The following is a 57,671-nucleotide window of genomic DNA, read 5'->3' as shown; positions in this document are numbered from 1 at the left end:
CAACACCTTTACCACTCTTGATGTGCATACAAGCCACTTTACCCTGAAATGGTCCTAAATCTAGTTCATCAGTCGTCTCATTGTATAAATAAAAGCCAGACCAATTTAAATCTTCGTACATATCGTTGATCAAGGCACTAGCATTTGCTAAATTAGCAACCATATTAGTTTCCTCAAAAAGTAATGCATCTAATTGTTTATTTAATAGTGATAGTTCTGCCATATGTAACTCCTCCTCAAAAATATATCTTCTCACAAATCAGGATTTTTTAATGCCATTTTGCTTAACTACATAACGACTAATTACACCTCGCAAATCAAATTGAGCAATCAACGTTGCGAAAATAATCAACGTACCACCAATAATCAAGTGTTGTGTCAAAGGTTCAACATGGAACAATACCGATACTAAACTAGCAAATAACGATTCCGTCATCAAAACTAGTCCAGCGGTAACTGTATCAGTATATCTTTGACTCGTAACTTGAATAACCTGTGCCGCAAATGTTGCAATGACACCTAAATAAATTACTGGTCCAATCGCCGTTGACCAATTGATTTGTTGTAATTTACTATAATCAATCGTCAAGGCATAGATAGTTCCACAAATTGCTTGAACAAAGCCTAATTGAAAGGCAATAATTTGTGGTCGAGCATTTTTAGTTGCATAGCCATAATAAGTCATTTGGAAAGCGTAGAAAATTGCATTGAGCAGTGTTAAGAAGTCTCCCATGTGAAATTCAAAGCCAGTCGTAATGATACCCGTTAAAAAGATCATTCCTAAAAGACATAGGATAATAGATAAATAATTTTTTAACGGTGGTACTTTTTTAAAAAACAACCACGCAATAAACGGTAATAATATCACATAAATTGATGTAATAAAGGAACTGTTACTCGGCGTCGTATACTTTAATCCCGTCGACTGTAACTGGACAACCACAAAGTTAAAGATGGCACAAACTGCTCCAATTTTAAATTCTTTCCAAGTCATCGTTTTGACATTTTTTCGAAAAAAAATATAGACCAAAATGGCTGAAATCAATCCCCGTAATGTATTAATGACAGATGGCGGCATCTTAGCAGCAATTGCCATTTTAATAAATGTATAACTTGTTCCCCACATGAAGGCAACCAATAATAAGTTGCGATTGGCTCTAGCTTGCCCCATCAAACCACCTGATTCGTTTCGTAATTGCTAACAATATTAAACTTTTTTTAATGTGGCTGCAATACAAAGTGTATGAAATATGCCATCTCCGGAACCGAGAAAAGCTTGACTGGCTGTGCGGGCCGGCATGAGCCAAGGTCTCATACCTCGGTTTGAAGCCTCGCAAAGTACGCGAGTCTCCAAACACGCCCGGTGGTGTAAGTGCTAAAGCACTAACGCCACTTTCACTGCCAGTCAAGCTTCCTCGGTTCCTCCGACTAGTTTTATCGATAACTTATATTCAGAAAATCTACTATTAAGTTATAAGAAATTAACCTAGTATATATAACACTTCTTTAATTTAAATCAAGTCATCATGTTATTACGTCATCTACCCTAGTTTTATTCCAGCTCCTTTAAACGCCTGATCAACGACCCACATTACATCTTCACTATGTTGCAATCTTTTTGCCACTTCCGTTAAATCATGGTGGCGAATGATTTGTTCAAATTCGACAAATTCTTGATACATTCGGTGAGGATAAATATTGTGATCAACTTTTTCTAACAATGTTTTATCTTTATCGTACACATCAAATGATTCCATCACATTAGTAGGTCCATTAACGACGATTGTCCCTTTATTACCTTGTAGGACCGTTTTCCCAACTGGTGAAGCTGAATCCTTGGCACCGATGGCCACTGCCTTAGAATTACCATAATCTAACATTAAAATACCTGAGGTATCGATGTTGCGTTCAATATTTGGCAAATAAGATACTGCTTTGGGACGACCCAACAAACCGACGATAAAGTGGATGTTATAAATGTTAATATCCATCAATGCTCCACCGCCTTTTTTCGGATCAAAAGCTGGCAAAACTTTCCCCGTTTCAAAGGCATCATAGCGTGATGAATACTGTGAATAATTACTCTCAATCAATTTCAAATCGCCCAATTCAGGTAATTTTTGCTTCAAATCAACGTAATTTTGAAGATACTGATTGGTAATTGCCTCAATCAAAACTAAATGTTTCTCTTCAGCAATCTTCTTTAAATCCATAAAATCAGAATATTTAACGGTAAAGGGCTTTTCTGAGATAACATTTTTGCCATTTTCCAAGGCCATTTTAGCAAATCCATAATGTAAAAAGTTGGGAACTGCTACATAAACTGTGTCAAAATCGTTTTCAGCTAAAGCCGTATCAAAATCGGTGTAAGTAGATCCAATATGATATTTAGCTTTCAATTCATGTAAAATATCCAAGCTTTTATCTGTACCGATAATGGCTGTCAACTCTGTATCTTTTAAATCCTTTGTGATTGTTAAAAAGTCGTGAACAATCATCCCCGAACCAATAATTGCTAATTTCATCTTAATCACTCCTTGTCTTTGTTATTACCCATTAAAACACGTTAAAATGGTTCTATTAGCAGTAACCAGTGATTAGACATATTGTTCCAAAAATACCGGTAAAATCTTTTCATTACTTGGAATTTTTTTTCACTTCGTACAAGGAGATTTGTAAATGACAATTATTGCCCAGTTAACACAAGCTGATAAATTCAATGGTACCGAAAAACAAATTGCTTCATATATTTTGAAAAATAAAGAGTCCGTCATTAATCAATCAATTCAAGAATTAGCTAGTCTAACTTTTTCCTCGACTTCAACAATCGTGCGACTCTGTCGAAAAATTGGTCTGAAGGGGTTTAAAGATTTCAAAATTAAATTGGCAGCCGAATTGCAACAACACTATAACGATATCTCAACCGTTGACCCTGATTTTCCTTTTACTGAGGACGATTCCAATAAGGAAATTGCTCAAAAATTATTCGATGTCATGCAGGACTCGTTGAGCCAAACTAATAAATTACTTACCAACGAACTTTTAGAACACGCTGTGAGAAATATTTTCCAAGCAAAAAAATTAGGGATATTCGCTTATGGAGACACTTATATCTCAGCTTTGAGTTTTCAAAACAAGCTAATGAAAATCAACTTACCAATTGAGTTGCCAAGTCTAACCGATGAAAGTAAATTTATGGCTGCCAACTACAGTTCTAATGACTGCGCCATTTTAATTTCTTACAGTGGACGTAGTAAAAGTACGTATCAACTCGCCAAAATTCTGCGTCTAAATGGATGCAAAATTATCACTTTAACCTCGGACCAACAGTCAGAAATCGCCAAACTGAGCGATTTAGTTTTACCAATTGCTAACGGCGAAAGTCAGACTATTAAAATTTCACCTTTTGCTTCACAGGTCGGAATTGAGTATGTTCTAAATACACTTTATTCTTGTTTATTTGTCGCTAATTACGATGTTAACCAACGTCACCGGCTAGCTTCTGAAAAACTCTTCGCAGATTCTCGTTTTACTGACTAAACAAAATACTGTCTTGAATATTTCAATTCATCCTTTAGTAGCAACAAAAAATTGAAAGAATATACGTTCGATTATGTTATGCTTGAGATAATTAAAGCATTAATAAAGGAGCATTAAATTATGAATATTTCTCTCTTGAAAAATGTTACTAGAACAACAAATAAGATTGCTCTCAGTCTGTCCACCAATGGTCGTGCTAACGTTAAAATCGTTAATTTTGTTTGGTTTGAAGATCAACCAGATACCCTCTACTTCTCATCTGTTAAAGGAAACGCCGGTACTCTCGAATACGATCAAGCCCAAAGTGTCGCTTTCACTAGCATCCCTAACAGCGATATGATTGGTAATCCTTATATTCGTTCACAAAATGTTACGATTGAACATTCTGATAAGACAATGACTGATTTATTACCAAAATATTTAGATTCTGTTCCTAATTATCAAAAAGTTTGGGATATGATTGGACCTAAACTTGAAGTTTTTGAATTAAAACTTGGCGACGTTTATGTTGATCCTGGATTGGGCCACGAAAAGGCAACTTTGAAATTTTAAATGAAAATAATATAATTAAACTCAATCAATAAGATTTGGGGAATCACTTATGCAAAATACAACGGAACCAATTTTGATTGACGCATTGAACACCATTTTACAAACTAAACCAATCGATAAAATTACTGTGAAAGATATCGTTACTGAATGCCAATTAACTCGTCAAACTTTCTATAACCACTTTTCTGATATTTACGAACTAGTAGAGTTTTCTGCTCGACAAAACGCTGAAAATATTCTCGATAATCTCTCCGACTATGACAATTGGCAACAAGGTTTCTACGATATCATGATTGCACTACGTAATAGTAGCAACATCACACAAAATGTTTATAAATCTGCCTACCGCGATTTGATGGAAAAATATATTTATCAAGTTATTTACGGCTATATTATTAAAGTCGTCGAAAAACAGGCTACTGGTATGACTGTCGATCAAAAGCATAAGGATTTCATTGCCCACTTTTACAGTCTGGCTTTTATTGCCCTGATTTTAGAATGGATCATGGATGGTATGAAAGATGATCCACAAGACATCGTCGATCAAACTGCTGTCCTAGTTAAAGGTGATTTTAAAAAGGCTTTGAATAAATATGCCGAATAAATCTCAAATTTACAAAAAAAGCGAAGTGTAAAGCAATTTTACACTTCGTTTTTTTTGTAAATTGTCTCATTCCTAATTATCTTTTATCGTTGTACTTGTAATAACGATGCGTAATGAAAGAAGGTAATTTTAATGAACATTTATAAAACAATGTATCATCCTCACAAAGCGGCTGGTATTGACGACCGTCGAGCAAATATTGTCGGTGGTGGGATTGCCGGTTTAGCAACTGCTGCCTTTTTGATTGACGATGCTAAGATGCCTGGAGATAATATTACTATTTATGAAAAGAAACCTGTTATGGGCGGTTCCATGGATGGTACTAAAGGTAACGAGGGCTACCTTTGCCGGGCTGAACGTGAGCTCGAACCTTACATGGAATGTCTCTGGTATCTTTGCAGCAAGATTCCTTCACTAGAAAACGAATGCCGGACTGTCCTTGATGATGTCGTTGACTTCAACCGTGATGATCCAATTCACAGTGAAGCCCGTGTTATCGTCAACCAAGGTGAAATTGACGGTCAGTATCACAATTACAAACTTCCACAAAAATATGTCACAGCTATGGCTAAAATTGTTGCTTCATCCGAAGAAGAATTAGCTAATAAACGAATCGATGAATTTTTTGATGAAGGCTTTTTCAAGACTAATTTCTGGGTTTGTTTCCACAGTCAATTAGCTTTCAAACACTATCACAGTGCCATCGAATGCCGCCGTTATTGGCAAAGATTTACTTTCATCAATCGTCACGAATACCTCGAAGGATTCATTCACACCAAATATAACGAATATGACGCAATTATTCTCCCCATCGAGCGTTGGTTGATTGAACACGGTGTTCACTTTGTTAACAACTTCACCGTTTACGATTTAACTTTGGATCAAAAGAATGACACTGTTCAAGCAATTTTAGCTCACCAAGATGATAAGGATGTCACCATTCCTGTCAGCAACAAGGATCTAGTCTTTGTTACAAGTGGTTCAATCAGTGAAAATAGTACATTTGGGGACAACGATACAGTTGCTGTAACTAACACTGATACAGAACACATGGGTACTTTCACTATTTGGAAGAACTTAGCTAAGAAAGATGCTAAATTTGGTCACCCTGAGAAATTCTTAGGACAAATTGATAAAACAAAGTGGATCTCATTCTTCCCTACTGTTAAAGGTTATCCAGAATTTTTCAAGCGTATCGAAGAGTTATCCGGTAGTAAGGCTGGTACTGGTGGTTTAATGACTTTCCGTGATTCTAACTGGGATATGTCATTTGAAATTCATCACAAACCATTCTTCCCATATCAAGCTAGTGACGAAGAAGTTGGCTGGGGCTATGGTCTTTACGGCGAAAATGTTGGTAACTATGTCAAGAAACGCATGTGGGATTGTACCGGTGATGAAATTATGACTGAACTACTCTATCACTTAGGAATGCTTGACATTAAAGATGAAGTTTTGAAACACACTTACATGTCAACGGCCATGATGCCTTACGTAACAAGTCAATTTATGCCACGTCAACTCGGTGATCGTCCAAAAGTTGTTCCTGATGGCTGCACTAATCTCGCCTTTTTAGGACAATTTGTTGAAATTGACGATGATGTTGTCTTTACCGTTGAAACTTCTGTTCGGACTGGTTTGGAAAGTGTTTACGAACTATTGAATATTGATAAAGATGTCATCGAAGTTAACCCTTCACGTTACGATATTCGTTATCTATTAGAGCGTGTCAAGAGATTTAACGGTATCAAAGGTAAAATTAAAGCTAGTGACCTTCCAGCAATTACACCTGAAGCATTGCCAGCCATTCAAAAGATGTTGTTAGATTACGTAAACAACGTCCCACCTTATTATCAAATGTACTTAGGACGCGATAAGACGATTCCATTGAAAGAATCAGTTTTGCACCCTAAGGCTCCACATAGTAAATAATACAAAGAAGCTTAACTTCTCAATTGAAGTTAAGCTTCTTTTTTGTCTATTAGTCAGTTCTTAGTAAAGTTTACAAGCACAAGACAATCAGTCTTCTAACCATTCAGTAAAAACCTAGCACCCCATCGACTTAACCATGATAATTTTCAGAAAAATTATTTTCATAAAATGATTTCAATTCCAATAGTTGACACCGTGTCACTATTTCACTATACTATGCACATATTTAAAAGTGACACAGTGTCACAAAGGAGAAATTATGGTTTCAACAACTTTTGATAATTTAAATGAATCAAAAAAAATTTTAATTACTGATGCCTTATTAAATGAATTTTCTAATCATAACCTAGCTTCTGCCCAAGTATCACGAATCGTCAAAGAGTCCGGAATTGCTCGGGGAGCCTTTTATAAATACTTCGATGATTTAACTGATGCATATAACTATTTGTACCATCTTGCTATGCGTGACATTCACCAAAAAATCGCAACTGATTCAGATGATCAACTAAGACCCAATGATTACGTCGAGCAAGTCCGTGATTTCATTGAAAAAAGTACCAACAGTCGCTACTTTGCTCTAGTTAAAATGCATCTACTTTATAATGAATCTACTTTTTTAGCCTCTTTCAATAATCAATTGATAACTGAAAATGAATTTCACTGGGCAACACAAGTAATGATTCACGATGCCATTAAACAAATAATGGTTAATCCTGAATCTAAGGAAATAATTTTACAGAAATTAGCTAAAATCTTACGTGTACTGGCTAAAGAGGATGATTAACATGTTTTTATCGCTCAAAGAAATTAAAAAAGAAAAATTTCGATACGGTCTGATTATCGGCATGATCGTATTAATTGGTTATCTGATTTTTATTTTAACGAGTTTAGCTATGGGTTTAGCCAATCAAAATACAGATGCTATTAATTCATGGAACATCAACAGCGTGGCTCTGAACAAGGATGCCAACACTAGTTTGACCCAATCACTAATTACAAATGACAATGCCAAAAATGCCAAGTTAACTAAAAATGAAGCCTACATTGGTCAAGCATCAGTGGTTGTTAAAAAATCTGGTTTAACAAAAGAATCGGCCCAATTTTTAGGTTTAAAGCCTAATCAATTTATTGCTCAAAATCTTAAGTTAAGCTCCGGTCATAAAATCCAAAAAACTAATCAAGTCGTGGTTGATGAACAATTTAAAAATGATGGTTATCAACTCGGCGATAAAATCAAATTCAATTCAGAATCACAAAACTATACCATTGTCGGCTTCATTAAAAATGCCAAATTAAACATTGCTCCAGTTGTATATGGAAATATTTCTAACTGGAAAAACATTAAAAACCTCAATGGACCTTTTGCAGCTAGTGCCATTGTTTCTAAGAATGCAAAGTTTTCGATGAAAGATGATCAAGTAAAAACTTACTCAATTTCAACTTTCATCTCTAAACTTCCTGGATATTCTGCACAAAATTCAACCTTTACTTTCATGATTGCTTTTCTCATGATTATTTCCTTAATTGTAATTGCTGTCTTCTTATACATCCTCACGATTCAAAAGATTCAAAATTATGCTGTTTTAAGAGCACAAGGAATACCTGCTAAAACACTCGTAAACGCCACTATTTCCCAATCAGTCATCTTAGTCGTAAGTGGTTTATTTATCGCAACTATTTTAACAGGAATTACAGCTTTCGCTATGCCTAATGCCGTGCCAATGAGCTTTAACATTCCCATTTTATCAGCCGTTGGTTTGGGACTAATTCTGACTGGTTTATTAGGATCACTTATTCCCATAAAAATAATTTTAAATGTTGATCCTGTCAGCGTAATCGGAGGCTAATCAAATGGAAACTTTACAATTAATTAATATCAATAAATACTTTGGAACCGGAACTAGTCGGGTTCACGTTCTCAAAGATATCAATTTCACTGCCAAAAAAGGTGAAGTCAATCTTGTTATTGGTCCTTCTGGTTCTGGCAAAAGTACTTTTTTAACTATTGCCGGTGGTTTACAAACACCCACAGACGGATCCGTTCAACTTGAAGGTGATATGCTCAAAAATATGTCCAGTAAGCAACGTGATGCCCTGCGACTCAATAGTATCGGGTTCGTGCTTCAATCTTATAGCTTGGTCCCCTATTTAACCGTTAAGGAACAATTCAAACTTGTTAAGAAGGTTAAAAAGCAAAATAATCTCACCAACTTGTCATTAACACAATTAATGGAAAAACTTGGAATTGAAGACTTAGTCAATAAATACCCTGGTGAACTATCAGGTGGACAAAATCAGCGTGTGGCAATTGCTCGAGCACTGTATACGAAACCTGATATTTTACTAGCCGACGAACCCACAGCTGCTCTTGACAGTGAACGAGTAGCTGAAGTTGGCCAAATTTTTCAAGACCTAGCTCGGGAACAAAATACGGCAGTCATTATCGTAACTCACGATTTACGATTGATTAATTTTGCAGATAACGTCTATAAGATTATGGATGGTCAAATGACACTGGAAAATGATATGAAACTGGCACAATAATTTAAGGTGATAAAAGCATCAAAGATAACAAAAAAACGTATTCTCAAAATTAATTTAATCGAGAATACGTTTTTTTGTTTTTCGTTGAATTATCGAATTATTTCTACCTTGAAACTTTGTTCAATAACTGTTGATTAATTTCTGTATTAACAAGTACAGAATACTGCCATTTACATAAATAACTTTAATGTTTTTTGATGTGTTCCTTTTCCGAATTATATCCGCGAATGAATTCACTGACCTCAAGAGCTTTGTCATCAAATAATTTATTTACAACATCAATTGCCAACTCTGGATATGTTGCAAAAGTCCCATTTTTTTTATAATCCCTTTGAGCCTTTTGGACACCCATTTCAAAATCGGTCAAATTAGATTGTCGCTTAGCTTCAGTTTCCCAAGAAGTATAGGCTGCCTTGGCATCATCATAGTTTCCTGCTTCGTAATTTTTTTTCACATAATCATGAATATCTTTTAGCGTACTCATAAGTATACGCCCCACTTTCTGAGTTTCTAAACGTATCTATGGTCGTCACGTTAGTTCTTTTCAAGTAATTTGTCGGTATCCAAATTGTAGAGGTAATTTAATCAATACGATTTGACAAAGAGCCACAAAGATCACAAAACATTATAAGATAACAAAAAAACGTATCCTCTCAATTGAGAATACGTTTTTTTAAGCTATTTGCATTAAATTAGATGTCACGACGACGTTCTTTAATACGAGCAGCCTTACCTGTACGAGCACGTAGGTAGTAAAGCTTGCTACGACGTACACGACCATGTCTGATAACTTCGATTTGTTCTACACGAGGTGTGTTTAATGGGAATGTTCTTTCAACACCAACACCATTACTCATCTTACGAACAGTGTAAGTAGCACTGATACCAGCGCCATGTCTCTTGATAACGACACCTTCGAATAGTTGGATACGTTCACGGCTACCTTCAACAACCTTAGCGTGTACACGAACAGTGTCACCACTACGGAATTCAGGTACGTCAGAACGTAATTGTTCTTTAGTAATATCTTGAATTAAGTTATTCATAAATAAATTCTCCCTGCCGACACTCTTACATATCCTTTGATACACAGCGGAATATCGTTAATATGTGTGTTCAAACACTCTTAATATGATACTTTATTTGAAGTCAATTGTAAACTAGTTATTTCGACGAATTTCACGAAGAATCTTTTGTTCCTCATCAGTCAACTCAGCTTTTGCCAATAAATCCGGACGACGTTCAAGAGTCTTCTTCAAGGCTTGTGTGAGACGCCAAACGCGGATTTTTTCATGGTCCCCACTAGTTAATACCTCAGGTACCTTTTTCCCACGGAAATCGGCTGGACGCGAGTACTGAGGGTATTCAAGCAAGTTGTGTGAGAATGATTCCTCTTCAGCTGAGAATGAATTACCTAGGACACCCGGTACAAAACGCAAGGTTGCATCAATCATACTCATCGTTGGCAGTTCCCCACCAGTCAAAATATAATCACCAATCGAAACTTCATCGGTTACTAAATCTTTAACTCGTTCGTCAAAGCCTTCGTAATGACCACAAATAAAAACAAGTTGATCTTCCTTGGCAAAGTCACGAGCCATTTTAGTATTGAAAGTTTTCCCAGCTGGATCTAACAAGACGACTCGTTTTTTACCTGGCTTTTTCTTTTCAACATAGTCCATAGCGTCGTAAATTGGTTGGGCCTGAAGCAACATACCAGCACCACCACCATAAGTACCATCGTCAACATGATTTTGTTTATTCGTCGTAAAGTCACGAAAATCAACGATGTCAATATTAACAAGATCTTTTTCCTGTGCTTTACCAATCAACGATTCATCTAAAGCCTGAAACATTTTTGGAAAAATACTTAAAATTGTAATATCCATTAGTCTATCAACCCATCCGGTATTTCGACGTTGACAACACTGTTATCAAGGTCAACTTCTTTAACCACATCAGCAATATAAGGTAATAAGACTTCTTTGTACTTAGGTCCTTTAACAACCCAAACGTCGTTAGAACCTAATTCCAAAATTTCGGTTACCTTACCGATTTCACCTAAATCTTTATCAACTACTGTCAAACCGATAATTTGCTTATAAAGAAATTCGCCCTCGTTGAGATCAGAAATTTCTTCACCATCAGCAAATAGCTCTGATTTAACATATTTTTCAACATCATTGATATTGTCGTACCCCTTCATCTTCAACAAGATAAAACTCTTGTGTGGACGTGAAGATTCAACCGTAAATTCAGTGACTTGATCTTTGTTTTTCAAATAAAGTTTGGCACCCGCTTTGAAGCGATCTTCTGGAAAATCAGTAATTGGAATTATTCTCAATTCGCCTTTAATACCATGAGTATTGACGATTGTACCAACTCGATATAATTTTTCGGTCATTTTTCCTCCGTGAATAAAAATAGGACCACGACAACACATGTCTGGTCCCATCGAAATTACTATTTTGTGAATTTGCTTTCGTGGTACTTTTGCATAATTCCGTGTTGTTTCAACAAGTGACGAACAGTATCTGAAGGTTGTGCACCTTTGTTTAACCATTCAACGATCTTGTCATCGTCTAATTTAATTTCTTCTGGTTGTGAGATTGGGTTGTAATAACCAACTTGTTCGATAAAACGACCATCACGTGGTGAACGTGAATCTGCAACAACTAATCTATAAAATGGGCGTAATTTACTACCCATACGTTTCATTCTAATCTTAACTGACATATGTTTGTTTCCTCCTAAATACTTAACTTTGTTAGTATACACAAAAATATAACTGCTGTAAAGTTTTTTCCTTTACACCGCTTATTTTATTTAAATTTTCCGTCTCCAAGGTAGATAAATAAAAAAAACATCAATTAAGATGTTTTCATTTTATGACTTAAAACGTTTGATCTTCTTTAAACGCTTCTTTTTGTTTTTCTTATTTTTACGAATCATTGAGTGCATTGCCATCTTACCAAGACGACCTTGGACACCATTGCCCATCAGTTGATCCATTCCTGCCATGTTTCCCTTACTCATCTTATTCATCATGTCACGTGATTGTTTGAATTGCTTGATCATTCGGTTAACGTTTTGCACGCTTTGACCAGAACCAGCAGCAATTCTTCGACGACGTGATGGGTTCAATGAATCGGGATCTTCACGTTCTGATGGTGTCATTGAATAAACAATTGCCTTTAAATGAGCAATATCTTTTTCACCGATATTAATATTAGCTAAAGCGGGATTATTAGCCATACCAGGGATCATCTTCATGATTTCGTCCAAAGGACCCATCTTTTGAATTTGATCCATTTGATCGATAAAATCATTGAAATCAAAACTGTTTTCACGAATCTTTTCGGCAACTTGTTGTGCTTGCTTTTCATCATAATCAGTTTGGGCTTTTTCAATCAATGTTAGCATGTCACCCATACCGAGGATACGGTTAGCCATACGGTCAGGATGGAAAACATCTAATTGGTCGAGCTTTTCACCTTGTCCAATAAACTTAATTGGCTTACCAGTGACGTCACGAATTGACAAGGCAGCACCACCACGGGTATCACCATCTAACTTCGTCAAAACAACACCAGTAATATCTAATTGTTCATCGAAACCATGGGCAACTTTAGCAGCAACTTGACCAGTCATTGAATCAGCAACGAACAAGATTTCATCTGGTTGGGCTAATTCTTTGATACGTTGAAGTTCTTCCATCAATTGTTCATCAATTTCCAAACGACCAGCCGTATCAATAATCACGTAATCATTTTTGTTTTCTGCAGCTACTTTTAAACCATTACGGACAATATCTACTGGATCGTGTTCAGTTCCTTCGTCGTACACTGGCACATCGAGTTGTTGACCGATAGTCTTCAATTGTTCGATGGCAGCTGGACGATAAACATCCCCTGCGATAAATAATGGACGAGCTTTTTCAGTTGTCTTCAAACGGTTGGCTAACTTACCAGCTGTAGTAGTTTTACCAGCACCTTGCAAACCAACCATCATGATGATTGTTGGAATATGCTTAGATTTGTTCAATGGAACAGCTTCTTGTCCCATGATCTTCGTTAATTCTTCATCAACGATTTTGACAACTTGTTGCGATGGCGTCAAACTTTCCATTACTTCGGCGCCTAAGGCACGTTCTCTAACTGACTTGACGAATTTTTTAACAACGTCAAAGTTAACATCAGCTTCAAGCAATGCCATTCGTACTTCACGCATTACTTTTCGGATATCTTCGTCAGAAAGTTTACCCTTACCTCTTAGTGAGGAGAAAACTTTGTTTAAGCGTTCACTTAATCCTTCAAAAGCCATACTCTACTCCTACATTTCATTTATTTTAGAAATTCTCTGTACTAAATCTAATAATTCTTTATCATCAGCATACTTAGTTTGAACCAAATGGTCGAGTTTTTCCGAAATATCATCAATTTCTTGTGTCTTATCGATTAAACCCAACTCTTTCTCAAATGATTCTAACAAATTGACTGAACGATGCAAGTTATCTAAAACTGCCTGCCGTGAAACTTGTAGCTGTTCAGCAATTTCACTAAGCGAAAAATCTTCAACATAATAAAGATCCATGTAGCGACTTTGCTTAGTCGTTAATAAGGAATGATAAAAATTATATAACAAATTCACTCGTGTTGTTTCATCAATATCCATAACTATTTGTTAGTTGTCCCAACAATTAATTCTTTAAACAAGCCGTAAATGAATTTCTCAGGATCAAAGTCACGTAAATCGTCCATTTGTTCACCTAAACCAACTAGTTTAACTGGAATATGTAATTCATTTCTAATTGCTAAGACGACCCCACCTTGCGAACTACCATCAAGTTTTGTCAAAACGATTCCGGAAACATCGGTTGTTTCATTGAATTGTTTGGCTTGACTCAAAGCATTCTGACCAGTGGAACCATCTAGTACCAAAAGTACCTCTTGTGGTGCTTCTGGTAATTCACGAGTGATAACACGTTTAATTTTTTCTAGTTCACGCATCAAGCCCTCTTTGTTTTGAAGACGACCAGCTGTATCAACTAGTAAGATATCGTAATCTTGTTCGACTGCTCGTTGAACAGCATCGTAGACAACTGAAGCAGGATCAGTGTGGGCCTTACTTGCTTGAACGTCAACGCCATCACGTTTACCCCATTCTTGCAATTGTTCAATCGCACCAGCTCTAAATGTATCGGCAGCGGCTAGTAAAACTTTCTTACCTTGTTCCTTATAGCGGTGAGCCAGTTTACCAACAGTAGTAGTTTTACCAGCACCATTAACACCGACAAATAGGAAAACGGTTGGTGTTTTATCAGCACTGAATTTCAAAGAATTATCTTCCTCTTTACCCTCTTCACCGTACATATCAACTAATTTCTTAACGATTACATTGGAAACATCAGATTTCTTCTTGGCATTTTCCAATTTAACTTCTTCACGTAATTCATCAGAAATACGCATAGCAGTTTCATAACCAACATCAGATTCAATCAACAACTCTTCCAAGTCATCAAAGAAATCTTCATCAACACTTCTAAAGTTAGCTAGGAAACGATTTAAACGTGAACTAAAGGAGTTACGACTCTTCTTTAAGCCTTCATCATATTCTTTGACATCATCTTTAGCTTCAGTTTCTTCAGTAGCAGGTGTTTCAGCTTCAGCATTTTCAGTTGTTTCTGGTTCCACTGTTTCATTAGTACCATCTGTAGTTTCTGATTCGGCATCAGTCTCAGTTGCAGTTTCTTCGGCTGAATCAGTTGTTTCATTGGAACTTGTCTCTTCAGAAACTGGCTCCGCTTTAGCTGGTTCTTCAATAGTTTCTTTTGTTTCTTCAACAGGTTCTGATTCAATATTAGGTTTAACTTCAGGTTCAGCCTCTGGTTGAGCAGGTTCAGGTGCTTCCTCTGTAGTTTTAGTTTCTGGTTGTTCTTCTGGAGTTTCTTCTACAGATTGTTCTGATTCTGCAGTTTTTGCTTCAGTTGTTTCATCAGCGGTCGTTTCGGCAGATTCAGCGGTTTGGTCAGATTCTTTAGTTGATTCTTCTTGAGATTTCTTTTCTAAATCTTTATCTTCAGAATCATCTTTACCAGTAAAGGCTTTTTTAATTCGATCAAATAATCCCATTATTAACTCCTATTCTTTGACGTGCACAGATAGCATTCGTGATACACCGGATTCTTCCATCGTGACACCATATAGACGATTAACGTTCATCATCGTTCCTTTACGGTGAGTGATAACAATAAATTCAGTGTTGGCGTCATATTGATTTAAATAATTGGCAAAGCGGTAAACATTCGCATCATCAAGTGAGGCTTCAACTTCATCAAGAATACAGAATGGAACCGGTTTGACCTTAATGATAGCGAATAACAAAGTTATAGCTGTTAAAGCTTTTTCACCACCAGATAATAAACTCAAACGTTGGAACTTCTTCCCAGGTGGTTGAGCGATAATTTCGATTCCTGTTTCCAAAAGATTGTCTGGTTCTGTCAAAACTAATTTAGCACGACCACCAGCAAACATCTCTGGGAAAATATCTTCAAAAGCAGCTGCAACTTCATCAAAAGTCTTTTTAAAACGAGTTGTAACTTCTTTATCCATTTCTGACATTGTATCAAGTAATTGTGAACGAGCTTGTAACAAGTCATTTTGTTGCTGTGTTAGGAACTCATAACGATCTTTGACCTTGTCATATTCTTCAATAGCCGACAAATTGACCGTTCCCAATTCTTCAATACCCATCTTCAACAGACGAGCTTCTTTTTGTAACTCATCTGGATCATAATCACCTTGTTTTAAGGCCAATAATGAAGCTTCATAAGTTAATTGATACTCTTGTGACAAAGTATCAAGACGACTATCAATTTGATTAGATAGCTTCGTATTTTGAATAGCTAACGTTTCTTGTTGATCAGATGCCGTCTTTTGTAAATCAAAGTTTCGTTGCGCTTTATTGTTCAAATCAGTTGCCAAAGCTTGTTGTTTTTCACGTTCAGCTTTCAAATCAACGACAACTTTTTGTAATTGTTTAATTTCTGTTTGCAGATCGGCAATCCGACTCTTAACTTCGGTACTATTAAGATCCAATTGACTTCGTTCAGAATCAAGCACTGTCAACTGCTTTTGAATCTCGGTAATTTGTGTGCCAGCTTGTTCAACAGTTTGTTTCAAATCTTGGTTTTGAACAGCTTCATTATCATGATTACTCTTCACAACTGCAAGTTTTGTTTGAATATCTTGTTCTTGATGATTGATTGACTGCAATTCAGCATCAAAGTCGGTCAACATCTTTTGCTTTTGATCAATTTCAGCTTGTGTTTGTTCAATGTCAGCCGTGATTTTTTTAGCTGACTCTGTTTGTGTCTCTAAACTAGTTTGTAATTCCTCTTGTTCAGATTGATACTTCGACAAGTTATATTTAATAACTTCCAGACGTTCACTGAAATGCTTCTCTTCATTTTGATAAGTCGAAATTTCACTTTCAAAGTGATTTTTCTCAGCATTGAATTGCGCTAACTTCTCGTCAACCGTCTTCTTTTCAGCATTGTAATTCATCAACTGTTCACGCAAATCTTGAACGGTTTGTTGCTTTTGATCCATTAAGAGTTCTTGTTTTGACAATTCACTCGTTAATGATTGCAATTCATCTTTACGTGTCAAAATACTTGAGTTAACGCGACGTTGTTGTCCACCAGTTAGTGATCCACCCGCATTAACAACATTTCCGTCTAATGTAACGACGCGATATTTCCGATTAACAGCGGCAGAAATCTTCGTAGCAACATTGATATCTTTGGCAATCAATAAATTACCTAAAATATTTTTCACAATGTTAGCTACTTTACTGTCATATTTAACTAAATCACTAGCGACCCCAACAAAACCTGCGACCATTTCAGCTTTGTTCAAATCATTAGCATAAATATTTCGTGGCTGAATAATGTTCAATGGTAAGAAAGTTGCTCGACCACCACGACTTTGTCTCAAGAAAGCAATCGCCTTTTTAGCTGATTCTTCATCTTCAGTAACAATCGATTGTAACTGATTGCTGACAACTGTTTCAATTGCTAATTGATATTCTTTGGGAACAGAAATCAATTCCGCAACCGCACCGACAATACCATTGATTTGTTGACTATTATTTAAAACATTCTTGGCACCTTCAAAAAAGCCAGCGTGTTCTTGTTCCATATTTTCGAGAACTCGTTTGCGGGCTTTAATTTCTTGAAGATTTTCCAAAATTTTCAAATAATTGCTATTTTCACGTTTACCAGTTTCAGTTACTTCAGCAATCGCCTTGTCCAACTGTTGTTCACGTTCAATTAATGATTTATTATCATCGACTAATTGCTTGATTTGTTGATTGATCGAATCATTGTCATCTTTTGAACTATTAAGATTCGTTGTAACATCAGTCAATTGTGTTTGTTGTTCATTGATTGAAGCTGCAACACGCTCAAGTTGACGTTGTGAAAATTTTTGTTCGTTATTATTCGAAACTTGTGCTTGCAATAAATTAACGTAGTCATTACGCAAGTCGGCAATATTTTTTTGTAAATCAGCTGGTGTTTTTTTCTTCAACTGTTGAATATCAGCTAACTGTTTTTCAAAATCTTTAATTTTGGCAACACATTCAGCCAATTTTTGGTTGGATTCATTTAACTTCGTTTGATTAGCTTCTTTACTTGCTTGCAAACTAGCTAATTGGCGGTTCAAAGATAATTTATTCGATGAATTGAAACCATTACGTTCATCAGCAACAGCAACTTTCCCATTAAAAATTTCCAAGGTCTTTGTCGACTCAGTCAATTTTGTTTGGTTATCATCAATCTTTTCAGTCAGTTCATGAACCGACTGATTATTATCTTCAACTTGCTTATTAGCAATCTTAACTTGTTGTGAAATATTTTGAAGACTCATCTTTACTTCACGTAAATCTTTTTCAATTTGACGTTTTTGAGCGGACAAATCTCGAACTTCAATCGTTAAGATTTTTTGATAAATACTGTCATACTTACTCTTTTGTTCCTTGTAGTCTCGAGCAATACTAGCTTGTTCCTTCAAAGGTTCAACTTGTTTTGACAATTCTGAAACAATATCTGAAACACGGTGCAAATTATCGGTTGTTTCCGATAACTTATTTTCAGCCTGTTGCTTCTTTTGCTTAAAGAGTGAAACTCCAGCTGATTCTTCAATAATCGTTCGACGTTCTACTGGCTTACTGTTAAAAATAGCCTCAACACGACCCTGAGAAATTATTGAGAAAGATTGTTTCCCCATTCCAGAATCCATAAATAATTCAGTAATATCACGTAAACGACATTGTTTATTATTAATTAAAAATTCAGTGTCGCCATTTCTAAATAAGCGACGACAAATTACCAAGTCATCTTGGGACGACTTGAGCTCTTTATTGCGATTATCGAACTCTAAAACAACTTCAGCACGGTTCATTTGTGGACGCGTATCGCTCCCAGCAAAAATCACATCGACCATTTTGTCTCCACGTAAACTTTTTGCTGATTGTTCACCCATTACCCAACGAATGGCTTCAGTAATATTTGATTTTCCACTCCCGTTGGGTCCAACAATTCCAGTAATTCCACTGGTGAAATCAATCTTTGTCTTGTCAGCAAAAGATTTAAACCCATTGATCGTTAATGATTTTAACGGCATAAACTAAAAACTCCTATAATTCTTCTAACGCTCTTTTGGCAGCCATTTGTTCAGCATGCTTCTTACTGTAACCCAGTCCTTTAGACAAAATCTTACCATTAGCAATCAATTCAACCTTGAACTTCTTGTCATGGTCCGGACCTTCTTCATCGATGACTTTATAGTCAATTTCGACTTCGCCAGATTGTTGTAATCTTTCTTGTAAATGAGTCTTGAAATCAGTATCTTCAGAAAACTCACCTGAATCAATGTGTGGATAAACGACTTTCTTCAAGAAATCATCAACCACTTCGTTGCCTTGGTCAAGATACAATGCGCCATTAAAAGCTTCAAAGATATCTTCTAGTAAAGTATGTCTTTGACGGGCACCCTGTTTTTCTTCACCCTTACCAATCAACAAATATTTATCAATATTAATTTCTTTAGCAAAACGGGCAAAACTATCAGTCCGGACAATATCAGATCTTAAACGTGTCAACTTACCTTCTGGTAATTGTGGATACTTTTCAAACAGATAGCGAGAAATATTAATTTCCAACACCGCATCCCCCAAAAACTCCAAGCGTTCGTAATCACCGATACCTAGGCCTTTGTGCTCATTATCAAAGGAAGAATGAGTCATAGCTCTTTCAACCAGTTTTTTATCGTTAAACTTAATTCCGTATTTCTCATCTAAAACTTCTAAGAACCTTGGATCTAACATAACGTGTCCCCTTTCCAATAATCTTAATTATACTAAACTTTTATCCTAAATAACTAATGAGTTATGCCGTTTCCAGAGATGAGAGCATTTACCTGCTATGCGGACCGGCCCGAGCCAAGGTCTCGGACCTCGGTTTGAAGCCTTGCAAGCAAGTCTCCAAACACGCCCGGTGCTGTAAGAACGGCAAAACCAGCCGTCCTAACACCACTTTCATAGCTGGTAAATGTTCGCATCTCCTCCAACTAGTTTATTATTTATAATTTTAAAAAATATTTTACCAACTTGTGTTTATTCCCTTAATTAAATCAATTAATTTAATAAACAAACATGTTAATCAACAATTTAGATTATATTTTTTAAATCTGAATATTCATAAAAATATAACAAATACATTAGCCTCCGGGTGAGAGAAATATAGGCAGCAGTGCAGGTGGCGTTAGAGCTTTAGCTCTTACACCACGGGACGAGTTTTGAGATTCGTGGTTTATGCGAAGCTCAAAATCGAGGTGCGAGACCTTGGCTCGCACCGGTCCCCACAGCAGCCTATATTTCTCTCGCCCGGAGGCGGCACACCCCTAAATAAAAAAATAAGACCTAATGGCCTTATTTTTGATGTAATGAAATGTAGTCTACTGCTTCACCGACTGTTGTGATCTTTTCAGCGTCGTCATCAGGAATCTCTGATCCGAATTCGTCTTCTAGTTCAAGTACAAATTCAACAAGGTCGATTGAATCTGCGTCAAGATCCTTTGCAAATGATGTTTCCTTAGTGATTGTGGCTGCGTCAACTTCAAACTTGTCAGCAATCAATTTAACGATTTTGTCAAAAACTTCTTGTTCTGTCATGGAGTTCTCCTTATTTTTCACTCATTTTTTCAAAATACTTATTAGCTTTGTTAATTGTATCATTAGATAACATATCATAAATCTGTTTCACAGTATAATAGACTGTCTTACTGTCGGCCGCACCGTGAGCCTTAACGACTGGCGATTTCAATCCAAGTAAAACAGCACCACCAGCTTGCGATGTATCGAACATTTTCCGCATGCCTTTAAGTGATGGAGCAACGATAGCTGCACCCATTTTAGTAAAAATACCGTTATTTAGCAAGGCATCTTTTAATTGGCTCAAAAGAATTGTAGCTGTACCCTCAGTTGCCTTCAAAGCGGCGTTTCCAGTAAAGCCATCAGTAACGATAACATCTGCAGCTCCTGCTAAAATACTACCCGATTCAATATTACCGATAAAGTTAATGCCTTCAGTATCTTTCAAGAGTTGATAGGCTTCTTTATGCATCGTATCGCCCTTGTCGTATTCAGTACCATTGTTCAATAAAGCAACACGAGGATTGTCGATTTTTTTAACGTCACGAGCATAAATTGAACCCATAACGGCCCATTGTTGTAAGTATGAAGCCTTTGCTTCAGCGTTAGCACCAACGTCCAACATGTTAACACCCTTTGATGAATTAGCGGCTGGAAGTGTTGGCATCAAAGCTGGACGGGCTACTTGCTTGATTCGACCAACGATGAAAATACCAGCAGCTAATAAAGCTCCTGTATTACCAAGTGAGAATAAAGCATCATTTTCACCATCTTTAACTGACTTAGCAGCCAAGACCATTGAAGCATCTTTTTTTGCACGAATTGCCTTTACTGGTTCATCTGTCCCTAAAATTTCTTCATCAGTGTGAACGATAGTAATGCGTTCATCATTTTTCAAATACTTTTTAATGGCTGATTCTTTACCATAGAGCACGAATTCTAAATCTTTCCACTCATCACGAGCTTGTTCGATTCCTTCAACGATTACTTGAGGGGCATTGTCGCCACCCATAGCATCAACAGCTATTTTCATTTTATTTCCTCACTAATCAAAATTATTTAATTGTTCATATTCATCATTAATAAATGACTTCAAAGCTTTTGTTTCGGGACTATTAATCAATTTTTCATCTTCATAAAGTCGGCTAGCTTCTTCTTGAGCTACTTCCAAAATATTAATGTCATTGACTGGATTGCCAACTTTAAACTCGGGCAAACCTGACTGACGATTACCTAACAAGTCACCAGCACCACGCATTTTCAAATCTTCTTCAGCCAAAATGAAACCGTCATTAGTCGAAGTTAAGATTTTCATTCGTTCGGTAGCTGATTCATTTTTTGGATCTGCAATCAAAATACAATACGATTGTTTTTCACCACGACCGACACGCCCACGTAACTGGTGCAATTGAGAAAGCCCGAAACGATTAGCATCATATATTACCATAACTGACGCATTTGGTACATCAACACCAACTTCAATCACGGTCGTTGATACTAAAACGTCAATTTTTTTGTCAGAAAAGTCTTTCATAACAGATTCTTTTTGATCATTTGGCATTTGCCCATGTAATAAGCCAATATGATATTTCTTACCAAATAATTCAGTAAATTTATCATAAATCAATTCCGCATTTTTCAAATCCATCGTTTCCGATTCAGAAATCAATGGTGTAACGACATACACTTGTGCACCACCGTTCAATTCTTTGGTGACAAAGTGATACATCTGTTCAATTTTTTGACTCCTGATCCAGTAAGTCTCGACTTTTTTCCGACCAGCAGGCAATTGATCAATTCGGGATACATCCATATCGCCGTACGTTGTAATTGCCAAAGTCCGAGGAATTGGCGTGGCTGTCATCGCTAAGACATCTGGGTTTTGACCTTTTTCACGCAAGGCCTTACGTTGATTAACGCCAAAACGGTGTTGCTCATCAATTACGATAAAGCCTAATTCTTTAAAATCAACACTATCTTGAATCAAGGCATGCGTTCCGACAACAATATTAGTTTTACCATTCTCAATATCACCAGCAATAAAGTCATGTTCTTTTTTTGTTAAAGAACCTGTTAATAAGGCAGTTCTAATATGTAGTGGTGCCAACAATTTACTAATCTTATCGAAATGTTGTTGTGCCAAAATTTCAGTTGGTGCCATAATGGCTGCCTGATATCCAGCCGTCACAGCTGCTAACATCGCAATCACTGAGACAATCGTCTTACCAGAACCAACATCACCTTGTAACAAGCGATTCATATGATGAGTTGACTCCATATCACTAAGAATCTCTTTCACAACTCTATCTTGAGCTTCAGTTAACTTAAACGGTAAACCAGCAATAAATTTATCAATAAAATTGTGGTCGTACTTTTCTACAATTCCGACATTCTTTTGTTCGTCACTGCGTTTGATACTTTGTAAACCACATTGAAATAAGAAAAACTCTCGGAATTTTGCACTTCTACGGGCCTCATCGCCTTGTTCTTGTGTTTTAGGAAAATGAATTCCAGAAACAATCTGAACATCGTCGAGGAGTTTATACTTGGTCCGAATATAAGCTGGAACAATCGTATCAATTTGATCATGATACTTCTCATAAGCCACTTTAATTAAATTGATCAGCGTTTTTTGATGGATGTTTTTATTGACGGAATAAACTGAATCAACTGAATTATCATGGACATCAATGACTTTCATCCCCATTAATGAACGGCGATTTTCATTCCATTTTCCGTAAACCGCAACATCAGTTCCGGTTTCAAACTTATCTTTCAACCAAGGTTGATTGAAAAACGTTACCATAATCGATTCATTATCGACTAAAATTCTAACGTTTAAACGAGTCTTTTTATAGCCAAAGCGAGCCACGACTGGTTCACTCGCTACAACACCTTTTAAAAGAATCTTTTCTTGATCAGCCGCATCATCTAGTGATTTGGCCTGCATATCCTCATAGCGAAAAGGAAAATAAAATAATAAATCATAAATATTGTTGATGCCAAGTGATTGTAAAGCTTCTAGTTTCTTAGGCCCCACACCTGGCAATTCAGCTAATGATGCTTTCCTCAGATCCATAAACTTCCCTCCCTCTTCTCTAGAAAATATTTCAAAATGAAAAAAGGCTATGACAAAACGAATCGTTTCATCACTGCCTCCTTTATTAGTTGTTTTTTCTTACAAATTATTATATCACCGAGACTTAAAGATTATTTTAAGACTCTCAATTTTAGATAAATAATAACTATTCAACTGAAATCAAGTAAGGATAAACTGGTTGGTCACCTTGGTGAATTTCTGTTTCCAAGTCAGCATACTTATCATCAAGATAGTCGGCAACTTTTTGTGCATCGTCGTCATTACCTTCTTGACCAATTAAAATTGTGATAACTTCACTATCTTCATCAATCATTGCATCAAGCATTTTTTCAGTTCCAGCGATAATATCTTCGTCGTCAACCAAAATCTTGCCATCAACGATTCCCATGTAGTGACCCTTAGTAATCTTCAAACCGTCAATTTCAGTATCCCGAATTGCTTGGGTGATTTGACCACTCTTAACAGTATCTAAGGAATCTTCCATGTTTTCTTCGTTTTCATCCAATTCAGCTTCAGGGTTAAATGAAAGCATAGCTGTCATCCCTTGTGAAATTGTCTTAGAACCAACGATAGCAACTGGAATATCTACTAAATCAACAGCTTGTTTAGCAGCCATAATGATATTTCCATTGTTTGGCAAGACTAAAGCTCGTTTAGCATTTGACTTGTTAATTGCATCAACAATGTCATTTGTTGATGGGTTCATTGTTTGACCACCACTAATAACATGTGTCACACCAAGACTCTTGAACAATTCTGTTAAACCAGCACCTGATGACACAGCGATTACTGCATAATCAATTGGTTCTTGTGAAACAGGTTCAGCGACTGGTTCGTCTTCATCAACGATTGTTTCATGTTGTAAACGCATGTTATCAATCTTGATTTTAACTAAAGCACCATACTTCTTACCCGCTGCCCAAACTTTATAAGGATAGTTAGTATGTACGTGGACTTTAACAAATTCATCATCAGAAACACAGATTAATGAATCACCGATGCCATCTAAATAATCACGTAATTTTTCATTATCGAATTTTTCATCAGTTGTGGGATTCTTACCTAATTCAACCATCATTTCAGTACAATAACCGTTTTTGATCTCATCAGTACTGAATTGTCCTTGAACTGACTGATGATGACTGGCGTTAACCATTTCTGTCATATCTCTTTCATCAGGGATATATTCTTCATCACCACTTTGACCAGTCAAACCTTCTAAGAAACCTTCGTAAATAAAGACAAGTCCTTGACCACCAGAATCAACTACGCCAACTTCTTTCAAAACTGGCAAAAGTGATGGTGTCTTTTCAAGTCCGACTTTTGAACCGGCAACGACAGCCTTCATAACTTCAGCAATATCGTTAGTACTTTCAACTTGCTTCATACCGGCTTCTGCACCGTATCTGGCAACAGTTAGGATTGTTCCCTCAACTGGTTTCATAACGGCCTTATAGGCTGTTTTAACGCCATCGTCGAAGGCTTTAGCAAGGTCCATCGCTGTTAAACTATCTTTATTTTCAATACTTTTTGAAAAACCACGGAAAATTTGTGATGTAATAACCCCAGAATTTCCACGGGCACCCATCAAAAGACCCTTAGCAAGCGCCTTGCCAAGTGTCCCAACGTGATCACTTTCTGATTCATTAACTGCTTTAAATCCGCTTTGAATTGTTAAACTCATATTAGTTCCGGTATCGCCATCAGGAACCGGAAAGACATTAAGTGAGTTTACAAACTTAGCATTTTTTTCAAGTCTGTGCGATGCGACACGCACCATATCTGAAAATTCTTTTTTTGTAATTAGTTCTTTGCTCAAAAGTTTCCCCTCCAACCAGCTCTACCTATTCAATATCGTCCAGTACTTTAATTCCTTGAACATATACATTAACAGTGCCAGCTGGCGTTCCAAGCATTGTTTCTAGGTTGTATTTTACTTTTTCTTTTAAATTTTTTGCAACTTCAGAAATTTTAATTCCATAACCGACGATTATGTAGACGTCAACGGCCAGTTTACCATCTTCTTGATGAATAACTATCCCGCGAGAAAAGTCTTCTCGGTTTAACATCGTATTCATACCGTCACGGAATTGGTTCTTGCTTGCCATACCTACGATTCCGTAAATATCAGACGCAGCACCACCAACGATTGTGGCAACAGTATTGGTTGAAACATCAATTTCACCATGTTTTGTTTTAATTGTAACTGCCATCTCTGGATCCTCCTATTCATGGACCAAATCTATCATAAACAATAAAATTCTATCATAGCAACATTTCGAATTAAAGATTTAAACAATATTAAACCATATTAATCCATAAATACTCTATTGATTTCAATTTGTAGATATGGTAAATTAGTCAGGTGATATTTTAAAGAAAAAACATGTAGCCAAAGGAGGTCGGTCCCATGGCAAAAGATATTATTACAGGCCGTAAAACAGTATTCGGTAACAAGCGTTCACACGCCCTTAACCAATCAAAACGTTCTTGGAAGCCAAACTTGCAAAAAGTTCGTATCATGATTGACGGTAAGCCTAGACGTGTTTGGGTTTCAGCTCGAGCATTGAAATCAGGAAAAGTTACTCGTGTATAATTATCACTTAGAGATTTAAAAAGGACTAGCAATTAATATTGTTGGTCCTTTTTATTTTACACTGTTATAGTGAGGTTTGATAACTTTAAGGGGGGATTCCATGAAAATAATTGTTGGTGATCAAAATAATAATGATGAACAACTGACACAAGCTATCATCGGTGCCAAAGATGGCGACATAATTGAATTACTACCTGGAATCTATTTTTCAAGTACTAACCCTTTTATTTGTAATATTGCCCGAAATATTACCCTAGTCGGTAAAACAACTAATAAAAATGACGTTCGCTTGTATTGCAGTTTTACCATTAGCAATCAAAATATCGTTATTTTTAAAAATTTAGCTATTAGCTATACTGCCAATGAAGACAACACCCTTTCAGCCTATGATGGTGCCAGAATTTATGGCGATAATATTTCGATCAATCGGCAAACATCAGATGATTGGGATACAATCTATGGCAAAGACGCATACTTCTCATTTAAGGACTCGCAAATCTTAACAGGTAAAAAGGTCAAGGCCATTGGTTTGTCGTTGGAGAATAGCCAATTATTCGCTGATAACACCTCTATTCAGTTGTTGTTGCAAAAACATTCACGCGGATACTTAAAAGATTCCGTAATTTATCATAAATTTGAATTGAGACAAACGTCTAAGTTGGATTTTCGTAATTTAACAATTGATGCAACTGACTCACCTACTAAAAATGATTTAGCAGTTAAAGGTTACTCAGAAATGAATGGTCAGGATTTGATTTTTGTTAGAGAAGATCCAGCCATTCGGATTGTTAAAAGTAAGTTTAATGTTGAAAATTTTCAACCGATGACGAATGAAATTCATTTTAAATTTGATGATGTTTCTAAGATTGTGGCTGATGGGAAAGTACCTTTTAATGAGGGGCCTTCTGATGCTAAAAAATAACAATTAACTTATAAGCGTAAAAAAGTTTGGTTACAAGAAAGCAGGTAGTTCTCACTTGATTTATTCAAGTAGGAACTATCTGCTTTTTCAATTGTCTTTTGAATTATTAATTAATAATAGTTATTCGATAACCAAACTTAAGAAAGAATCATATTTTTTAATCACTTAACTCTTTTTCTTTAAGCTCTTTCAAACTATCACTGAGTTCTTGTGGCTTTGTATTAAACCAATCCTCAAAATTCATACGTTTTGAATAATGAGTGACCTCACATTTACGATTGCTTAATAAATCAAGCACATCAAAATCAGTTGGCAAATTAGTAGTCCTATAAATATTGTGTAATTTATCTTTTAAATATTGACTTTTAACCATTTTATCTATAATGGTAGAGGCACTACCACCAAAAACAACCAATTGTTTTGGCCGAATAGCTAAGCATTCTGAAATAAAAATATCCAATGATTTATCTAAATTCTCTCTATTATCCTCTGATAATGTTTTCAATTCCTCATCATCTAACTTTTTAACTTCTTTTAACTGATATCGCTTTTCTGAATAACCCCTTTTCCCTTTTTTATAATCATCAGTCATTCTATCAAGCATGTCATTAACTAACGTTTTTTCATCTTGACACTGGAACAATGCCAGTTTACCAACTCTTTTGGCATCTAAAACAGGTGTAGATTCAGGATGGTTAAAGAATGATATGTCTTCATTACCTGTGATAAACAAGTTACGCATCACATGGCCGGAATTACTGTCTATAACTGACTTAATAATGTCTGTTATATAACATCCCCTAAATCTATCATCAGGATTAATTCCCTTATCAGCATTTATTTGAATATATAATTTATACGTATTAGCAGACAAGGATGTATCATGAAAATTTTTCCAATTACTATAATTCTTTTTACCTGAGCGAAATGCCGCATTTAATCCCACAAACATATAGTCATTATTGAAATCTTTGTCGTCAAAAAAATCATTGGGAAGTGAAAATGATTCTTTTAATTTGTTGCCTTTACTAGGAAAAAGTTCTCTTTTTATATCATTAGATTTTAATTGGTTTTCTGCATTATCCGATTCAGTTTTATTCTTTTTTTTATCCGGGTCATATTCCTTAACATTAAAATGATTTCTAATCGTTTTATTTGAGGGAAACTTTTCTTCAGTATCCAAAAAAGAAGCAAAACTATCCACTCTTATTTTTTTACCATTCTCATCCTTAAATCCAGTATCAATATTAAGTAACTCATCTCTAACTTCAGCTTTACTACGTTTCATATATTAATCCCCTTAATAATATATTTGTTAGTGCTTACAACCACGATTTAATTATATTACTATTTCCTAAATAAATTACTTTATCATGCAAATAAAAACCGCTGAATTCATAAAAAATTCAGCGGTTTATTTAGTCTAATTTATCCAAACTTTGTCCTAAATCAGCAATCAAATCTTTAGCATCTTCAATCCCAACTGACAAACGAACCAATTGATGTGAAATCCCTGCTTTCAATTGTTCTTCAGGCGAAAGTTCGGCGTGTGTCATCTTATATGGCAGCTCAATCAAACTTTCAACCGCACCTAAACTAACGGCTAATTGAATCAATTTCGTACCTTCGACAAACTTCGTTGAATCTAATCCGTCTGCCAATTCAAATGACACGATTCCACCAAAGCCATCAGTTTCTTGCTCAGCAATTTCATGGTCCTTACTACCTGCAATTCCCGGATAATAAATCTTGGTAATTTCTTTCCGACTTCGCAAAAATTCAACAATCTTTTGGGCATTAGCTAAATGACGATCCATTCTGACAGCTAATGTTTGAATGCCTCGACGAACCAAATTTGAATCCTCAGGTGAAAGTGTTGAACCAATTGCATTTTGATTGAAATAAATTCGATCAGCCAACTTCTTATCTTTAGTAACAACCATCCCGGCAATCACATCCGAGTGACCACTGAGATACTTTGTTGCTGAATGAATTACGATATCAGCTCCTAAATCTAATGGTCTTTGAAGATATGGTGACAAGAAAGTATTGTCCACAATCGTCAAAATATGATGCTTTTGAGCCACTTTAGCTGTAGCTTTCACACTTGTGACATGCAAAAGTGGATTAGTAAAGCTTTCAAAATAAATAGCCTTAGTATTTGGTTTGATAGCTGCTTCAATCTCGGCTGGATTTTGAGTGTCAACTGCGGTGAACTCTAATTGCCAACGTTTGAGAAATTCATTGATCAACCTAAAAGTTCCACCATAAATTTCTTTACCAATAATGATGTGATCTCCTGGTTTAAAAATTGCTAGAACGGCATGGATTGCGGCTGAACCAGATGAAAAAGCGAAACCGCGGTAGCCATTTTCGAGACCTGCTACTTGCTCTTCCAAATAATTTCTTGTGGGATTTCCCGAACGAGCATAGTCATACTTAACTTTAGCTTCAACCGATGGATAGATGTAGGTCGAAGAATTATAAACCGGCACATTAACCGCTCCAGTATTATTGTCATTTTGTGGTTTCCCATGAACCAATTTAGTATTAAATTCCGTCATTATTTCAAACTCCTACTATGATTAATTATTTCTATAATACTTCTTATTAAAATATTTTTGAATTTTTCATGTCACAAGAGATTGCGACAAAACTATTTTTCACTTAATTATGCAGCATAAACGTGAAACAAAACATAGCTTTTTCCGCTTAAAACAAATGGCCCAAGCAATCCAGAACCGGATTACTTGGGCCATTTGCCTTAATGCTCGAAAGCTGAGCATGTTTTGTCCCACTCTCTAATTCATCGTCATACCACCAGTAACATTGATACCTTGACCTGTCATATAATCCGACAACGGACTGGCTAAGAACAATACCACGTTAGCAACATCTTGCGGTGTTCCTGTACGACCTAATGGAACTTGACTATTGTCCTCTGCTTCAATTTCATCTGGTGTCAAACCTCTAATTTTGGCACCATCTTTTCGTTCTCGATGTTTCATTGAAGTTTCAATAATACCAGGGCAAACTGCGTTGACGTTGATTTGATTCTTAGCAACTTCAATCGCTAAAGTTTTGGTCAAACCAAGCACCGCGTGTTTTGATGCCACATAAGCTGACATTGCACGATAACCATTTTTACCAGCCTGTGAGGCAATCAAAACTACTTTTCCGGGACGATTAGCGGCAACCATCAATTGAACGATATATTTCGTAATTAAATATGTTCCGCGAGTATTAACAGCTAACGTTTTATCAAAATCTGTTGTGCGACTTTCTATTAAATAATTCATTGTTGAAATGCCAGCCACATTAACTAAAACGTTGGGTATTAAATCATGAATTTTTAATTGTTCAGCTAAATTCTGAACACTTGGTTCATCACTGACGTCCAATTTAATTTGGTATTCTTGGTCATTAACTTGTTCTAGTGAAGTATTTGAATACGATAAATCAGCGGCTATCACAATTGCTTGTTCATTTTGAAACGTTGTGACTACTTGACGACCAATTCCTTGAAAACCGCCAGTAACTAGAACAACTTGGTTTTCCAAAGCTTTAAATAGACTCATAAATTGACCTTCTTTACTTTAGATGACGTGACGTTCATATGGATCGTTGGAAATTCCTTCTTCAAGAATCTTCTTTGACCATTCTTTGGCTGAGAACAATGAGTGATCACGGTAGTTACCACAACTATATTTGTCAGTACCTTGAACATCTTTCCATTCAACTTTGTTAGCAATATCATCTAAGGCACCCTTCAAAGCTGTTGCAACCTCAGTCGTTGAGTGTTCACCCCAAACAATCAAGTGGAAACCTGTTCGACATCCGAATGGTGAACAATCAATCACACCATCAAGACGGTCTCTTAAAAGTCCGGCCAACAAATGTTCAATCGTATGTAAACCAGCAGTAGGAATAGCATTTTCATTTGGTTGAACCAAACGTAAATCATAATTTGAAATTGTGTCACCCTTTGCACCGTTTTCTTCAGTAATCAAACGAACGTATGGTGCCTTAACCTTTGTGTGATCCAATGTAAAACTTTCAACTTTAGCCATAATTAAATATCTCCCTAAAATTTATTATTATTTATCAAAATATGTAAGTGGTTTTTGAACTTCAATCTTGGTTCCGTAATACTTTTTCTTGATATAAGCTTGAATCTTCTTATCGTGATACAACTTCACCAATTTTTTGTAGTTAGCATTATTTTTATTCTTGGCGGCCGTTGCGAGGATATTTACGTTGTCTTTGGTACTTTGACCGATTTTTTCGTGGTAAATAGAATCAGTCAAAACGTGTAAACCACTTTCCAAAGCAACTGTATTGGAAATGAGTACGACTGGTACATCATTCAAAACACGTGGACCGGTAGTATCGTCAATTTCTTTGAATTTCAAATTCTTCGGATTTGAAGCAATATCTTTTGTATTACTCAAAGCATTGAATCCTTTCTTCAAAGTAATCAATCCGGCAGCTTGTAAAAGAATCAAACCACGTGATGTGTTGGCTGGATTATTGGCGATGGCAATGGTTGTTCCCTCGGGAATGTCATTGACACTCTTATATTTCTTTGAATAGATTCCTAAAGGTTCCAAGTAAGTTGTTCCTAAGGCTGCAAGTTTCCCTTTGGGATTTTGCTTATTATAGGCTTCGTAGTATGACCAAGACTGAAAGGCATTAACATCGACTTCGCCTTGACTTGTGGCAGTGTTCAATTGCGCTCCATCGGTAATTTCCTTAGTTTTGATTGTTAAGCCTAATTTCTTAGCTTGAGAACTCTTGGCAATATGTTCCCAGATATTTAAATCCGATCCTTGTGAACCAATCGTGATAGTGTTATTGGTTGCTGATTTAGCACTCTTGCCACATCCAACTAACAAGATGAGTGACAAAGCTAAAATCGTGGTAATTAAAATACTTTTCCCTTTTCTCATTTCCATTCCTCCTCGTTTTTTCTAATACTTTTCTAATTTTCCTAAGTTGGTTTGAATCTCAAATTTTGCATTTATTGTTGGCCTCCTCATTTTGGTTAAAAGATATTTTTTTTACTTGATTTGATGTTGATGACAAGAGCAAGGAAAGTAGTGCAACCGTAAGAAAGCGGATTATTATACGAGCAACAGTTAGTTGCTCCCATAAGTTACTCTAAGCGTCTGATTGCTAGTCGCAATGGGTTTGAACTTTGTTCAAATTCATTTAGTTGCTCCTAGCGGTTCAGCTTGAAAGGCAAGGAAGATAAAACAATCGTAGGAAAGAGGAATATACGAGCGACAGTTAGTCGCTCCCATAAATTGCTCTAAGCGTCTGATTGCTAGTCGCCACGAGTTTGAACTTCGTTCAATCTCATTAGTTGCTCTTAGCGGTTCAGCCGCTAAGAGCAACTAAAAAGTCGCCCCTACAAATACAGAATTTCTCTGCAATGTAGGGACGATTACCGTGGTACCACCCTATTTTGTATTTTGCTTACACAAAATACCTCAACGACACTGACATGTCCGGGATGATATCGCATCCTTGCGTACCTTTGGCTTGCACCTAGGTAAGACTCCAAGCTCATCTTCAATTGAACGTTCGCTCCACCTTTTCACTATCTAGTGGTCACTCTTCAAGCTACTAATCAACCTACTCTTCTCTTCAACGTCTAATAAGATTAAATAAGTTTTAATCGTTTGATTGGTGATTAATTTACTCTTGTCATTATTCATTGTCAACGACATTTTTTAAAATAGGCCCTTTTCAAGGTCAAATTGTCTTCTTTTTACCAACTAGACCAATCCCAAGTATTTCCACTTAAAGGTACAAAAAAGGCATCCTCAGAAAGGATACCAAATTATTGATATTTTAATTTTAAAATATTTTTATTTTTTATCACGACTCTGAATCACAGCCACGATTCCACTTTGAAAACTAAAATCTATCGTCTCGCCAACAAACTCATTGCTAGCCCAACTAATTGGATGATTAGCACTAAAATCCTTCAATTTATATTTAGCATCAATCAAATTCAAATGTGTGACTGGTCCTAAATTGACAAAGGCAATATATTTCATGCCATTCTCATGAAAAATTGAATACCGTCCTGGTCGAAAGAACCGGACCGTATTAGTTGCTGATTTATAATATAACTTATCGTAAAAATCAGTAAAACGAGGATCAAATGGCAAAAATAGATTCACTAAGAAGTGATCGATTCTGCCACCTGTTGCTCCGTAAACATAATATTCTTGCGCATTAAATTTTTCACGAGCCGCCAATAAACATAATTCCGAATCAGTATCATCCTTTTCAGGAGGAAATCTTTCAAAAACAGGTACATTATCTTCGAGTAACTTTTGTTCTTTTTTACTAATTGAATCAAAATCACCAATAGCAATTTCTGGAATAATTCCATTAGCCATCAAATGTAAACTGCCTCGATCAGCCCCAACCCAAGGGCCAGGGATTCCCTTAATACTTTTACTCAATTCGTCTGGATATTCGCTCTGTGGTCCACCTAAAAGAATATTTACTCGTTTCATTGCTTAGCTTCCAATGCCACTGAACGTAGACCGTCAATACGGTCTTTGAGTCCATCTTGTCCATTAAAGAGATATGAACCAGCAACAAAAATGTCTGCTCCGGCTTTAGCACATTGTGCAATTGTTTCGCTATTAATTCCACCGTCAACTTCAATATCGAAGTTATCGTCGGCAGCTGTTTGACGTAATTGATCTAGTCTTTGAATCTTCTTAGTCATACCAGGAATAAATGTTTGGCCACCAAAGCCTGGATTAACTGTCATAACTAAAATTCGGTCAATAATTGGGAACAATTCCTTAACTGTCTCTAATGGTGTACCCGGGTTAATGACAACCCCAGCCTTAGCACCATAACTCTTAACTAATTCAATTGAACGATAAATGTGTTGAGTGCTCTCTGCATGGATCAAAACAGTATTTGCCCCTGCATCAATAACTGGTTTAACATAAGCATCTGGATTTTCCATCATCATATGAATATCAAGCGGTTTATCTGTTACCCGACGCATCCCTTCAACCACAGCAGGACTAAAGGACATATTAGGTACAAAGTTACCGTCCATCATATCGATGTGGAAAACATCAGCGCCAGCTTGATCAGCCGCTCTAACATCACGTTCTAGGTTCATAATATCTGCAGATAAAATTGATGGTGCAATCTTTACTGTCATAAAATCAGCTCCTCAATATCTTTTTTTATACGAATTAATTTCGTTTAAGAAGTATAAATAATTGTCATAACGGCTTTGCATTATCTCGCCCTCAGCCAAAGCCTCTTTGACTTTACAATTTGGTTCATTAACGTGACGGCAGCCACGGAACTGACACTCAGGACTATATTCACGAAATTCTGGGAACAAAGTTGGCAATTCTTCGGCCGTCACTTCCATCAAGTCAATCGATGAAAAGCCTGGTGTATCAGCTACTAACCCGTCAGCAATATCAAACAATGACACTTGTCTAGTTGTATGCTTACCACGATTCAAAGTTTGAGAAATAGCTGCTGTAGCAAGTCCTAATTCAGTATCAATGTGGTTCAAAAGTGTTGATTTACCTGCACCAGACTGACCCGTAAAGACCGTTACCTTATTAGCAAAAGTAGCCTCTAATTTTTCAACTTGTGTATCGTTATAACTGTCTTGATCATCAAAAACTTGATAGCCAGCGTTATGATAGCCTGCCAAAATATTCTTTAATTCCAAATACTTCTCGTCGCTCAATAAGTCGGCTTTTGTTAAATAAATCAATGGTTCAATATCATTATGCTCAATATTGATCAAAATTTTATCTAACAAATTACTCGAAAAATTAGGCTCAGCTGATGAAGTCACGACAATTGCTTGATCGATATTGGCAATTGGTGGGCGCACTAAACTGTTCTCACGAGGCAAGATTTCCAAAATATAACCCAAGTCACCCGTCGCGTCGAAACTAACTTTGTCGCCGACTAATGGCTTAATTTTACGTTTTCGGAAATTTCCACGAGCCCTTGTTCTAATCAATTCAGCGCTTTCATCATCCAAAACATCATAAAATCCACTAATTGATTTTATAATTCTTCCTGTTCGTTCCATAAATCACCCATTAACTGAACCGCCAAGCACAGTCTTATTGTTTCGTTCGACTATATAGGATCCAGTTTGTCCATCCTTAAGATTAAAGCTCAATGTCACTGGTGTATCTGCAGTAATCGTCATCGTCTTATATACATTGTTGATGCTGTGATTAGCATCCGAAATATAAATTGAAACATTGTTACTACCGCTTGAATCATAAGGAATCGTAATATCCTTATTTACGGTACTTGTTCCTGACGAGCTACTATTACTGTTACTACTTGAATCATTGTCATCTTTATCGCTGCTACTGCTCTTGTCCGGATCAGCACCCTTTGAAATGACAACAGATAATGTTCCGCCTTGACTAATTGTACTATTAGCAGTCGGTGTTTGACTAATCAAAAGGCCTTCTTCAATTTCATCAGAATATTGATAGGAAGTACTCAAAGTTAATTTAGTCTCACTAGCGTAATCTTGAATACTCTTCAAATTATAGCCAGTCAAATCTCTTACTTTGACAACTTTTGGTTTGACAGTCTTAACTTTAGCAACGGTCAATGTTAACGACTTGTTCTTCGTCACAACTTTCTTGCCACTCGGAATACTTTGTTTAACAATCGTCCCAGCTTCGTATTGATTCGTTGATTGATAATCAACTTTGACCTTAAAGCCACGTTTCTTCAAATTATCAGAGACATCTTCATATTGCTTACCAACTAATTTTGGCATCTTGTAATAAGTTGCACCCAAACTGACAACCAAGTTAACTCGGGCACCATTTTTCAACTTCAATCCCTTGGCAGGAATCGACTTGATTACATGTCCAGCGTCAACATCATCGTCATTTTCTTTAGAAACATCCCCAACTGACAAATTCGAACTCTTCAGCATCACGTTTGCTTGCTTAACAGTCAAATTAAATAAATCAGGCACAGTTGTTTCTTGATTACTTTTAATTACCATTGCGACAATAAACAGTATCAAAACTAAAGGCACAATTGAGGCCAACAAAATAAGTTTCCGCTTCCGGCTCATCTTTTGTGGTTTCTTCTCTGGTGCCTTGGATTTTTCAACAGCTTCGTCGAGTGGTTCCATCACACGTGTTTCTTCTAAATTATTAATTGGGGTCGGTATGAATTTAGGTTCATCGGCTCGTTCTGGCATTAGACAAGTATTCAGATCATCACACATCTCTTTGACAGATTGGTACCGTTGATCTGGGTCCTTGGCTGTAGCCTTCAAAACGGCGTTTTCAAGTGGTTGCGGAATGTTAGGGTCAATCTTACGCAAATCAGGCATTTCTTCTTTAGAATGCTTCAAAGCAACCGTTACTGCAGTATCGCCAGTGAAAGGAACATGTTTCGTCAATAATTCAAATAAAATAATTCCTAAGGCATAAATATCTGACAAAACGGTTGCTGAACGCCCCTTGATTTGTTCAGGTGACATGTAATGCACTGATCCCAAAAGTGAATTAGTTCTCGTAATCGAACGTTCACTCAAAGCTAGTGCAATCCCAAAATCTGATACTTTAACTTGTATCGGATCCTTTTTCTCATCAACTAAAATGTTTTCCGGTTTCAAATCACGATGAATAATGCCATGTTCATGGGCATCAGAAACTGCCATACAAATTTGTTTCATAATATCGACAACTTCATGATAAGAAATTGGGAAGTGAGTCCGGATATACTTCTTTAAATTCGGACCATCAACATATTCGATAACGATGTATTGGACACCATTATCATTTCCAACATCTAAAACGTTGACGATATTTGGATTCGAGAGACCACTAGTTGCCTTGGCTTCACGCCCAAATCTCCTTTTAACAGATTCATCATCTTGAAGATCATACCGCAAAGCTTTTACAGCCACTTTCCGGTTTAAAAGTGTGTCATTGGCCAAATAAACATTGGCCATTCCGCCTTCACCAAGTGTACCTAGGATCTCATAACGACCGCCTACTAGGTAACCTTTCTCCATCTAGTGATTACCTCCGTTATCTTTAGTAGAAAAGAGTAAGGCGGTAATATTGTCTCTTCCACCGGCAGCATTTGCCTTGTCGATCAAAACGTGACACTTAGCTTCTAGACTGAGTTTTTGTGCCAAAACATCTTTAATTTCATTTTCAGGCACCATGTTAGTTAAACCGTCAGTACATAAAAGAATGATTGAGTTATCAACTAAATCAAAATCTTTTACACGTGGTTGAACTGTTTGTGAAACACCAAGCGTTTGCGTAATGATATTTTTTTGCGGATGATTTTCCGCCTCTTCAGGACTGATTTGTCCTGTTTCCAATAGTTCATGAACCAACGAGTGATCGACACTCAATTGTTTCAATTCATTGTCAGTGTATATGTAGCATCGAGAATCACCAACGTTAACGACCATCATCTTATCACCGATAAAGAAGACGCCGACCATCGTTGTTCCCATTCCATTCAAATCATCGAATTGGTTAGAAACAGAGACGATTCGATCATTTTCTTTGCTTAATTCACGAATGATCCACTCGCGAAGTTCAGCAAGATTGTCAACTTCTGATTCTTCGAAATTGTGTCCTAGATGTGAAACGGCCATATCCGAAGCAACATCGCCACCACGGTGTCCGCCCATACCATCAGCCACAATTCCAAAAACAATATCTTTCTTATTCTTGAAAACATTCACATAGTCTTGATTGTTTTCTCTGAGTTTTCCAACATCAGTTAATAACGCATATTCCATCAGTTTAGACCTTACCTCTTTAATTTTTTCTAACGAAAGTAGCTATAAAGAAACCATCCGTAAAGTAATCACTTGGTAGAACCTTTAGCATGCCATCTTTAACAGATTTATCCATTGCTGATTCATGCTTGACTGGAACTAATTCAAAATTCTTATGTGCTGCTAAAAACTTCTCGACAACTTGTTCATTTTCTTCGTCATCAAACGTACAAGTACTGAAGACCATCTTACCGTTGACTTCAAGTAGATCCACCATACTATCAAGAATTTGTAATTGAACACGTTGCAAGTTCATCAAATCCTCTGGTTGACGGAAATATCTAAGCTCAGGCTTTCTTCTAAGCAAACCAAGACCAGAACAAGGAGCATCCACTAAAATACGGTCAAAGGTTGTATTAAGAACCTTTTTGGCCTTACGAGCATCAACTGCACCAGTACTAATGATGTCACTGTAACCCATCCGTTCACTATTTTCGCGAATCAACTTTGTCTTGTGTTTGTGAATATCTAAGGCAGTTACTTCACCAGCACCAGCTTTAATATAACTAGCGATGTGAGTTGTCTTACCACCAGGAGCAGCACACGCATCTAGCACACGACTATTTGGTTGTAAATCAAGTGCAGGAGCAACCAACATTGAACTTTCATCTTGGATTGTATAAAGTCCGGCTCTAAATTCATCAGTATTAACCAAGTTACCACTCTCACAGACTAACCCAACTGACGAAATTTTGCTTGGTTTTACGTCAAATCCTTTATCTTGTAAAGTTTTTTGTAAATCTGCCACAGTTGTCTTGTTAGTATTTACCCGAATTGACACATTTGATGGTTGGTTGACAGTTTGTAAAATTTCTTTAGTCTTCTTAGCACCTTGTTGTTCTTCAAATAAATCAACTAACCAACGAGGCACACTGTATAAACGACTCATATCGTAAACAGAATCCTTACCAGGCATCGTTCTAGCACCGTGTCTTTGGAAGTTTCTCAAAACAGCGTTAACTAAATTACCGGCACCTTGATTGGCACGTTGTTTAGCAATTTCAGTTGATTCATTCAAAACAGCATGTGCGGGGATTTTATCTAAGTAGCACATTTGATAAATAGCTGTTTGAAGTAAGAGATCCAACCAAAAATCCAGTTTCTTATCTTTCAAATATGGTTCCAATTGATATTCCAAAACATACTTGTGTTGGATTACTCCATAAACAATATTTGTCATCAAGCGACTGTCAGCGTCAGACATGTCTGATTTATTCAATAAGTTGCTGATTTCAATATTTGAGTATGCCTTGTTTTGGAAAACTCTTGTGAGTGCTTCGACTGCTAATGCGCGGGGATTATTTTTCATCAATAATTTGTTGTCCTTTTTCTAGATTCTTGCCCATACCATTCATGTAATTGGCAATATCCATCATTTTTTTACCTGCTGGTTGAATCTTCTTAATTGAAACTCCTTGACCATCGCCAGCAACGATAACCAATTTCTTTTTACCTAAATCATAAATTGTCCCAACAGCTTGGTCAGAATTAATTTCCACGACATCTGTCTTGTACAATTTAGTTCTTTGACCATCAATCATTGTCCAAGCACCAGGATCAGGGCTCAAAGCTCTAATTTGGTTGAAAACTTCTTCAGCTGGTTTAGTGAAATCAATGTGTTCTTGTTCCTTAGAAATATTAGGTGAGAAAACAACTTGATCCTTGTCTTGAGGAATCGGTTGAATATCTCCACTCAAAATCTTAGGAATAGTATCCAATAACAATTCACGACCAACAACAGCCATCTTTTCAAATAAGCTACCATTGTCATCATCGCGGGTGATTGGTAATTTTTCTTGGCTGATAATATCACCAGCATCCATTCCCTTAACCATGTACATGATTGTGATACCAGTTTCTTTGTCGCCATTTAGTAGTGACCATTGAATTGGGGCACCGCCACGGTACTTAGGTAACAGTGAACCATGAACATTAATTGCCGCAACTTTAGCTGATTCCAAAAAACTAGTTGGTAGAAATTGACCATAAGCTGCTGTCACAATCAAATCAGCGTTCAATTGCTTGAGTTCTTCAACTTCAGGACTACCAGGCAATTTAGCTGGTTGGTAAAGTTTGATATTTTCATCCTCAGCTACAAGCTTAACTGGACTCTTTTGCAGTTTTTGTTTCCGTCCGACTGGCTTATCTGGTTGTGTGACAGCTGCAATAATATCGTAGCCCTCTTTGAGTAACCCCTTTAAAACTGTGGCTGAAAATTCTGGTGTTCCAAGAAAAATTATTTTTGTCATTCAATCACCCTCACTAATCAATATGTTGTGGTTCGTTATCAATTGCAATCGTAAAGCCGCTCTTAACGTCAGCTTGCGTTTCATTTAAAATTTCTAATAACCTTTGATGCAATTGTGGTTCATGTTTATATTTTACAATAATTTGATAATAATATTTGTTTTGTTTCCGTGAAATCATCGTTGGACTTGGCCCCAACAAGATAGCATCCTTTGACAAAGCCGTTTGGAGCTGTTTTTTCAACCAATAACTTTGCTTCAACGTCTTACCCTCGTCTTGATTAGCAACACTGATCAAGGTCGTAAAGTAATATGGCGTGTAGTTAGATTGGTGTCTAAGATACATCTCTTGTTTGAAGAAAGTCTCATAGTCTTGCTTGGCTGCATCCTTGATGGCATAGTGATCCGGATTAAAAGTCTGGATAATTACATGACCAACCTTTTGCGCCCGACCAGCTCGACCACTTACTTGAGTCAAGAGTTGGAAAGTCCGTTCACTAGCTCGAAAATCAGCCAAACTCAATGTTGTATCAGCATTAATAACGCCAACGAGTGTTACATCGGGAAAATCCAGTCCCTTAGCAATCATCTGTGTACCCAACAAAATATCAGCTTTATGCTGACCAAATTGTTGCAAAATTTTAGCATGAGCACCTTTTCTTCTTGTTGTATCGACATCCATTCGTAAAACTCGTGCTTGTGGAAACAAATCATGTAACTGTTGTTCGATATTTTGAGTCCCAGTACCGTAAAAACCGATTTTTTTACTGTGACAATTAGGACAAATATTAGGAACTGGTTCTTCATGTCCACAGTAGTGGCACTTCATTTTACCAAGGTCTTTATGATATGTCAGCGAAACATCGCAATTTGGACATTTTAAGACGAATCCACACTCACGACACATCATGAATGACGAATAGCCACGCCGATTTAACAAGACAATTGCTTGCTCATGTTTGTCTAACGTTTCTTGTAATCCTGATTTTAAAGCAGGTGAAAAATCACCTTTAACGGCTGAATTTTCAGAATCGCGCATGTCAACAATATGTACATGTGGCAAAGTTTGATTATTAATTCGTTTTTTCATCCAAATCAGCTTGTAAACACCCTTTTCGGCTCGTGCACGTGATTCCAATGATGGCGTGGCACTGCCGAGAACTACTGGACACTTATTTACCTTAGCCCGCCATTGAGCAACATCACGTGCATGGTAGCGAGGATTATCGTCTTGTTTATAACTTGCTTCGTGCTCTTCATCGATAATAATCAAACCAATGTTATCCAAAGGTGCAAAAACAGCACTTCTGGCACCAACAACAACTTTAACATCATGATTTTCGATACGGGTCCATTCATCATAACGTTCACCATTTGATAAACCACTGTGTAATACAGCCACTTGATCACCAAAACGACCAACCACACGGTTAACCATTTGCGGCGTCAATGAAATTTCAGGCACTAACATCAAGGCAGTTTTATCCTGCTGTAAAGCTTTTTCAATTGTTTGTAAGTACACCTCAGTCTTACCACTACCAGTAACACCCTCAATTAAAAATGTCTGTGGTATCTCATTAGTAATTGCATCACTAATCTGATCAACTGCAACTTGCTGTTCATCAGTCAATGCAAGTTTGGTGGTCTTTTCAGGATTGATACCTACTGGTTTACGTAATTTAGTTACTTCGACAACTTTAACTAAATTATTTTTTTCAGCTGTTTTAATAGCTGCTCGTGAAATTCCGTATTCTTTTTCTAAAACATTAAATTCAACTGGTAATTGTTCTAAATTATCAGCTAAAAATTCTAATAATTTAATTTGTGACTTAGCATTAGCCCGTAATTGACTCTTATCCTCGTGCAACTGAATAATATTCAAATCAGTTGTCACTGCCTGACGTTTAACTTGCACAGCTTGATTTTCAACAACATATTGAATATCAACTTGCTTATTTTTACGCAAACGATTAATTAATTTTATCGTCTCATCATCAATTTGATTAGTGATTTCAAACGTTGGTTGTCCGTTCAATAACTGCGATACCTCAGGATTATCTTGCACTAATGGTATGACATACTGCTTATATTTAGCACGCATGACACTTGGCAACATCGTCTGCAAACAAGAAATTTGAAATGAATAAGTCCGATCAGCCAACCAAGACGACAAGTCCAACATTTCCTGCGATAAGACAGGTTTCAAATCAATCACACGACTAATAGGCTTTAACTTGCCTTGAAAGTCACTACTATCTTTGACCTGCATAACAAAACCTTGAATTTTTCGTTTACCACGTCCAAAAGGCACCTCAACCCGCATTCCAGGAACAACTACGTCGGTCAAAGCATCAGGAATCAAATATTCAAATGGTCGGTTCGTTTGCATCGTCGGAACATCGACAATTATTTCTGCTACTGACATATAAAACCACCTATATTGAAATCTTTTGCCGCCTCCGGGTTCGAATACGAAAACCTGCTGTGGGACCGACTTGAGCCAAGGTCTCAAGTCTCGATTTTGAACTTCGCACAAACCGCGAATTTCAAAATACGTCCTGTGCTGTAAGGGCTAAAGCCCTAACACCACTGCCACTGCTGGTTTTCATATTCGAACCCTCCGGCTAATTTAATTTAACTAGAACTATCATATAGGTTTTAAGACAATTAATACAATATCTTAAAACTTTAGTCTATTTAATATATTACGCCTTAATCACTTACGATACTTAATGATAGCTTTAGTCGTTGATTATAAGCTCAAAAAATTCAATCATAAACCAACAAACAAAACAGGAAATAACCTAGTCGCAGGAGCTGAGAAATATTAACTGGCAGTGAAAGTGGCGTTAGGGCTTTAGCCCTTACACCACCGGGCGTGTTTGGAGACTTGCCGAACTTTGGCAAGGCTTCAAACCAAGGTCTGAGACCTTGGCTCAGGCCGGTCCGCACAGCCAGTTAATATTTCTCAGCTCCGGAGACGGCATATTTTAAAATAAAAAAAGCCTTCACCAATCAACAAATCAGTGAAGGAATAATTTTATTAGTTTTCTTCTTTTTTCTCTTCTTCGATCTTTTCGGCTTCTTTTTCAAGAAGAATTGAATTAGGATCGATTTCAATTTTATCATCGGCGATTTCTTCAAAGGCACGGCCAACGGTTCTTGGTGATTCGTAATGGTTCAATAATTCGATATCGCCATTTTCTAGTTGGTGCGCACGTTTAGCAGCAAGAACTGCTAGTGAATAACGAGAATCAACTCGATCTAAAAGTTTATCAATTGATGGATAAATAATCATAAATTATCATTCTCCTATTATTTTTTTGTATTGGTCAATTACACGTGGCACTCTTAAGTGTTCACTTCTAATTATACCTTCAATTTTTTCAACTGCATTAGGTATTTTATCATTAACGACGGCATAGTCATAGCTTGTCATCATTTTGATTTCTTTTTTAGCCTTTTCCATACGTTTGTCGATAGTCTTCTCATCGTCTGTACCACGGTGAGTAATGCGATCGCGCAAACTTGTCAAATCAGGTGGTGTTAGGAAAAGAAATACGCCATCAGGCATCTTTTCACGAACTTGCATAGCACCGTTGACTTCAATCTCTAACAATACATCAATTCCTGCATCTAACTTTTGATTAACATACTTTAATGGTGTGCCATAGTAATGATCGACATACTTAGCATATTCCAGCATGCCGCCGTTTTTAATTTCTTCTTCAAATTCTTCATTTGTTCGGAAATAATAGTCAACTCCATCGACCTCACCAGGACGCATTTGACGTGTTGTCATTGAAACAGAATAATCAAATTTAATTGATGAATTCTTCAACATCGCTTTTCTAACAGTTCCCTTACCTACTCCAGAAGGACCTGATAAAACGATTAACATTCCCCTTTTTGACATAATTAAGTTATCCCTACTATCTATATAATATGATATCTATAATGCAATAAAATCACATGTTTTTCAAGGCTTTGACCGACGTCAAGATAAAGTTTCTTTAAGAAATACAAAATAAAAGTTGCTCTTTCGAACACAGGTTCGTATAATGTAAGTACAAACAAGTGTTCGGGGGTTTAAAAATGCAAGCACAACAATTACACAATCGTTTCACTACAAATCTAATCAACAATACCACTAATTTTATTAATAATAACTTCGACTTTAATCTTAAGGTCGCACCAAAAATTCAAGTTAAACAAATGCCTTTAATGCAACTAGAACTTTTCGCAGAACAAAGTTTTCAAAACAAATATTCTGTCGTTATTACAATGTTAAACGACAAGCAGCTCCAAGGCAAATTTATTTCACAAGTTAACAAAAATAAATACGTTTTCAAGATGAATTCGGCCCTTTTTGAAATCGTTATGTTGAACCAAATTAAATCAATTAATCTAGTCTAAACGCTTTTGTTCACCTGCGGCCAACTCAAGTAATTCTTGAGCATGTTGACGTGTCAAATCAGTTACCTTTGTCCCAGCTAACATCAATGATATAGCATCAATCCTTTGGAGATCGTTAAGTAATGAAACTTTGGTTTCAGTTTTATCCTTAACGGTCTCTTTTTCGATTTCAAATTGACGCTGACTCATTGCAGCAACTTGTGGCAAATGCGTAATACATAGTACTTGTAAAAATTGTGAAACTTTATAAATTTTATCACCAATAGCTTGGGCAACTCGACCACTAACACCGGTATCAATTTCATCGAAGACAATCGTCTCAACATTCATCTTTTCAGCAATGATAGCCTCAAAAGCCAAAATCACACGGGATAACTCACCACCAGAAGCAACTTTAACTAATGGTTTAAAGTCTTCCCCAACGTTAGTTTTCAAATCAAAACGAATTTGATCAATTCCGTTAACAGCCAAACTTTCGTCTTCTAATGAAGCAAACGAAACACCAAATTTAGCATTGGGCATGTAAAGATCCTTTAACTGATGATTAATTGCTTTTTCCAAAGTTGTTGCAGTCTTATGACGTTCTTTAGATAAAGTCTTCCCCAACTCAGTCAATTCAGCTTCAAAAGTAGCTATCTCATGTTCAAGTTTAGCCTCAGTATTGTCATCAATATCGATTTCTGACAATTCCTGATGAGCATGTTTGCCAAATTCAATAACCTCATCCAAAGTTGGACCATACTTTTTCTTCAAACTATCCAATGTAATCAGACGTTTTTGAATATTGTCGAGACGGTTTTCATCAAAATCAAGACTCTCCAGCTGGTCAGAAATCGTCGCCGCATTATCTTGTAACTGATAGTAAGCTCCGTTGACGGAATCGTACAATTCCTTGTAGGACTTATCATAATCCATGATATCTTCTAATTGATCACGAACATTCCCCAGCGCATCAACAACGCCAATATTATTTTCTGACAAGCCACGATAGCTTTCTTGTAAAGCGGAACTGATTTTTTCAAAGTTAGATAGTTGATTCTTCTCATCTTCCAACTTGTCATCTTCACCGGCAACAACTTTGGCACTATCAATTTCCTCAATTTGGAACTTCAACATATCGATTCGTTGAGCCAAATTTTGGGAATTTTTTTGAATTGTTCGTAAACGACTACGCTTTTCTTGATATTCAGTATATAGGTCTTGATATTTGGTTAAATCTGACTGAAATTTATCATCCGCAAATCGATCAAGAATATTAATATGATTATCTTCATCAAGCAATTCTTGTTGTTGATTTTGACCGTGAATTTCGACTAAATATTGACCAACTTGTCGTAAAACATTTGTTTTAACCAATTCGTTATTAATCCGACAAACATTACGTCCTTTACGATTAATTTCTCGTTTAATGATTACTTGGTTGTCTTCGTGAGCGATTCCGTATTCATCCAAAATAGCAAAAAGAGGACTACTTGATTTCACCTCAAATAGTCCCTGCACGTTAAGTCGCTCTTGTCCTGTTCTAATAAAATCAATTGACGATCTGCTACCAACTAACAAGCCTAAAGCATCAATAATGATAGACTTACCAGCACCAGTTTCACCAGTCAAAGCAGTCATCCCGTCATGAAAATCAATCTGCAATTTATTAATAATTGCAAAATTATTGATTATTAATTTTTTTAGCATTATTTCACCTATTTGTTAAGACTTGAGTATGATGCTTCCATTGTCTTTTCAACCGAAACATTCTCTAGAATTTCACCTGGTTGCTCTTGTTCTGGCTTTTGAATGTGCATCAAAAATTCAATGTTACCTTCACCACCCTTAATTGGTGAGAAGTCCAATCCAGAAACGATAAAACCAGCATTTTTAGCAAAATTAGTAATTTTCTCCAAAACCATTTGGTGAACTTTGTGATCACGTACAATCCCATGTTTACCAACATTTTCTGGACCGGCTTCAAACTGTGGCTTGATTAAACAAACGGCATCTGAACCTGGCAAAATGATGTTAAACATTGGAGGCAAAATTAATTCCAAAGAAATAAATGAAACATCAGTCATCGCAAATGATGGCAAGCCTTCATGAAAATCTTCAGGCTTACTATAACGGAAGTTAACTCGTTCCATGACGACAACACGTTCATCTTGACGGAGTTTCCAAGCTAGTTGGTTGTAGCCAACATCTAAGGCATAGACCTTAGGTGCGCCATTTTGCAACGCTACATCAGTAAAACCACCAGTCGATGAACCGATATCTAAACAGATACGACCATTCAAATCGATATCAAATGACTTGAGAGCTTTTTCAAGCTTGTAGCCACCACGACTGACGTACTTACTGTGAGCATTCGCTGCTAAATGAAAGACTGTGTCAGCATCAACTTTTTCGCCCGGTTTATCAAAGCGCAAGTTGTTTTGATTATAGACTTCACCCGCCATAACAGAACGTTTAGCCTGTTCCCGTGATTCAAATAAATTTTGTTCAACTAATAAAACATCAATTCTTTTTTTTGCCAATATGTGTCACCTATTCTTTAAAATAATCCAAAAAACTGACCAATAAGTTTTTATCGAATTCCGTTTCTTTCAAAACTGCATTCAATGCATCTTTGATCAACTCTTGCAATTTTTCTTCCGTTGCTGATTTCCCAATCAAGTTGGGGAAAGTATTCTTGTCAGCATCTTCGCCATCATCAGCATCATTTAAATCATCTTTCAACTGAAAAGCTAAACCAATATCATTAGCATATTGTACCAGATTTTTTGACAATTCGTGTCCAGCACAAAAGGCTCCCGTTGTCACCGCTGCTGTAATTAAATCAGCCGTTTTTTCCTTGTTAAGCGTTGTTAACTCAGTTTCAGATAAGCGTCTGTCTTCCATGGTGATATCAGTCATTTGACCGGCTACCATCCCCATTGGACCAGCATTGTGAGCTAAAATTCTGACAGCAGCCATTCGCTTATCAGTACTGAGATCAGACTTAGCAATCCAATAAAAAGCTTGCGTCAATAACCCATCACCAGCTAAAACAGCCGGACCAACGCCAAACTGTACGTGATTAGCCAATTGTCCACGGCGATAGTCGCTGTCATCCATTTCAGGTAAATCATCATGAATCAATGAATATGTATGAACTAATTCAATCGCCCCAGCAATATCAAAATACTTAGGTAAATCTTCGAATTTAACACCACAAGAATAGGCCGTTGCTAAGAAGAGCATCGGACGAACACGTTTGCCACCAGCATCTAAAGAATAAAGCATCGCATCACGCAAAGTAGTTTGTTTGATTTCGGAATTTAATCTGTCATTTAAAAATTTATTGAAGTCAGGCAAAACACGTTCACAGAATTCTTTAAAATTTTTAATTTCCATAACTATTCCTTACCTTCATCTTGATCATTCTTCAGATTGATCTCTTGACCATCTTTAGTCATGATCTTTGTCACAGTAGCTTCAGCATCACTGAGTGTCTTCTCAAGTTCTTTACTCAAAGTCACACCAGTTTTGAATTTCTCCATAGCTTCTTCCAAAGGCACATTTCCAGATTCAAGGTTGGAAACGATTGCCTCTAAATCAGCTAAATTTTCTTCAAATGTCTTCTTATCAGCCATTATTATCCTCGCTTACTTCTTTGGTTACTAACTTGACATTACCATGTTTAACTTTCAAATCAACTGAACTACCAACTTGATAGTCAGTGACATCCCGCAAAACTTTGCCATTTTTGCCAGTCGGAATTGCATAACCGCGACTCAAAGTCTTCAACGGACTTAACGAATCTAAGGTTGCAACTTGGCTGTTAAAAATATTACGGTTTTTATTAATTACTTTATTAACATTATTGATTAAAATTTGATAATTGCGATTAACTTGGTTGCCATAACTATAAATTTGTTCACGTGGCGATACACGGACTAAACGATTAGCATCTTGAACCAAAGTATTTTTGGAACGTGTCAAAATATTACGCGTACTTTGTTGCAATTTGTCTTGTAGATAATCAACTTTTTGTAAGTAGACCTCATAAATTCGCTCAGGATGCTGTAAAAAGACATTCTGAGACAAACTTCTGACCTTCTCACTGTAATTCCCTATGAGATTGTTTTGTGCACTGTAAAGTCTCGTATGAAGATCTTGCAAGTGTTCCAAAACATCGCTCAAAACAGGTGTTGCCAATTCCGCAGCAGCTGTCGGTGTAGCAGCTCTTAAATCAGCTACTAAATCAGCAATTGTTGTATCCGTTTCATGACCGACTGAACTAATAACCGGAATTTGACTCTCAACAATTGCCTGAGCCACAATTTCCTCATTGAAAGGCCAGAGATCTTCAATGGAACCACCACCACGGCCGATAATAATCGTATCGAAATTACCAGCTTCATTGATTCGCTTAATTTGGCGAACAATGGTTGCGGCAGCTTCATCACCCTGAACTTGAGCTGGGTACAAAACTAATTGTACGATTGGGAACCGTCTAGCAACAGTCGTCATAATATCATGAATAACTGCCCCTGACTGACTAGTTACAACCGCAATCCGTTTAGGGAACTGCGGAATTGATTTTTTAGGTAAATCGAACACGCCTTGTTGCGCTAATTTCTTTTTTAACTGTTCAAAGGCCAAATAAAGCGCCCCTAGTCCAGCTGGTTCCATTGAATCAATATAAATTTGGTATGAGCCACTTGGTTCATAGAGTGAAATTCGTCCCTGAACGAGAACTTGCATCCCCTCTTCAGGTTGAAATTTAATTTTTTCAAAGTTACCACGAAACATGATGGCCGAAATCTTGGCTTTATCATCTTTTAATGAGAAATATTGATGAGCATGTGGGCGCAACCGAAAGTTAGAAATCTCCCCCATTAAATAGACGTGGCCCAAATAAGGGTCCACGTCAAATTTTCTCTTCAAATATTGGCTCAAAGCGGTAACTGTTAAATATTGCTCATTATCCATTTGCCCTGCCTTCGGCTAATTCAATCACTTGATCCACTAAAGCAGTGATTGTCATTGGACCAACACCACCAGGAACTGGCGTCATCATGGCAGCTTTATCCTTCACATCCTCAAAATCAACGTCACCACAAAGCTTACCGTTTTCATCACGGTCCATACCGACATCAATCACGATAGCTTGATCTTTAACATAATCTTGAGTAATGAATTTAGCTTTTCCAATGGCTACAACGAGCACATCAGCCTTACTTGTAATTTCTTTTAAGTTCTTAGTATGCGAATGAGTAATCGTAACAGTGGCATTACGATCTAACATCAAAGCAGCAGTTGGTTTTCCAACAATATTACTGCGACCGACAATCACAACGTTTTTACCATCAAGGTCAACATTGTAGTGATCTAACATCATCAAAATACCTGAAGCAGTCGCTGGTTTAGTTAGTGGTGTTCCAATCCAGAGATTACCGACACTAATTGGTGTAAATCCATCAACATCTTTGTGTGGATCGATTGCTTCAATAACTTTGTCTTCATCAATATGATCTGGAACTGGCAATTGGACGATAAATCCGTCAACCGCTTGATCATTATTCAATTCGTCAATTTTACTTAAGAGTTCTGCTTCCGAAACAGTCTTTTCAAAATGAATCAATTGGAAATTAATACCTAGCTTTTCAGCACGGCGTTTCTTATTCCGAACATAGACAGCACTAGCACTATTGTCACCAACTAAGATAACAGCTAGTCCTGGAGTTACGCCCTTTTTCTTCAATTCTGCGACACGTTGTGTCATTGTTTCATCTAAAGCTGCTGCTACTTTTTTGCCCTCTAATAATTTCATACTAATCACCATAAAAAGGCTGGTAAATTTACCAGCCTTTACCCTTCTACAAAATTAGATAAAATACCATTAACGAAGGACTTTGAGTCCTTGTCGCCAAAGTCCCCTGCCATTTCGATAGCTTCATCGATAGCAACTTTCTTTGGCACTTCTAAACTGTTTTCCATTTCAAATAAACCAACGCGCAAAATTGCACGGTCAATTCGAGACAATCGTTGGACTGTCCATTTGTTCTTTAGATGAGCAGCAATTTTTTCATCAAGTTCAGCTTGATGTTCAATTGTTCCTGCAACTAAAAATGTTAAATAATCCGGAACAGATTCATCAGTTAAATCGCATAATTGCATGGTAGATGCGATAGCAACCTCTGGGGTGTCCTGGGTCGTTTCAATGGAAAATAGTGATTGAACTGCGAGTTCTCTGATCTTATGTCTACTTATCACTAGTTTTATTCCTTTTTATCCGTTGTTACACGTTCTATTTCGCCAGACTCTTTCTTGGCGATCAAGCCTACAACATGCACATTAATTTCACTTAAATCTAAATCGGTCATGAATTCAAGCTGTTCAATGGCTGATTTTTGGATCTCCAAGGATACCTTAGGGATCGATACGCCATATTCTAAATATACGTAAACATTGGCGGATATTTTATCATCAGCAAATGAGACATCAACACCCTTACCATGATTGATACGTCCAAAGAGTGAATCTATTGCACTTGAAATAGTTCCACGCATCTCATAAACGCCCTCAACTTGGTTGGTAGCAATTCCCAAGAGGATCTCAATAACTTGATGTGATATTTCAACATTACCGTTTATTTTTCCACTATCTTGTTGTAGAGAAACATATTTTTGTTCAGCCATAAACTTATCTCCATAATCAGTTATTAATTAGCACGTGAAATGTAAGTACCATCTTGTGTATTAACAGTTAACATGTCGCCTTCGTTAACGAAGAATGGAACTTGCACAACTAAGCCTGTTTCCATGGTAGCTGGTTTTGAACCACCTGATTGTGTATCACCCTTGATTGAAGCTTCAGTAGCAACAACTTTAAGATCAACAGTATTAGGTACATCAACACCAAGTGTTTCACCATTATACATCATAATTCCGACTTCCATGTTTTCCTTCAAGTACTTCAATTGTTCTTGAATTTGTTCTGCAGGAATAGTTAATTGTTCGTAAGTTGTTGTATCCATAAACACGTGGTTTGTACCATCAGCATATAGATATTGCATCTTCTTGTTTTCAATTGTAGCTTTTTCAACTTTAGCAGTTGATCTAAATGTCATTTCTTGAACAGCACCAGTTCTCAAGTTCTTTAACTTTGAACGAACAAAGGCACTACCTTTACCTGGCTTAACGTGTTGGAATTCGATAACACGCCAAATACTATCCTTTACCTCAATTGTTAAACCATTTTTAAAATCATTTACTGAAATAGCCATTTTATTCTCCCTTGATTCATACAGATTTTTCCGATAAAACACTATACATTATCTTACCAATATTTACGTGTTAATGGCAATAACTCAAGCTTATTATATAAAAAAAAGAGGAACATTGTCCTCTTTTTCCGTCAATATATTAATATACTGAAACTTTTCTCTTGTCTCTGCCAAGTCTTTCGAACTTAACAACGCCGTCTTTAAGTGCGAACAATGTATCGTCGCCACCACGACCAACGTTTGTACCAGGGTGAATCTTAGTACCACGTTGTCTATAAATAATTGCACCAGCTGTGATAGCTTGGCCATCAGCACGCTTAGCACCTAATCTACGACCTGCAGAGTTACGGCCGTTACTTGTTGATCCACCACCCTTATGGTGAGAGAAAAATTGTAAATTCATCTTAAGCATGAAGTTTACCTCCTAATCAAGATCTATCTTATTTTTTTGTACTTGAACTTCAATGTTTTTGGTATAACTGCCTTCAATATCCTTAAGGATCCAAAACAGGTTATCCAATAGCAAGGCAGTATCGTGTGATATCGCTTTGTCAAATTGGCATCCGAGATGCCCACCGTTTACTTCGTCCATGACTACTTGAGGCGTTGCCCCAGTGAGTTTTTCCAGATTATTGATTGTTCCAATTGTTACCGCTGAAACAGCAGCACAAACTAAATCTTGACCATAGGGTCCCGAATCAGCATGTCCTTTAATTAAAAAGGAATCAATTTTCTGATCTGAATTCTGGTGAAAACTAGCTTTAATCATGATTAAGCCTTGATACTATCGATAAGTACCTTTGTATATGGTTGACGGTGACCAGTCTTCTTGTGTGAATGCTTCTTAGGTTTGTACTTGTAAGTAACAACTTTCTTTTCCTTACCTTGTTTTTCAACCTTACCAGAAACACTAGCGCCTTCAACTACAGGGCTACCAATCTTAATATCGTCTCCGTCAGAAACTAGGATTACATCATCAAATGTAACTGCGTCCCCTTCTTTGACATCAAGCTTTTCAACATAAATTGAAGCATTTTCTTCAACTTTATATTGCTTACCACCAGTTTTAATAATTGCGTACATAAGCGTACACTCCCTTCTAAGACTCGCCAATCAGGTGCACTAAGCTTAAACCCGATTTTGAGCGGTTGTAGATGCAATAGTGATTGCAACTTATAAAATATAGCAAATTTCACTTGCTTTTTCAACTATTCTCAGGAACTTTTTTCATTTTCCATCGAAGATTCAGTAGTGAAAGATAACTCAATAAAATAAATCCTAACAAATTCAATAATAAGCACACAATACCGATCCAGTCGTAGCGCGTATGGATTTCAATAATATTTTTACCAGGCTGTGTCTGCAAACTAATCGTTTTGCGCCGGGACTCTTTAATAGCAACTTGTTCATTATTCAATTGAATACTGTACCCCGAATAGTTTTGAACTGGTAAGTCCAAATTTACTGAAACTGGATTGTAGTATTGAATCCAATAGTCATTGCTCTTGGTATAAAACGAAACATCCTTTTTACGATTATCAGCCAAAAATTGATTTTGTCCGTTACTAGCTTCATCGTGATAATTAGTCACAAATCTTTGATAATTGATTTTCTCACTTGCAGTAAAAGTCTGTCTAGTGTGAATTTGATCAGCTTGATGATACACAATCCAACCTGAGCCAGCAATTGTAACCGTTAATAGCAACAATTTAAAGATGCTGGGAAATTCTTGAAAAATCAAAATAATAATTCGACTGACCACAATGATTAAAAACAGGTCAAGAATGCTTTGTAAAGCCAACACTAGTCGACTTACATCAATGCCCATGACTTGCCACTTAATTAACAAAGCTGCCGTCAACGGAATTATTTCGATAATGAGAACCTTGTAGCTGAAGCGACTCTTCAAAAAAATCAATAAAACTAATAATGCTAGTAAAATACCAATTCCCATCAACATGTACATTTGAGCCATCGAAAAATGTAATTGTTGGAACCATTCGATATAATCGAAATTTTTGATAGGAGCTTGAACAATTTTTTTTGACCACTGTTGATTAATTAATGGGCCAATAAACCCAATTGTTCCCAAAGTAACCATTCCAAAAACGATCAGAGAATTCAGTCCCAATGTTCCCCAGTAACGCCAATGGTGAGTTCTTTTAGTGAATACCATCAATAAATATATCGGAATCAACGTTAAAGCTACCCCAAGTGCCACATATGGAGCCGTCCAAATCACTAAAGCAAAACCCCAGACTAACGTTTTCCAAGACTTATTTTTGAAAAATAAATAGGCTCCATAATAAACCATTGGTAAAAAAATTAATACTAAATAGTTTTCTAAACGCTGGTCGTGAAAAATCAAATTGAAACGGTTAAAGGAACATGTGTAAATCACAGAGAACAATAACGCTTCAAAAGTATCGTGTGAAAATTTATTCATATAGAAATAAGCACTAATAAATGTCAAAAGAGTAATTCCGGTCAAATAAACACCAAAACCCCAGAAAGTATTAAGACTAACCAAGATCCACCCTGGCAATAACGTTAACCAAGGACTAAAAAGATTGATCTGACTTCCTGAATGATTCCAATAATCAAAATTGATAGGTGAAGTAAAAACATTACCTAAACTTTTCAGATGAGCAATGTTAAAAATCATTGTCTGACTAAAATTAGCTTGGCAATAAAAAATAGCTGTATAAAAAATACTAAATGCTAAAAAGATAAATCCTAAGATAATTCTTTTCCATGAACGATTCGACATGGGGTAACTCCTTTTTGAAATTAATTACTGAAGGTTGACTTCCGCGTCCGGTATTAAGAAATCAATTATTTCTAGTGTGGTTAGAATTCAAAGAGTTCAAATATATTACCGGTTATTGATTCAAATGACTTTTATACGCTTAGGGTAAATTCATAATGCATTAATATATTTAAGCAACCTATAAAAATCAAATCCTCAAAAAACTAGTCGGAAGAGCCGATAAATAGTCACTAGCAGTGAAAGTGCTGTTATGGCTTTAGCCATTACAGCACCGGGCGAGTTTTGAAATTCGCGTACCTTGCGAAGTTCAAAATCGAGGCCTGAGACCTTGGCTCAGGCCGGTCCGCACAGCTAGTGACTATTTATCGGCTCTGGAGACGGCACCCTACAAATCTCATTATACTAAAAAAGGATTGTGTATACTGGCTCTCACACAATCCTCTGATAATATTCAAATTTTTACTACGCTAAGGTAGTCATGACCAATCGTCCCAAAATTAGAAAGAAGAAAACTGCTGCAACAACAAGTTTGCCGCGTTTCAAATTCCACTTCTTGAAGACTCTTGTGATTAGTATCAGCGCGATAACTAAACCAACACCAATTAAAATCCCCATTAAATTACTAATAATTGCTCGTTGCGTTAAATATGCAACAACTACATCCATCAGAATGAAAGCAACTGTAATAATAAACGAAAACTTCCTTTTCAAATCTCCACCTCTAAAATCCCAAGCATTATAAATAATGCTTAAACTTTAAGCACTTCGAGGCTATTGTAAATTTAAATTATTTTCTTTGCAAGATTTATTTTTATTCGAATGCCAAAAATACTAATACATCAGCATATATTTTTTTATATTTTATAAGATTGCCATGGTAAATCAGCAGAATAACGTTGATCAATTACGGAAACACTCTTCAAATCATCAGGATCAACTTCCATAACCAGTCGATCATCATCAAATAGTGGCCACTCATACTTAATTTCTTCCTCATAAGGCTTGCCACTAACGATAAATTCCAATAATAAATTCAACAAGTATTGTCGATTCTTTCGATAATCAATGTTCAACTCTGCTAAAGGTGCATTTAAGTAACGGATAATACCACCGTGTTGACCTTCAAAAACTTTAGCTGAATTGCAATATACTTCAGCATCATCGACCTCAGCTAATAATCCAGCTAATCTTCTGGCTGGCAATCGATACATCGCTGTACCTAACATTTTGACAAAATCATTTTTTGAATATGTTTTTGTTAACAAAGCTTGTTTAAATACTTCCCCATTTTTCCCAAATAGATCGGGTAAGACATCATTTTCAAGGTGATCAATGCTCATGGATTTATAATTTTCCAATTCATTGCTTCCCGCGGAAATAATGGACTTAAAGTGAGTCCGTTTCAAACGTTGAACCAATTTCTCAGTCCAATTATTAGAAATCAAATCGTCATCAATGACCGGGCCAAACCAATTTGTTGCCGTGTGATTATTCAAAGCACGTTGTTGAACTAGCTGTAAGCCATCATCGGTCAAATTGAACAGATCTTTAGTTGATTTAATGTGATTATCCTGACAAATCATTTCAGAAACACGTTTGGCTGTTTCCAAATCGCGGATTGTTTGAACTCCACCAGAGAAAAGCATGATTTTTTGAATTCGATCAAGAATGTGTGAGTTAGATGACATTAATGCACCAATTGACTTAGCACCGGCTGACAGACCCGCTAGCGTAATATTGTCAACATCCCCACCAAAACTATTGGCATTGTCAATTACCCACTGAATCGCCATTAATTGGTCAGATAAGCCAACATTAGTATCGCCACCGTCAACTACACCCCAACCAAATAATCCTAAGCGATAGTTAGGAACGACATGCACAACTGATTGATGATCAAGCCAAGACATTTGTTTACTGTAATTACCGCCTTGGACAAACCCACCACCATAAAACTCAATAACAATGGGAAATTTTCCATCTACATCAGGGGTACAAATATCGAGATTTAAACAATTCTCACCAAAAGAAATTTTATTATTTTGTTTCAACGCTTCATTTTGCATTGGTTGAACACCATTATGAACCGCATAATGCATTTTATTAACTTCGTTAGTTCCAAATTTTGCCATTGAAAATTCTTCTGCTCGCTTAAATCGACGACCATATCCAAATGGAACGCCTAAAAAGTCCACGTGATTATGATCCATCACGCCGTGATAAGTACCTGTGGTAGTTTTCATTATCTTCTTCATTTAAAAATAAACCCCCAATGAACAAAATATCAATTTAGTTAACATTCTAAACTAATAATATTAATGTACAAGAATTTCATGTAACCATTTTTACAACAAACTTATATGAAATTATTCATAGTTTTCCTTGTCTACTAAAATAACATTGTATATAATTTCAAAGATATGTTTTTAAGGGAGAGAAATATATGGTCTTAACAGATGCACAAAAACGCGCCAACGAAAAATGGCACAAGAATCACCGCGAACGGGCAAATTACATAGCAATGCGCTCTTCAGCAAGAAGTTTTATTCGTAAAAAGTCGACATTGGATGATCTTGAGGAACTACAAAACATCATCGAAAATCGTCGCAAAGAACTAGTAGAACCCTAAATAGTCATTTTTAAAATATGTATACCTTTACATTTGAAAAATAAACTTTTTTTTACTGAAAACATACGTTTTTTTATGTCAAATGTAATATTTCTGATATAATTAAGTCATAGATAAAGGCAATGAAACCTTATCCAATAAGCGTTTTGTCCAAATTCTGACGACAAAAAAAGCTGCTGTTATTTCGGAGATGAAGATTATGAAATTACTAGAATTAATCAAATCACTATTAAATGCCGAAAGAACTAAAACTTCAACACAAGATAGAGAAGTTTTGGCCGAATTAGAGGGCGAAAACAAGGCCTCTTTCTTCAGTAAATAATGTCATTCAGTAAAATATTATTAGGGATGGTTCACTTTTTATAAAGTGAGCCTTTTATTTTGCCATAAATTAAGATATTTTTTAATAATTATCAATTTTTACATTGACAGCAACTGATATCTTTAACTATAATAATACAAGTGATGTCACAGTGGCTCAGTT

61 protein-coding genes and 1 other annotated feature (1 of these 62 running past the window's edge) are annotated in these 57,671 nt (G+C 36.5%); of the genes, 12 read left to right on the top strand and 49 right to left on the bottom strand.

Features of this window, described 5'->3' with window-relative positions; all coding sequences use genetic code 11:
* The 3 genes from FD31_RS03245 to FD31_RS03235 form a co-directional block, all read right to left on the bottom strand.
* Positions 1-223 carry the 5' portion of a GAF domain-containing protein gene (locus FD31_RS03245; protein ID WP_057891329.1) on the bottom strand. The gene continues 230 nt to the left of window position 1, outside the view, so only the first 223 of its 453 coding nucleotides appear in the window; the start codon lies at positions 221-223; its stop codon lies beyond the left edge, outside the window.
* 36 nt (positions 224-259) lie between these two features.
* A complete protein-coding gene (locus FD31_RS03240) occupies positions 260-1,171 on the bottom strand; it encodes a DMT family transporter (protein WP_057891328.1) in 912 nt (303 codons plus the stop codon).
* A 370-nt stretch (positions 1,172-1,541) separates the two neighbouring features.
* Positions 1,542-2,525, bottom strand: coding sequence for a Gfo/Idh/MocA family protein (locus FD31_RS03235; RefSeq protein ID WP_057891327.1), 984 nt, complete (start codon positions 2,523-2,525; stop codon positions 1,542-1,544).
* A gap of 154 nt (positions 2,526-2,679) precedes the next feature.
* On the opposite strand from FD31_RS03235, the gene FD31_RS03230 reads away from it, so the two are divergent.
* The 7 genes from FD31_RS03230 (at position 2,680) to FD31_RS03200 (ending at position 9,172) form a co-directional block, all read left to right on the top strand.
* Entirely contained in the window at positions 2,680-3,540 is an 861-nt protein-coding gene (locus FD31_RS03230; RefSeq protein WP_057891326.1) for a MurR/RpiR family transcriptional regulator, read from the top strand.
* Between the two features lie 120 nt (positions 3,541-3,660).
* Positions 3,661-4,092, top strand: coding sequence for a hypothetical protein (locus FD31_RS03225; RefSeq protein WP_057891325.1), 432 nt, complete (start codon positions 3,661-3,663; stop codon positions 4,090-4,092).
* 49 nt (positions 4,093-4,141) lie between these two features.
* Positions 4,142-4,696: a TetR/AcrR family transcriptional regulator gene (locus FD31_RS03220; protein WP_057891324.1), complete on the top strand. Its 555-nt coding sequence runs from the start codon at positions 4,142-4,144 to the stop codon at positions 4,694-4,696.
* 132 nt (positions 4,697-4,828) lie between these two features.
* A complete protein-coding gene (locus FD31_RS03215) occupies positions 4,829-6,628 on the top strand; it encodes an oleate hydratase (protein ID WP_057891323.1) in 1,800 nt (599 codons plus the stop codon).
* A gap of 259 nt (positions 6,629-6,887) precedes the next feature.
* Positions 6,888-7,412 carry a TetR/AcrR family transcriptional regulator gene (locus FD31_RS03210; RefSeq protein WP_057891322.1) on the top strand — a complete coding sequence of 175 codons (525 nt, stop codon included), beginning with the start codon at positions 6,888-6,890 and terminating at the stop codon, positions 7,410-7,412.
* Position 7,413: 1 nt separating this feature from the next.
* Positions 7,414-8,475 (top strand): FtsX-like permease family protein, encoded by a 1,062-nt coding sequence (locus FD31_RS03205; protein ID WP_057891321.1) that lies wholly within the window; start codon positions 7,414-7,416, stop codon positions 8,473-8,475.
* A gap of 4 nt (positions 8,476-8,479) precedes the next feature.
* The gene (locus tag FD31_RS03200) at positions 8,480-9,172 is read left to right on the top strand and encodes an ABC transporter ATP-binding protein (protein ID WP_057891320.1); all 693 of its coding nucleotides are present in this window, start codon (positions 8,480-8,482) and stop codon (positions 9,170-9,172) included.
* 184 nt (positions 9,173-9,356) lie between these two features.
* Here FD31_RS03200 and FD31_RS03195 read toward each other — a convergent pair whose 3' ends face one another.
* From FD31_RS03195 to FD31_RS03125, 15 genes are all read right to left on the bottom strand, one after another.
* The gene (locus FD31_RS03195; RefSeq protein WP_057891319.1) at positions 9,357-9,656 is read right to left on the bottom strand and encodes a hypothetical protein; all 300 of its coding nucleotides are present in this window, start codon (positions 9,654-9,656) and stop codon (positions 9,357-9,359) included.
* Positions 9,657-9,864: 208 nt separating this feature from the next.
* Complete coding sequence (gene rplS, locus FD31_RS03190; protein WP_057891318.1) at positions 9,865-10,218, bottom strand: 50S ribosomal protein L19; 354 nt, start codon at positions 10,216-10,218, stop codon at positions 9,865-9,867.
* A 114-nt stretch (positions 10,219-10,332) separates the two neighbouring features.
* Entirely contained in the window at positions 10,333-11,061 is a 729-nt protein-coding gene (gene trmD / locus FD31_RS03185; protein WP_057891317.1) for a tRNA (guanosine(37)-N1)-methyltransferase TrmD, read from the bottom strand.
* Positions 11,061-11,576 carry a ribosome maturation factor RimM gene (gene rimM / locus FD31_RS03180; protein WP_057891316.1) on the bottom strand — a complete coding sequence of 172 codons (516 nt, stop codon included), beginning with the start codon at positions 11,574-11,576 and terminating at the stop codon, positions 11,061-11,063. Before rimM ends, trmD begins: the two co-directional genes overlap by 1 nt.
* A gap of 59 nt (positions 11,577-11,635) precedes the next feature.
* Positions 11,636-11,908 carry a 30S ribosomal protein S16 gene (gene rpsP / locus FD31_RS03175; RefSeq protein ID WP_057891315.1) on the bottom strand — a complete coding sequence of 91 codons (273 nt, stop codon included), beginning with the start codon at positions 11,906-11,908 and terminating at the stop codon, positions 11,636-11,638.
* A 150-nt stretch (positions 11,909-12,058) separates the two neighbouring features.
* Positions 12,059-13,495, bottom strand: coding sequence for a signal recognition particle protein (gene ffh, locus FD31_RS03170; RefSeq protein WP_057891314.1), 1,437 nt, complete (start codon positions 13,493-13,495; stop codon positions 12,059-12,061).
* Between the two features lie 9 nt (positions 13,496-13,504).
* Positions 13,505-13,846: a YlxM family DNA-binding protein gene (gene ylxM / locus FD31_RS03165; protein ID WP_057891313.1), complete on the bottom strand. Its 342-nt coding sequence runs from the start codon at positions 13,844-13,846 to the stop codon at positions 13,505-13,507.
* 2 nt (positions 13,847-13,848) lie between these two features.
* Positions 13,849-15,303 (bottom strand): signal recognition particle-docking protein FtsY, encoded by a 1,455-nt coding sequence (gene ftsY / locus FD31_RS03160; RefSeq protein ID WP_057891312.1) that lies wholly within the window; start codon positions 15,301-15,303, stop codon positions 13,849-13,851.
* A gap of 9 nt (positions 15,304-15,312) precedes the next feature.
* A complete protein-coding gene (gene smc / locus FD31_RS03155) occupies positions 15,313-18,858 on the bottom strand; it encodes a chromosome segregation protein SMC (protein ID WP_057891311.1) in 3,546 nt (1,181 codons plus the stop codon).
* Between the two features lie 13 nt (positions 18,859-18,871).
* Positions 18,872-19,561, bottom strand: coding sequence for a ribonuclease III (gene rnc, locus FD31_RS03150; RefSeq protein ID WP_057891310.1), 690 nt, complete (start codon positions 19,559-19,561; stop codon positions 18,872-18,874).
* Positions 19,562-20,164: 603 nt separating this feature from the next.
* On the bottom strand, positions 20,165-20,407 hold the full coding sequence (acpP, locus tag FD31_RS03145) for an acyl carrier protein (protein ID WP_057891309.1): 243 nt from the start codon (positions 20,405-20,407) through the stop codon (positions 20,165-20,167).
* A 10-nt stretch (positions 20,408-20,417) separates the two neighbouring features.
* Positions 20,418-21,419, bottom strand: coding sequence for a phosphate acyltransferase PlsX (gene plsX / locus FD31_RS03140; RefSeq protein WP_057891308.1), 1,002 nt, complete (start codon positions 21,417-21,419; stop codon positions 20,418-20,420).
* A gap of 12 nt (positions 21,420-21,431) precedes the next feature.
* Positions 21,432-23,465, bottom strand: a complete 2,034-nt coding sequence (gene recG, locus FD31_RS03135) for an ATP-dependent DNA helicase RecG (protein ID WP_057891307.1) — start codon at positions 23,463-23,465, stop codon at positions 21,432-21,434.
* Positions 23,466-23,631: 166 nt separating this feature from the next.
* Positions 23,632-25,305 (bottom strand): DAK2 domain-containing protein, encoded by a 1,674-nt coding sequence (locus FD31_RS03130; protein ID WP_147007292.1) that lies wholly within the window; start codon positions 25,303-25,305, stop codon positions 23,632-23,634.
* Between the two features lie 25 nt (positions 25,306-25,330).
* Positions 25,331-25,699 (bottom strand): Asp23/Gls24 family envelope stress response protein, encoded by a 369-nt coding sequence (locus FD31_RS03125; RefSeq protein ID WP_057891306.1) that lies wholly within the window; start codon positions 25,697-25,699, stop codon positions 25,331-25,333.
* A gap of 197 nt (positions 25,700-25,896) precedes the next feature.
* Here FD31_RS03125 and rpmB point away from each other — a divergent pair, with 197 nt between their 5' ends.
* Together rpmB and FD31_RS03115 are read left to right on the top strand one after the other, a co-directional pair.
* A complete protein-coding gene (rpmB, locus tag FD31_RS03120) occupies positions 25,897-26,082 on the top strand; it encodes a 50S ribosomal protein L28 (protein ID WP_041499634.1) in 186 nt (61 codons plus the stop codon).
* A 100-nt stretch (positions 26,083-26,182) separates the two neighbouring features.
* Positions 26,183-27,004, top strand: coding sequence for a hypothetical protein (locus FD31_RS03115; protein WP_057891305.1), 822 nt, complete (start codon positions 26,183-26,185; stop codon positions 27,002-27,004).
* A gap of 157 nt (positions 27,005-27,161) precedes the next feature.
* Here FD31_RS03115 and FD31_RS03110 read toward each other — a convergent pair whose 3' ends face one another.
* From FD31_RS03110 to gmk, 16 genes are all read right to left on the bottom strand, one after another.
* Positions 27,162-28,292, bottom strand: coding sequence for a hypothetical protein (locus FD31_RS03110; RefSeq protein WP_057891304.1), 1,131 nt, complete (start codon positions 28,290-28,292; stop codon positions 27,162-27,164).
* A 130-nt stretch (positions 28,293-28,422) separates the two neighbouring features.
* On the bottom strand, positions 28,423-29,568 hold the full coding sequence (locus tag FD31_RS03105) for a trans-sulfuration enzyme family protein (RefSeq protein WP_057891303.1): 1,146 nt from the start codon (positions 29,566-29,568) through the stop codon (positions 28,423-28,425).
* Between the two features lie 237 nt (positions 29,569-29,805).
* The gene (locus FD31_RS03100) at positions 29,806-30,582 is read right to left on the bottom strand and encodes an SDR family oxidoreductase (protein ID WP_057891302.1); all 777 of its coding nucleotides are present in this window, start codon (positions 30,580-30,582) and stop codon (positions 29,806-29,808) included.
* An 18-nt stretch (positions 30,583-30,600) separates the two neighbouring features.
* Positions 30,601-31,074, bottom strand: coding sequence for an S-ribosylhomocysteine lyase (locus tag FD31_RS03095; RefSeq protein ID WP_057891301.1), 474 nt, complete (start codon positions 31,072-31,074; stop codon positions 30,601-30,603).
* A 27-nt stretch (positions 31,075-31,101) separates the two neighbouring features.
* Positions 31,102-31,953 (bottom strand): MetQ/NlpA family ABC transporter substrate-binding protein, encoded by an 852-nt coding sequence (locus tag FD31_RS03090; protein WP_057891300.1) that lies wholly within the window; start codon positions 31,951-31,953, stop codon positions 31,102-31,104.
* Positions 31,954-32,610: 657 nt separating this feature from the next.
* On the bottom strand, positions 32,611-32,736 hold the full coding sequence (locus FD31_RS14455) for a hypothetical protein (protein ID WP_268872411.1): 126 nt from the start codon (positions 32,734-32,736) through the stop codon (positions 32,611-32,613).
* 141 nt (positions 32,737-32,877) lie between these two features.
* The gene (locus FD31_RS03085; RefSeq protein ID WP_057891299.1) at positions 32,878-33,537 is read right to left on the bottom strand and encodes a thiamine diphosphokinase; all 660 of its coding nucleotides are present in this window, start codon (positions 33,535-33,537) and stop codon (positions 32,878-32,880) included.
* Complete coding sequence (gene rpe / locus FD31_RS03080) at positions 33,534-34,208, bottom strand: ribulose-phosphate 3-epimerase (protein WP_057891298.1); 675 nt, start codon at positions 34,206-34,208, stop codon at positions 33,534-33,536. The genes FD31_RS03085 and rpe overlap by 4 nt, the downstream gene beginning before the upstream one ends.
* A 12-nt stretch (positions 34,209-34,220) precedes the next feature.
* Entirely contained in the window at positions 34,221-35,111 is an 891-nt protein-coding gene (rsgA, locus tag FD31_RS03075; RefSeq protein WP_057891297.1) for a ribosome small subunit-dependent GTPase A, read from the bottom strand.
* Positions 35,112-35,114: 3 nt separating this feature from the next.
* Entirely contained in the window at positions 35,115-37,082 is a 1,968-nt protein-coding gene (pknB, locus tag FD31_RS03070) for a Stk1 family PASTA domain-containing Ser/Thr kinase (RefSeq protein ID WP_057891296.1), read from the bottom strand.
* Entirely contained in the window at positions 37,083-37,829 is a 747-nt protein-coding gene (locus tag FD31_RS03065; protein WP_057891295.1) for a Stp1/IreP family PP2C-type Ser/Thr phosphatase, read from the bottom strand.
* A gap of 19 nt (positions 37,830-37,848) precedes the next feature.
* Positions 37,849-39,177 carry a 16S rRNA (cytosine(967)-C(5))-methyltransferase RsmB gene (gene rsmB / locus FD31_RS03060; protein ID WP_057891294.1) on the bottom strand — a complete coding sequence of 443 codons (1,329 nt, stop codon included), beginning with the start codon at positions 39,175-39,177 and terminating at the stop codon, positions 37,849-37,851.
* Positions 39,167-40,117, bottom strand: coding sequence for a methionyl-tRNA formyltransferase (gene fmt, locus FD31_RS03055; protein WP_057891293.1), 951 nt, complete (start codon positions 40,115-40,117; stop codon positions 39,167-39,169). Before fmt ends, rsmB begins: the two co-directional genes overlap by 11 nt.
* A 13-nt stretch (positions 40,118-40,130) precedes the next feature.
* On the bottom strand, positions 40,131-42,539 hold the full coding sequence (gene priA / locus FD31_RS03050) for a primosomal protein N' (RefSeq protein WP_057891292.1): 2,409 nt from the start codon (positions 42,537-42,539) through the stop codon (positions 40,131-40,133).
* A gap of 618 nt (positions 42,540-43,157) precedes the next feature.
* Positions 43,158-43,412: a DNA-directed RNA polymerase subunit omega gene (rpoZ, locus tag FD31_RS03045; RefSeq protein ID WP_057891291.1), complete on the bottom strand. Its 255-nt coding sequence runs from the start codon at positions 43,410-43,412 to the stop codon at positions 43,158-43,160.
* Positions 43,413-43,418: 6 nt separating this feature from the next.
* Positions 43,419-44,030, bottom strand: coding sequence for a guanylate kinase (gene gmk, locus FD31_RS03040; protein WP_057891290.1), 612 nt, complete (start codon positions 44,028-44,030; stop codon positions 43,419-43,421).
* A gap of 179 nt (positions 44,031-44,209) precedes the next feature.
* Here gmk and FD31_RS03035 point away from each other — a divergent pair, with 179 nt between their 5' ends.
* Positions 44,210-44,530: a hypothetical protein gene (locus FD31_RS03035; protein ID WP_057891289.1), complete on the top strand. Its 321-nt coding sequence runs from the start codon at positions 44,210-44,212 to the stop codon at positions 44,528-44,530.
* On the opposite strand, the gene recN is transcribed toward FD31_RS03035, so the two are convergent.
* The 15 genes from recN to FD31_RS02960 all read right to left on the bottom strand — a co-directional run bounded on the left by recN (position 44,522) and on the right by FD31_RS02960 (position 56,813).
* On the bottom strand, positions 44,522-46,219 hold the full coding sequence (gene recN, locus FD31_RS03030) for a DNA repair protein RecN (protein ID WP_057891288.1): 1,698 nt from the start codon (positions 46,217-46,219) through the stop codon (positions 44,522-44,524). The two genes, FD31_RS03035 and recN, sit on opposite strands and share 9 nt — an antisense overlap.
* An 8-nt stretch (positions 46,220-46,227) precedes the next feature.
* Positions 46,228-47,052, bottom strand: coding sequence for a TlyA family RNA methyltransferase (locus tag FD31_RS03025; protein WP_057891287.1), 825 nt, complete (start codon positions 47,050-47,052; stop codon positions 46,228-46,230).
* Positions 47,053-47,062: 10 nt separating this feature from the next.
* Complete coding sequence (locus tag FD31_RS03020) at positions 47,063-47,911, bottom strand: polyprenyl synthetase family protein (RefSeq protein WP_057891286.1); 849 nt, start codon at positions 47,909-47,911, stop codon at positions 47,063-47,065.
* 2 nt (positions 47,912-47,913) lie between these two features.
* Positions 47,914-48,153 carry an exodeoxyribonuclease VII small subunit gene (locus FD31_RS03015; RefSeq protein ID WP_186811229.1) on the bottom strand — a complete coding sequence of 80 codons (240 nt, stop codon included), beginning with the start codon at positions 48,151-48,153 and terminating at the stop codon, positions 47,914-47,916.
* Positions 48,143-49,492: an exodeoxyribonuclease VII large subunit gene (gene xseA / locus FD31_RS03010; RefSeq protein WP_057891284.1), complete on the bottom strand. Its 1,350-nt coding sequence runs from the start codon at positions 49,490-49,492 to the stop codon at positions 48,143-48,145. The genes FD31_RS03015 and xseA overlap by 11 nt, the downstream gene beginning before the upstream one ends.
* Complete coding sequence (locus FD31_RS03005) at positions 49,485-50,333, bottom strand: bifunctional 5,10-methylenetetrahydrofolate dehydrogenase/5,10-methenyltetrahydrofolate cyclohydrolase (RefSeq protein ID WP_057891383.1); 849 nt, start codon at positions 50,331-50,333, stop codon at positions 49,485-49,487. The genes xseA and FD31_RS03005 overlap by 8 nt, the downstream gene beginning before the upstream one ends.
* A gap of 38 nt (positions 50,334-50,371) precedes the next feature.
* Positions 50,372-50,776 carry a transcription antitermination factor NusB gene (gene nusB / locus FD31_RS03000; RefSeq protein ID WP_057891283.1) on the bottom strand — a complete coding sequence of 135 codons (405 nt, stop codon included), beginning with the start codon at positions 50,774-50,776 and terminating at the stop codon, positions 50,372-50,374.
* A 5-nt stretch (positions 50,777-50,781) separates the two neighbouring features.
* Positions 50,782-51,201 (bottom strand): Asp23/Gls24 family envelope stress response protein, encoded by a 420-nt coding sequence (locus tag FD31_RS02995; RefSeq protein ID WP_057891282.1) that lies wholly within the window; start codon positions 51,199-51,201, stop codon positions 50,782-50,784.
* Between the two features lie 23 nt (positions 51,202-51,224).
* Positions 51,225-51,788 (bottom strand): elongation factor P, encoded by a 564-nt coding sequence (gene efp / locus FD31_RS02990; RefSeq protein ID WP_057891281.1) that lies wholly within the window; start codon positions 51,786-51,788, stop codon positions 51,225-51,227.
* Between the two features lie 139 nt (positions 51,789-51,927).
* Complete coding sequence (rpmA, locus tag FD31_RS02985; protein ID WP_057891280.1) at positions 51,928-52,200, bottom strand: 50S ribosomal protein L27; 273 nt, start codon at positions 52,198-52,200, stop codon at positions 51,928-51,930.
* A 12-nt stretch (positions 52,201-52,212) separates the two neighbouring features.
* A complete protein-coding gene (locus FD31_RS02980; RefSeq protein WP_057891279.1) occupies positions 52,213-52,557 on the bottom strand; it encodes a ribosomal-processing cysteine protease Prp in 345 nt (114 codons plus the stop codon).
* A 2-nt stretch (positions 52,558-52,559) separates the two neighbouring features.
* Positions 52,560-52,871 carry a 50S ribosomal protein L21 gene (rplU, locus tag FD31_RS02975; protein WP_041499598.1) on the bottom strand — a complete coding sequence of 104 codons (312 nt, stop codon included), beginning with the start codon at positions 52,869-52,871 and terminating at the stop codon, positions 52,560-52,562.
* Between the two features lie 9 nt (positions 52,872-52,880).
* Positions 52,881-52,948: a sequence feature (ribosomal protein L21 leader region), on the bottom strand.
* Between the two features lie 44 nt (positions 52,949-52,992).
* Positions 52,993-54,558: a hypothetical protein gene (locus FD31_RS02970; protein ID WP_057891278.1), complete on the bottom strand. Its 1,566-nt coding sequence runs from the start codon at positions 54,556-54,558 to the stop codon at positions 52,993-52,995.
* 462 nt (positions 54,559-55,020) lie between these two features.
* The gene (locus tag FD31_RS02965) at positions 55,021-55,269 is read right to left on the bottom strand and encodes a hypothetical protein (protein WP_057891277.1); all 249 of its coding nucleotides are present in this window, start codon (positions 55,267-55,269) and stop codon (positions 55,021-55,023) included.
* Positions 55,270-55,412: 143 nt separating this feature from the next.
* Positions 55,413-56,813 (bottom strand): carboxylesterase family protein, encoded by a 1,401-nt coding sequence (locus FD31_RS02960; RefSeq protein ID WP_057891276.1) that lies wholly within the window; start codon positions 56,811-56,813, stop codon positions 55,413-55,415.
* 188 nt (positions 56,814-57,001) lie between these two features.
* Here FD31_RS02960 and FD31_RS02955 point away from each other — a divergent pair, with 188 nt between their 5' ends.
* Together FD31_RS02955 and FD31_RS14450 are read left to right on the top strand one after the other, a co-directional pair.
* Positions 57,002-57,187 carry a hypothetical protein gene (locus tag FD31_RS02955; protein ID WP_057891275.1) on the top strand — a complete coding sequence of 62 codons (186 nt, stop codon included), beginning with the start codon at positions 57,002-57,004 and terminating at the stop codon, positions 57,185-57,187.
* A 199-nt stretch (positions 57,188-57,386) separates the two neighbouring features.
* Positions 57,387-57,509 (top strand): hypothetical protein, encoded by a 123-nt coding sequence (locus FD31_RS14450; protein WP_268872410.1) that lies wholly within the window; start codon positions 57,387-57,389, stop codon positions 57,507-57,509.
* Positions 57,510-57,671 lie beyond the last annotated feature (162 nt).

This window comes from Companilactobacillus nantensis DSM 16982 (assembly GCF_001435815.1).
Lineage (GTDB): Bacteria > Bacillota > Bacilli > Lactobacillales > Lactobacillaceae > Companilactobacillus > Companilactobacillus nantensis.
This window is presented reverse-complemented; position numbering and strand designations above follow the sequence as displayed.

Excerpts from the sequence above, each read along its gene's own strand:
- FD31_RS03240 (WP_057891328.1), bottom strand. The coding sequence starts at position 1,171 with ATGGGGCAAGCTAGAGCCAATCGCAACTTATTATTGGTTGCCTTCATG.
- FD31_RS03235 (WP_057891327.1), bottom strand. The coding sequence starts at position 2,525 with ATGAAATTAGCAATTATTGGTTCGGGGATGATTGTTCACGACTTTTTA.
- FD31_RS03230 (WP_057891326.1), top strand. The coding sequence starts at position 2,680 with ATGACAATTATTGCCCAGTTAACACAAGCTGATAAATTCAATGGTACC.
- FD31_RS03225 (WP_057891325.1), top strand. The coding sequence starts at position 3,661 with ATGAATATTTCTCTCTTGAAAAATGTTACTAGAACAACAAATAAGATT.
- FD31_RS03220 (WP_057891324.1), top strand. The coding sequence starts at position 4,142 with ATGCAAAATACAACGGAACCAATTTTGATTGACGCATTGAACACCATT.
- FD31_RS03215 (WP_057891323.1), top strand. The coding sequence starts at position 4,829 with ATGAACATTTATAAAACAATGTATCATCCTCACAAAGCGGCTGGTATT.
- FD31_RS03210 (WP_057891322.1), top strand. The coding sequence starts at position 6,888 with ATGGTTTCAACAACTTTTGATAATTTAAATGAATCAAAAAAAATTTTA.
- FD31_RS03205 (WP_057891321.1), top strand. The coding sequence starts at position 7,414 with ATGTTTTTATCGCTCAAAGAAATTAAAAAAGAAAAATTTCGATACGGT.
- FD31_RS03200 (WP_057891320.1), top strand. The coding sequence starts at position 8,480 with ATGGAAACTTTACAATTAATTAATATCAATAAATACTTTGGAACCGGA.
- FD31_RS03195 (WP_057891319.1), bottom strand. The coding sequence starts at position 9,656 with ATGAGTACGCTAAAAGATATTCATGATTATGTGAAAAAAAATTACGAA.
- rplS (WP_057891318.1), bottom strand. The coding sequence starts at position 10,218 with ATGAATAACTTAATTCAAGATATTACTAAAGAACAATTACGTTCTGAC.
- trmD (WP_057891317.1), bottom strand. The coding sequence starts at position 11,061 with ATGGATATTACAATTTTAAGTATTTTTCCAAAAATGTTTCAGGCTTTA.
- rimM (WP_057891316.1), bottom strand. The coding sequence starts at position 11,576 with ATGACCGAAAAATTATATCGAGTTGGTACAATCGTCAATACTCATGGT.
- rpsP (WP_057891315.1), bottom strand. The coding sequence starts at position 11,908 with ATGTCAGTTAAGATTAGAATGAAACGTATGGGTAGTAAATTACGCCCA.
- ffh (WP_057891314.1), bottom strand. The coding sequence starts at position 13,495 with ATGGCTTTTGAAGGATTAAGTGAACGCTTAAACAAAGTTTTCTCCTCA.
- ylxM (WP_057891313.1), bottom strand. The coding sequence starts at position 13,846 with ATGGATATTGATGAAACAACACGAGTGAATTTGTTATATAATTTTTAT.
- ftsY (WP_057891312.1), bottom strand. The coding sequence starts at position 15,303 with ATGGGATTATTTGATCGAATTAAAAAAGCCTTTACTGGTAAAGATGAT.
- smc (WP_057891311.1), bottom strand. The coding sequence starts at position 18,858 with ATGCCGTTAAAATCATTAACGATCAATGGGTTTAAATCTTTTGCTGAC.
- rnc (WP_057891310.1), bottom strand. The coding sequence starts at position 19,561 with ATGTTAGATCCAAGGTTCTTAGAAGTTTTAGATGAGAAATACGGAATT.
- acpP (WP_057891309.1), bottom strand. The coding sequence starts at position 20,407 with ATGACAGAACAAGAAGTTTTTGACAAAATCGTTAAATTGATTGCTGAC.
- plsX (WP_057891308.1), bottom strand. The coding sequence starts at position 21,419 with ATGAAAATAGCTGTTGATGCTATGGGTGGCGACAATGCCCCTCAAGTA.
- recG (WP_057891307.1), bottom strand. The coding sequence starts at position 23,465 with ATGGATCTGAGGAAAGCATCATTAGCTGAATTGCCAGGTGTGGGGCCT.
- FD31_RS03125 (WP_057891306.1), bottom strand. The coding sequence starts at position 25,699 with ATGGCAGTTACAATTAAAACAAAACATGGTGAAATTGATGTTTCAACC.
- rpmB (WP_041499634.1), top strand. The coding sequence starts at position 25,897 with ATGGCAAAAGATATTATTACAGGCCGTAAAACAGTATTCGGTAACAAG.
- FD31_RS03115 (WP_057891305.1), top strand. The coding sequence starts at position 26,183 with ATGAAAATAATTGTTGGTGATCAAAATAATAATGATGAACAACTGACA.
- FD31_RS03110 (WP_057891304.1), bottom strand. The coding sequence starts at position 28,292 with ATGAAACGTAGTAAAGCTGAAGTTAGAGATGAGTTACTTAATATTGAT.
- FD31_RS03105 (WP_057891303.1), bottom strand. The coding sequence starts at position 29,568 with ATGACGGAATTTAATACTAAATTGGTTCATGGGAAACCACAAAATGAC.
- FD31_RS03100 (WP_057891302.1), bottom strand. The coding sequence starts at position 30,582 with ATGAGTCTATTTAAAGCTTTGGAAAACCAAGTTGTTCTAGTTACTGGC.
- FD31_RS03095 (WP_057891301.1), bottom strand. The coding sequence starts at position 31,074 with ATGGCTAAAGTTGAAAGTTTTACATTGGATCACACAAAGGTTAAGGCA.
- FD31_RS03090 (WP_057891300.1), bottom strand. The coding sequence starts at position 31,953 with ATGAGAAAAGGGAAAAGTATTTTAATTACCACGATTTTAGCTTTGTCA.
- FD31_RS14455 (WP_268872411.1), bottom strand. The coding sequence starts at position 32,736 with ATGTCGTTGACAATGAATAATGACAAGAGTAAATTAATCACCAATCAA.
- FD31_RS03085 (WP_057891299.1), bottom strand. The coding sequence starts at position 33,537 with ATGAAACGAGTAAATATTCTTTTAGGTGGACCACAGAGCGAATATCCA.
- rpe (WP_057891298.1), bottom strand. The coding sequence starts at position 34,208 with ATGACAGTAAAGATTGCACCATCAATTTTATCTGCAGATATTATGAAC.
- rsgA (WP_057891297.1), bottom strand. The coding sequence starts at position 35,111 with ATGGAACGAACAGGAAGAATTATAAAATCAATTAGTGGATTTTATGAT.
- pknB (WP_057891296.1), bottom strand. The coding sequence starts at position 37,082 with ATGGAGAAAGGTTACCTAGTAGGCGGTCGTTATGAGATCCTAGGTACA.
- FD31_RS03065 (WP_057891295.1), bottom strand. The coding sequence starts at position 37,829 with ATGGAATATGCGTTATTAACTGATGTTGGAAAACTCAGAGAAAACAAT.
- rsmB (WP_057891294.1), bottom strand. The coding sequence starts at position 39,177 with ATGAAAAATAATCCCCGCGCATTAGCAGTCGAAGCACTCACAAGAGTT.
- fmt (WP_057891293.1), bottom strand. The coding sequence starts at position 40,117 with ATGACAAAAATAATTTTTCTTGGAACACCAGAATTTTCAGCCACAGTT.
- priA (WP_057891292.1), bottom strand. The coding sequence starts at position 42,539 with ATGTCAGTAGCAGAAATAATTGTCGATGTTCCGACGATGCAAACGAAC.
- rpoZ (WP_057891291.1), bottom strand. The coding sequence starts at position 43,412 with ATGATTATTTATCCATCAATTGATAAACTTTTAGATCGAGTTGATTCT.
- gmk (WP_057891290.1), bottom strand. The coding sequence starts at position 44,030 with ATGTCAAAAAGGGGAATGTTAATCGTTTTATCAGGTCCTTCTGGAGTA.
- FD31_RS03035 (WP_057891289.1), top strand. The coding sequence starts at position 44,210 with ATGCAAGCACAACAATTACACAATCGTTTCACTACAAATCTAATCAAC.
- recN (WP_057891288.1), bottom strand. The coding sequence starts at position 46,219 with ATGCTAAAAAAATTAATAATCAATAATTTTGCAATTATTAATAAATTG.
- FD31_RS03020 (WP_057891286.1), bottom strand. The coding sequence starts at position 47,911 with ATGGAAATTAAAAATTTTAAAGAATTCTGTGAACGTGTTTTGCCTGAC.
- xseA (WP_057891284.1), bottom strand. The coding sequence starts at position 49,492 with ATGGATAATGAGCAATATTTAACAGTTACCGCTTTGAGCCAATATTTG.
- FD31_RS03005 (WP_057891383.1), bottom strand. The coding sequence starts at position 50,333 with ATGAAATTATTAGAGGGCAAAAAAGTAGCAGCAGCTTTAGATGAAACA.
- FD31_RS02995 (WP_057891282.1), bottom strand. The coding sequence starts at position 51,201 with ATGGCTGAACAAAAATATGTTTCTCTACAACAAGATAGTGGAAAAATA.
- efp (WP_057891281.1), bottom strand. The coding sequence starts at position 51,788 with ATGGCTATTTCAGTAAATGATTTTAAAAATGGTTTAACAATTGAGGTA.
- rpmA (WP_057891280.1), bottom strand. The coding sequence starts at position 52,200 with ATGCTTAAGATGAATTTACAATTTTTCTCTCACCATAAGGGTGGTGGA.
- FD31_RS02980 (WP_057891279.1), bottom strand. The coding sequence starts at position 52,557 with ATGATTAAAGCTAGTTTTCACCAGAATTCAGATCAGAAAATTGATTCC.
- rplU (WP_041499598.1), bottom strand. The coding sequence starts at position 52,871 with ATGTACGCAATTATTAAAACTGGTGGTAAGCAATATAAAGTTGAAGAA.
- FD31_RS02970 (WP_057891278.1), bottom strand. The coding sequence starts at position 54,558 with ATGTCGAATCGTTCATGGAAAAGAATTATCTTAGGATTTATCTTTTTA.
- FD31_RS02960 (WP_057891276.1), bottom strand. The coding sequence starts at position 56,813 with ATGAAGAAGATAATGAAAACTACCACAGGTACTTATCACGGCGTGATG.
- FD31_RS02955 (WP_057891275.1), top strand. The coding sequence starts at position 57,002 with ATGGTCTTAACAGATGCACAAAAACGCGCCAACGAAAAATGGCACAAG.
- FD31_RS14450 (WP_268872410.1), top strand. The coding sequence starts at position 57,387 with ATGAAATTACTAGAATTAATCAAATCACTATTAAATGCCGAAAGAACT.